The sequence below is a fragment of the uncultured Lentibacter sp. genome (assembly GCF_937123735.1).
Lineage (GTDB): Bacteria > Pseudomonadota > Alphaproteobacteria > Rhodobacterales > Rhodobacteraceae > Lentibacter.
The window spans coordinates 55,845-106,655 of the sequence record NZ_CAKZKL010000025.1 but is presented as its reverse complement, the minus strand read 5'-3'; the positions used below and the strand labels follow the sequence as shown (position 1 = coordinate 106,655).

General features: G+C 61.9%; 52 protein-coding genes and 1 other RNA gene (1 of these 53 cut by a window edge). 33 read left to right on the top strand and 20 right to left on the bottom strand.

Translation table 11 applies throughout. The features are described 5' to 3' along the window. Positions 1-178: 178 nt before the first annotated feature. Genes hisS through hisG form a run of 3 tightly spaced genes read left to right on the top strand, consistent with a single transcriptional unit; the run spans position 179 to position 3,436 of the window. Entirely contained in the window at positions 179-1,666 is a 1,488-nt protein-coding gene (gene hisS, locus Q0478_RS06465) for a histidine--tRNA ligase (RefSeq protein WP_298677328.1), read from the top strand. Further along, complete coding sequence (locus tag Q0478_RS06460; RefSeq protein WP_298677325.1) at positions 1,659-2,747, top strand: ATP phosphoribosyltransferase regulatory subunit; 1,089 nt, start codon at positions 1,659-1,661, stop codon at positions 2,745-2,747. Before hisS ends, Q0478_RS06460 begins: the two co-directional genes overlap by 8 nt. Continuing rightward, positions 2,744-3,436, top strand: coding sequence for an ATP phosphoribosyltransferase (gene hisG / locus Q0478_RS06455; protein ID WP_298677322.1), 693 nt, complete (start codon positions 2,744-2,746; stop codon positions 3,434-3,436). The genes Q0478_RS06460 and hisG overlap by 4 nt, the downstream gene beginning before the upstream one ends. A 70-nt stretch (positions 3,437-3,506) precedes the next feature. On the opposite strand, the gene Q0478_RS06450 is transcribed toward hisG, so the two are convergent. Further along, on the bottom strand, positions 3,507-3,938 hold the full coding sequence (locus tag Q0478_RS06450) for a DUF1489 domain-containing protein (RefSeq protein WP_298677319.1): 432 nt from the start codon (positions 3,936-3,938) through the stop codon (positions 3,507-3,509). Positions 3,939-4,095: 157 nt separating this feature from the next. On the opposite strand from Q0478_RS06450, the gene Q0478_RS06445 reads away from it, so the two are divergent. The 9 genes from Q0478_RS06445 to ureG all read left to right on the top strand — a co-directional run bounded on the left by Q0478_RS06445 (position 4,096) and on the right by ureG (position 11,829). Continuing rightward, positions 4,096-6,357 (top strand): adenosylcobalamin-dependent ribonucleoside-diphosphate reductase, encoded by a 2,262-nt coding sequence (locus Q0478_RS06445; RefSeq protein WP_298677316.1) that lies wholly within the window; start codon positions 4,096-4,098, stop codon positions 6,355-6,357. Between the two features lie 398 nt (positions 6,358-6,755). After that, positions 6,756-7,499 carry an urease accessory protein UreD gene (locus Q0478_RS06440; protein ID WP_298677313.1) on the top strand — a complete coding sequence of 248 codons (744 nt, stop codon included), beginning with the start codon at positions 6,756-6,758 and terminating at the stop codon, positions 7,497-7,499. A 3-nt stretch (positions 7,500-7,502) separates the two neighbouring features. Beyond that, positions 7,503-7,805, top strand: coding sequence for an urease subunit gamma (locus tag Q0478_RS06435; protein WP_298677310.1), 303 nt, complete (start codon positions 7,503-7,505; stop codon positions 7,803-7,805). Positions 7,806-7,825: 20 nt separating this feature from the next. Then, a complete protein-coding gene (locus Q0478_RS06430; RefSeq protein WP_298677307.1) occupies positions 7,826-7,990 on the top strand; it encodes a hypothetical protein in 165 nt (54 codons plus the stop codon). Continuing rightward, positions 7,987-8,292, top strand: coding sequence for an urease subunit beta (locus Q0478_RS06425; protein ID WP_298677304.1), 306 nt, complete (start codon positions 7,987-7,989; stop codon positions 8,290-8,292). The genes Q0478_RS06430 and Q0478_RS06425 overlap by 4 nt, the downstream gene beginning before the upstream one ends. After that, complete coding sequence (gene ureC / locus Q0478_RS06420; protein ID WP_298677301.1) at positions 8,293-10,002, top strand: urease subunit alpha; 1,710 nt, start codon at positions 8,293-8,295, stop codon at positions 10,000-10,002. Between the two features lie 9 nt (positions 10,003-10,011). Then, positions 10,012-10,485, top strand: coding sequence for an urease accessory protein UreE (locus Q0478_RS06415; protein WP_298677298.1), 474 nt, complete (start codon positions 10,012-10,014; stop codon positions 10,483-10,485). Beyond that, complete coding sequence (locus tag Q0478_RS06410; protein ID WP_298677295.1) at positions 10,475-11,170, top strand: urease accessory protein UreF; 696 nt, start codon at positions 10,475-10,477, stop codon at positions 11,168-11,170. The genes Q0478_RS06415 and Q0478_RS06410 overlap by 11 nt, the downstream gene beginning before the upstream one ends. Further along, positions 11,167-11,829 carry an urease accessory protein UreG gene (ureG, locus tag Q0478_RS06405; protein ID WP_298677293.1) on the top strand — a complete coding sequence of 221 codons (663 nt, stop codon included), beginning with the start codon at positions 11,167-11,169 and terminating at the stop codon, positions 11,827-11,829. Before Q0478_RS06410 ends, ureG begins: the two co-directional genes overlap by 4 nt. Positions 11,830-11,895: 66 nt before the next feature. On the opposite strand, the gene Q0478_RS06400 is transcribed toward ureG, so the two are convergent. From Q0478_RS06400 to Q0478_RS06380, 5 genes are all read right to left on the bottom strand, one after another. Continuing rightward, on the bottom strand, positions 11,896-12,663 hold the full coding sequence (locus Q0478_RS06400) for a phosphatidylcholine/phosphatidylserine synthase (RefSeq protein ID WP_298677290.1): 768 nt from the start codon (positions 12,661-12,663) through the stop codon (positions 11,896-11,898). Then, positions 12,660-13,352 carry a phosphatidylserine decarboxylase gene (locus tag Q0478_RS06395; RefSeq protein ID WP_298677288.1) on the bottom strand — a complete coding sequence of 231 codons (693 nt, stop codon included), beginning with the start codon at positions 13,350-13,352 and terminating at the stop codon, positions 12,660-12,662. The genes Q0478_RS06400 and Q0478_RS06395 overlap by 4 nt, the downstream gene beginning before the upstream one ends. A gap of 172 nt (positions 13,353-13,524) precedes the next feature. Further along, complete coding sequence (locus Q0478_RS06390) at positions 13,525-15,570, bottom strand: NADH:flavin oxidoreductase (protein ID WP_298677286.1); 2,046 nt, start codon at positions 15,568-15,570, stop codon at positions 13,525-13,527. Positions 15,571-15,775: 205 nt separating this feature from the next. Then, positions 15,776-15,873, bottom strand: an RNA gene (ffs, locus tag Q0478_RS06385) — signal recognition particle sRNA small type. Then, complete coding sequence (locus Q0478_RS06380; RefSeq protein ID WP_298677284.1) at positions 15,871-17,691, bottom strand: 5'-nucleotidase C-terminal domain-containing protein; 1,821 nt, start codon at positions 17,689-17,691, stop codon at positions 15,871-15,873. Before Q0478_RS06380 ends, ffs begins: the two co-directional genes overlap by 3 nt. A 271-nt stretch (positions 17,692-17,962) precedes the next feature. On the opposite strand from Q0478_RS06380, the gene nudC reads away from it, so the two are divergent. The 7 genes from nudC to Q0478_RS06345 all read left to right on the top strand — a co-directional run bounded on the left by nudC (position 17,963) and on the right by Q0478_RS06345 (position 25,310). Next, positions 17,963-18,934 carry an NAD(+) diphosphatase gene (gene nudC / locus Q0478_RS06375; RefSeq protein ID WP_298677281.1) on the top strand — a complete coding sequence of 324 codons (972 nt, stop codon included), beginning with the start codon at positions 17,963-17,965 and terminating at the stop codon, positions 18,932-18,934. A gap of 49 nt (positions 18,935-18,983) precedes the next feature. Continuing rightward, complete coding sequence (locus Q0478_RS06370; protein WP_298677279.1) at positions 18,984-19,451, top strand: SRPBCC family protein; 468 nt, start codon at positions 18,984-18,986, stop codon at positions 19,449-19,451. A gap of 71 nt (positions 19,452-19,522) precedes the next feature. Next, positions 19,523-21,280 carry a dihydroxy-acid dehydratase gene (gene ilvD, locus Q0478_RS06365; protein ID WP_298677277.1) on the top strand — a complete coding sequence of 586 codons (1,758 nt, stop codon included), beginning with the start codon at positions 19,523-19,525 and terminating at the stop codon, positions 21,278-21,280. Then, positions 21,261-21,932: a hypothetical protein gene (locus tag Q0478_RS06360; RefSeq protein ID WP_298677274.1), complete on the top strand. Its 672-nt coding sequence runs from the start codon at positions 21,261-21,263 to the stop codon at positions 21,930-21,932. Before ilvD ends, Q0478_RS06360 begins: the two co-directional genes overlap by 20 nt. Before the next feature lie 119 nt (positions 21,933-22,051). Continuing rightward, positions 22,052-22,828 carry a DUF6478 family protein gene (locus tag Q0478_RS06355; RefSeq protein ID WP_298677272.1) on the top strand — a complete coding sequence of 259 codons (777 nt, stop codon included), beginning with the start codon at positions 22,052-22,054 and terminating at the stop codon, positions 22,826-22,828. 9 nt (positions 22,829-22,837) lie between these two features. Continuing rightward, a complete protein-coding gene (locus Q0478_RS06350; RefSeq protein WP_298677270.1) occupies positions 22,838-23,218 on the top strand; it encodes a hypothetical protein in 381 nt (126 codons plus the stop codon). A 64-nt stretch (positions 23,219-23,282) separates the two neighbouring features. Beyond that, the gene (locus Q0478_RS06345; protein ID WP_298677267.1) at positions 23,283-25,310 is read left to right on the top strand and encodes an NADPH-dependent 2,4-dienoyl-CoA reductase; all 2,028 of its coding nucleotides are present in this window, start codon (positions 23,283-23,285) and stop codon (positions 25,308-25,310) included. Positions 25,311-25,441: 131 nt separating this feature from the next. Here the strand turns inward: Q0478_RS06345 and Q0478_RS06340 are convergent, their stop codons facing one another. From Q0478_RS06340 to ffh, 7 genes are all read right to left on the bottom strand, one after another. Next, the gene (locus tag Q0478_RS06340) at positions 25,442-26,224 is read right to left on the bottom strand and encodes a hypothetical protein (RefSeq protein ID WP_298677263.1); all 783 of its coding nucleotides are present in this window, start codon (positions 26,222-26,224) and stop codon (positions 25,442-25,444) included. Continuing rightward, positions 26,221-26,727 (bottom strand): ribosome maturation factor RimM, encoded by a 507-nt coding sequence (rimM, locus tag Q0478_RS06335; protein ID WP_298677260.1) that lies wholly within the window; start codon positions 26,725-26,727, stop codon positions 26,221-26,223. The genes Q0478_RS06340 and rimM overlap by 4 nt, the downstream gene beginning before the upstream one ends. Before the next feature lie 211 nt (positions 26,728-26,938). Continuing rightward, on the bottom strand, positions 26,939-27,358 hold the full coding sequence (gene rpsP, locus Q0478_RS06330; RefSeq protein WP_298677258.1) for a 30S ribosomal protein S16: 420 nt from the start codon (positions 27,356-27,358) through the stop codon (positions 26,939-26,941). A gap of 39 nt (positions 27,359-27,397) precedes the next feature. After that, positions 27,398-27,694, bottom strand: coding sequence for a chorismate mutase (locus Q0478_RS06325; RefSeq protein WP_298677255.1), 297 nt, complete (start codon positions 27,692-27,694; stop codon positions 27,398-27,400). Positions 27,695-27,814: 120 nt separating this feature from the next. Continuing rightward, positions 27,815-28,420 carry a GNAT family N-acetyltransferase gene (locus Q0478_RS06320; RefSeq protein ID WP_298677253.1) on the bottom strand — a complete coding sequence of 202 codons (606 nt, stop codon included), beginning with the start codon at positions 28,418-28,420 and terminating at the stop codon, positions 27,815-27,817. Then, a complete protein-coding gene (locus Q0478_RS06315) occupies positions 28,420-28,968 on the bottom strand; it encodes a GNAT family N-acetyltransferase (protein ID WP_298677251.1) in 549 nt (182 codons plus the stop codon). Before Q0478_RS06315 ends, Q0478_RS06320 begins: the two co-directional genes overlap by 1 nt. Positions 28,969-28,971: 3 nt before the next feature. Beyond that, positions 28,972-30,483 carry a signal recognition particle protein gene (ffh, locus tag Q0478_RS06310; RefSeq protein ID WP_298677249.1) on the bottom strand — a complete coding sequence of 504 codons (1,512 nt, stop codon included), beginning with the start codon at positions 30,481-30,483 and terminating at the stop codon, positions 28,972-28,974. 332 nt (positions 30,484-30,815) lie between these two features. Between ffh and Q0478_RS06305 the strand changes: the two genes are divergently transcribed. Beyond that, positions 30,816-31,037, top strand: a complete 222-nt coding sequence (locus tag Q0478_RS06305; protein WP_298677248.1) for a hypothetical protein — start codon at positions 30,816-30,818, stop codon at positions 31,035-31,037. A gap of 238 nt (positions 31,038-31,275) precedes the next feature. Next, positions 31,276-32,208, top strand: coding sequence for a LysR family transcriptional regulator (locus tag Q0478_RS06300; RefSeq protein ID WP_366914897.1), 933 nt, complete (start codon positions 31,276-31,278; stop codon positions 32,206-32,208). Here the strand turns inward: Q0478_RS06300 and Q0478_RS06295 are convergent. Then, entirely contained in the window at positions 32,205-32,534 is a 330-nt protein-coding gene (locus tag Q0478_RS06295) for a helix-turn-helix transcriptional regulator (RefSeq protein WP_298677246.1), read from the bottom strand. The genes Q0478_RS06300 and Q0478_RS06295 overlap by 4 nt on opposite strands. Before the next feature lie 435 nt (positions 32,535-32,969). Here Q0478_RS06295 and Q0478_RS06290 point away from each other — a divergent pair, with 435 nt between their 5' ends. From Q0478_RS06290 to Q0478_RS06270, 5 genes are all read left to right on the top strand, one after another. Next, the gene (locus Q0478_RS06290; protein ID WP_298677244.1) at positions 32,970-33,299 is read left to right on the top strand and encodes an AtpZ/AtpI family protein; all 330 of its coding nucleotides are present in this window, start codon (positions 32,970-32,972) and stop codon (positions 33,297-33,299) included. 2 nt (positions 33,300-33,301) lie between these two features. Then, on the top strand, positions 33,302-34,060 hold the full coding sequence (locus tag Q0478_RS06285) for a F0F1 ATP synthase subunit A (RefSeq protein ID WP_298677243.1): 759 nt from the start codon (positions 33,302-33,304) through the stop codon (positions 34,058-34,060). A 43-nt stretch (positions 34,061-34,103) separates the two neighbouring features. Beyond that, positions 34,104-34,328 (top strand): F0F1 ATP synthase subunit C, encoded by a 225-nt coding sequence (locus Q0478_RS06280; RefSeq protein WP_089892297.1) that lies wholly within the window; start codon positions 34,104-34,106, stop codon positions 34,326-34,328. Between the two features lie 83 nt (positions 34,329-34,411). Further along, entirely contained in the window at positions 34,412-34,948 is a 537-nt protein-coding gene (locus tag Q0478_RS06275; protein ID WP_298677237.1) for a F0F1 ATP synthase subunit B', read from the top strand. Between the two features lie 4 nt (positions 34,949-34,952). After that, the gene (locus tag Q0478_RS06270; protein ID WP_298677235.1) at positions 34,953-35,525 is read left to right on the top strand and encodes a F0F1 ATP synthase subunit B; all 573 of its coding nucleotides are present in this window, start codon (positions 34,953-34,955) and stop codon (positions 35,523-35,525) included. Positions 35,526-35,589: 64 nt separating this feature from the next. Here the strand turns inward: Q0478_RS06270 and Q0478_RS06265 are convergent, their stop codons facing one another. Continuing rightward, complete coding sequence (locus tag Q0478_RS06265) at positions 35,590-36,357, bottom strand: FadR/GntR family transcriptional regulator (RefSeq protein ID WP_298677233.1); 768 nt, start codon at positions 36,355-36,357, stop codon at positions 35,590-35,592. 156 nt (positions 36,358-36,513) lie between these two features. Then, positions 36,514-37,719, bottom strand: coding sequence for a hypothetical protein (locus tag Q0478_RS06260; protein ID WP_298677231.1), 1,206 nt, complete (start codon positions 37,717-37,719; stop codon positions 36,514-36,516). Between the two features lie 110 nt (positions 37,720-37,829). On the opposite strand from Q0478_RS06260, the gene Q0478_RS06255 reads away from it, so the two are divergent. Continuing rightward, positions 37,830-38,225 (top strand): hypothetical protein, encoded by a 396-nt coding sequence (locus Q0478_RS06255; RefSeq protein WP_298677230.1) that lies wholly within the window; start codon positions 37,830-37,832, stop codon positions 38,223-38,225. A 23-nt stretch (positions 38,226-38,248) separates the two neighbouring features. On the opposite strand, the gene Q0478_RS06250 is transcribed toward Q0478_RS06255, so the two are convergent. Further along, positions 38,249-40,426 carry a transglycosylase domain-containing protein gene (locus tag Q0478_RS06250; protein WP_298677228.1) on the bottom strand — a complete coding sequence of 726 codons (2,178 nt, stop codon included), beginning with the start codon at positions 40,424-40,426 and terminating at the stop codon, positions 38,249-38,251. A gap of 256 nt (positions 40,427-40,682) precedes the next feature. Between Q0478_RS06250 and Q0478_RS06245 the strand changes: the two genes are divergently transcribed. From Q0478_RS06245 to Q0478_RS06225, 5 genes are all read left to right on the top strand, one after another. After that, the gene (locus tag Q0478_RS06245) at positions 40,683-41,021 is read left to right on the top strand and encodes a P-II family nitrogen regulator (RefSeq protein WP_298677226.1); all 339 of its coding nucleotides are present in this window, start codon (positions 40,683-40,685) and stop codon (positions 41,019-41,021) included. A gap of 81 nt (positions 41,022-41,102) precedes the next feature. After that, positions 41,103-42,359 carry an ammonium transporter gene (locus Q0478_RS06240; RefSeq protein WP_298677334.1) on the top strand — a complete coding sequence of 419 codons (1,257 nt, stop codon included), beginning with the start codon at positions 41,103-41,105 and terminating at the stop codon, positions 42,357-42,359. A gap of 107 nt (positions 42,360-42,466) precedes the next feature. Further along, positions 42,467-44,293, top strand: coding sequence for a DNA mismatch repair endonuclease MutL (mutL, locus tag Q0478_RS06235; RefSeq protein WP_298677224.1), 1,827 nt, complete (start codon positions 42,467-42,469; stop codon positions 44,291-44,293). Beyond that, a complete protein-coding gene (gene rmuC, locus Q0478_RS06230) occupies positions 44,290-45,444 on the top strand; it encodes a DNA recombination protein RmuC (RefSeq protein ID WP_298677222.1) in 1,155 nt (384 codons plus the stop codon). The genes mutL and rmuC overlap by 4 nt, the downstream gene beginning before the upstream one ends. 73 nt (positions 45,445-45,517) lie before the next feature. Continuing rightward, the gene (locus Q0478_RS06225; RefSeq protein ID WP_298677220.1) at positions 45,518-45,844 is read left to right on the top strand and encodes a DUF3775 domain-containing protein; all 327 of its coding nucleotides are present in this window, start codon (positions 45,518-45,520) and stop codon (positions 45,842-45,844) included. A gap of 92 nt (positions 45,845-45,936) precedes the next feature. Here Q0478_RS06225 and Q0478_RS06220 read toward each other — a convergent pair whose 3' ends face one another. From Q0478_RS06220 to Q0478_RS06210, 3 genes are read right to left on the bottom strand one after another with little or no spacing between them, the layout of a single operon-like run. Beyond that, positions 45,937-47,076 (bottom strand): saccharopine dehydrogenase family protein, encoded by a 1,140-nt coding sequence (locus Q0478_RS06220; RefSeq protein ID WP_298677218.1) that lies wholly within the window; start codon positions 47,074-47,076, stop codon positions 45,937-45,939. 2 nt (positions 47,077-47,078) lie between these two features. Then, positions 47,079-48,125: a saccharopine dehydrogenase gene (locus tag Q0478_RS06215; RefSeq protein WP_298677216.1), complete on the bottom strand. Its 1,047-nt coding sequence runs from the start codon at positions 48,123-48,125 to the stop codon at positions 47,079-47,081. Between the two features lie 13 nt (positions 48,126-48,138). Next, on the bottom strand, positions 48,139-48,789 hold the full coding sequence (locus tag Q0478_RS06210) for a histidine phosphatase family protein (RefSeq protein ID WP_298677214.1): 651 nt from the start codon (positions 48,787-48,789) through the stop codon (positions 48,139-48,141). 189 nt (positions 48,790-48,978) lie between these two features. Between Q0478_RS06210 and fdhF the strand changes: the two genes are divergently transcribed. After that, positions 48,979-50,811: the 5' portion of a formate dehydrogenase subunit alpha gene (gene fdhF, locus Q0478_RS06205; RefSeq protein ID WP_298677212.1), read on the top strand. It continues 945 nt past the right edge of the window; the window shows 1,833 of its 2,778 coding nt (coding positions 1-1,833); the start codon lies at positions 48,979-48,981; the stop codon falls past the right edge of the window.

Here is a 50,811-nt window from a genome sequence, read left to right as displayed (position 1 = left end):
TGCCGGGCGATGACGGCGGAGAGATCGTCGGTGATGCGCTCCAGATGGGCGATTTTTTCTTCAAGAGGTTCCATGCGCCAGCGATACACCAAGCCAAAGGCGGGCGAAAGGTCGCCTTGCCCCGAGAGGAGCCATAAGTTAAGCCCTGCGGCAAAGCTAACACGGCAAGGACACCCCGATGGCCAAGGACAAGAAAGCCCCGCGCCCCAAGGCAGAAACGCCCAAGGGATTTCGCGACTATTTCGGCGTTGAAGTGAGTGAGCGCGCAGAGATGCTGCGCGCGATCACCGGGGTTTATCATCATTACGGGTTTGACGCTCTGGAAAGCGCGGCTGTTGAGACTGTCGAGGCGCTGGGCAAGTTTCTGCCCGATGTGGACCGGCCCAACGAGGGCGTCTTTGCGTGGCAGGAGTTTGACGAGGACGGCAAGGGCGACTGGCTTGCCTTGCGCTATGATCTCACCGCCCCTTTGGCGCGGGTTTATGCGCAGCACCGCAACGCGCTGCCCACGCCTTACCGCCGCTATGCCATGGGCCCTGTCTGGCGCAACGAGAAGCCGGGGCCGGGGCGCTACCGGCAGTTTTACCAGTGTGATGCGGATACGGTTGGCACGGCCAGCGTGGCCGCCGATGCGGAGATTTGCGCGATGTTGAGTGACACGCTGGAGAAGGTCGGCATTCCGCGCGGCGACTATATTGTGCGGATCAACAACCGGAAGGTGCTGAACGGGGTGCTGGAGGCCACCGGTGTTTCTGATGCGGCCAAGCAGGCCGACGTGCTGCGCACCATCGACAAGTTTGACAAGGTGGGCGCGGCGGGTGTGCGCGAGCTTTTGGGCAAGGGGCGGCTGGATGCCTCGGGGGCCTATATTGACGGTGTCGGCCTGACGGATGCGCAGGCGGAACCTGTCTTGACCTTCCTCACCTCCAAGGGCGCGGGCAATGCCGAGACGCTGGCCAACTTGCGCGGCGCTGTGGGCGAGAGTGCCACGGGGGCCGAGGGTGTGAACGAGCTAGAAGAGATGGCGCAGCTTCTGGCCGCGCAGGGCTATGGCGAGGATCGTATCGTGATTGACCCGAGCGTCGTGCGCGGGCTTGGGTATTACACCGGCCCGGTTTTTGAGGCCGAGCTGACCTTTGAAATTCTCGATGAGAAGGGCCGCAAGCGGCAGTTTGGTTCTGTGGCCGGTGGCGGGCGTTATGATGACTTGGTCAAGCGCTTTACCGGGCAGGCTGTGCCGGCCACTGGCGTTTCTATCGGGGTGGACCGCCTGCTTGCGGCGCTGCGCGAGAAGGGCCGGCTGGAGAGCAAGGCGGCGGGGCCGGTTGTTGTCACTGTGATGGATAAGGCACGCATGGCGGAGTATCAGGGGATGGTGGCCGAGCTGCGGCAAGCGGGGATCAGGGCCGAGGTCTATCTTGGCAACCCCAAGAACTTTGGCAACCAGCTCAAGTATGCCGATAAGCGCGAAAGCCCTGTGGCGATTATCGCGGGGAGTGATGAGGCCGAGCGCGGTGTGGTGCAGATCAAGGATCTGATCCTGGGGGCAAAGATTGCCCAGAGCGCGACGCTGGAAGAGTGGAAAGAGCGGCCCAGCCAGTTTGAGGTGCCGCGCGCCGAACTTGTAAGCAAGGTGCGCGAGATATTGGACAGCAACGATGCCTGAGGGGTTGGCAAAACGGGCCGAGGCGGCGCGCGTTCGGGCGATGTTTGAGGCGGCAGGCGCGCTGCCTGTGGAGACATCGGTTTTGCAGCCTGCGGAGCTGCTTTTAGACCTTTACGGCGAGGATATCCGCGCGCGGGCCTATGTGACCTCGGACGCCCTGCGCGGCGAGCAGATGCTGCGGCCGGACTTTACCGTGCCGGTGGTGCAGATGCATATGCAGCACGGGGCGGAGCCGGCGCGCTATACCTACTCCGGCGAGGTGTTTCGCCGTCAGGAAGATGACGCGAGCCGCGCCAACGAGTATTTGCAGGTGGGCTATGAGATATTTGAGCGCGATGCGCCGCATGAGGCGGATGCGGAGGTTTTTGCGCTGATGTCCTCGGTGTTGCGTGGGCTGCCTCTGCGGGCCGCGACGGGGGACATTGGCATTTTGATGGCCGCCGTCGAGGGGCTGCGCACAACCGCGCGCCGCAAGGCGGCGCTGCGGCGGCATATCTGGCGGCCCAAGCGCTTTCGGGCGCTGATTGACCGCTTCTCGGGGCGCAGCGAGGTGCCTGCAAGCCGCTTGGCGCTGCTGGCAGCGGCAGACCCTTTTGCACAGGCGGCTCCCGAGATCGGACTGCGCGGGCGGCGCGAGATAGAGGCCCGGATTGCGGCGCTGCGCGAGGATGCGGCGGAAGGGCCGCTTGGCGCAGGCGAGGTGGCCTTGATGGAGGCCATCCTGGCGGTGCAGGAAACGCTGCCCAATGCGCTGGAGCAGCTCAGCGACATTGCGGTGGATATGCCCGCGATCGCCAAGGCTGTGGAAGGGTTGCGCCGCCGCACCGGCGCGCTGGCGGCGCGCGGCGTAGATGTGGCGCAGCTGGCGTTTGAAGGCAGTTACGGGCGCGCTTCGATGGAATATTATGATGGGTTCGTTTTTGGATTTTACGCCGAGGCGCGGGCCGATTTGCCGCCCGTGGCCAGCGGCGGGCGTTATGATGCGCTGACCCGTCAGCTTGGGCAGGGCACCGAGATTCCCGCTGTTGGCGGTGTTGTGCGCCCGGGCCTTATGCTGGGCCTGAAGGAGGGCAGCCTATGAGCCTGAAGCTGGGGGTGCCCTCCAAGGGGCGGTTGATGGAGAAAACCTTTGAGTGGTTTGCGGCGCGGGGCGTGACGCTCAGCCGTGCGGGCAGCGCGCGCGAATATGCCGGCAAGGTTGAAGGTATTGAGGGGGTCGAGCTGGTGCTGCTCTCGGCGGGGGAGATACCGCGCGAGCTTGCGGCGGGCCGTATCCATCTTGGCGTTACGGGGACAGACCTCATTCGCGAGAAGCTGGGCCAGTGGGAGCAGCGCGTGGAGGCGCTTGCAGAGCTGGGCTTTGGCCATGCGGATCTGATCATTGCTGTGCCACAGGCCTGGGTGGATGTGGACACGCTGGACGACCTTGACGCCGTGGCGGCGGCCTTTCGGGCGGAGCATGGTTTTCGGCTGCGCATTGCCACGAAATACCACCGGCTGGTGCGCGAGTATCTCAGAGAATGCGGTGTTGCGGATTACCAACTGGTGGACAGCCAGGGCGCAACGGAGGGCACGGTGAAAAACGAAACCGCCGAGGCTGTGGCGGACATCACCTCGACGGGCGACACGCTGCGTGCGAACCATCTGAAAATTCTGTCTGACGGGCTGATCTTGCGCAGCTCGGCCACGCTTTACCGCGCCCGCAATGTGGAAATGTCTCCGCAGGCGCGCTCGGATATGACCCGCCTTTTGGCGCAGCTAGATTTGTAACCATACGATCAGGTATGGTCTTGCCAATCTGGCCTTGGGAGGCAGATATTCTGGGCCGCAAAAAGCAGGTTCAGAGAATGCCAATATCGGCGAGGGCCACCGCGAGTTCGGGGGGCAGGGCATCATCGCTGGCGCGGGTCTCTGTGAGATCTGCCGGGGCGTCTTCGGGCTTGAGGTAGCGCCAGCCCTGAAACGGGCGCTTGAGCGCGGGGGCCACGCGCACCAGCTCCGGGGCAAGCACAAACCCGCAGCGGCGGATTCCGTCGCTGCCGATGATTTCTTCAAAACCGAGCACGGGCTGGCGGGCCTGAATGGCCCCTTTGATCACCCAATAGATGCTGCCACCTGCCAGAACCTCGCTCTCGCGCTTGGGCCACATGCGGGTGATGTGGAAGGGCAAGCCCTTTGGATGTTGGGCGGCGCGGGTTTTTTGCCAGGCGGCGAGGCTTTCCACGCTTTCGGTGCCGACACTTAGCTTTACCAGATGTATTGTATTCTTCATGAGCGCCCCCTAGATGCTGTAGTCTAATCGGGGCAAAATGATTCTTCCACTCACGTTATTTTCTTTGGCGGGCGTGAATGGGTTTGACCCGGGTTTCAACGGTGCTTAGTTTGTCAGTCCTGCCACGTCTGAAATAACTTGATCTGGGGATCACCACATGAGCCGTTTTTCTGCGCCTATTGCCGAGCAAATCTGGGATATGAAGTATCGTTTCAAACAGGCGGACGGCAGCCCGCTTGATAGGACGGTGGAAGACAGCTGGCGGCGGATTGCCCGCGCGCTGGCGGCTCCGGAAGCCGATGCGCCCCATTGGGAAGAGGTGTTTTACGAAGCGCTGGAGGATTTCAAGTTCCTGCCGGCGGGCCGGATCACCGCGGGGGCGGGCACCGAGCGTGCGGTGACTCTGTTCAATTGCTTTGTGATGGGAACCATACCCGACAGTATGGGCGGCATTTTTGACATGCTCAAGGAGGCCGCGCTGACCATGCAGCAGGGCGGTGGCATCGGCTATGACTTTTCCACCATTCGCCCGCGCGGTGCGGATGTTCTGGGGGTTGCTGCGGATGCGAGTGGGCCTTTGAGCTTCATGGATGTCTGGGATGCCATGTGCCGCACCATCATGAGCGCAGGCAGCCGCCGGGGCGCCATGATGGCCACCATGCGCTGTGACCACCCCGATATCGAGGATTTCATCACCGCGAAATCGGATGCGGCGCGTCTGCGCATGTTCAACATGTCGGTTCTGGTCACCGACCCCTTCATGGAGGCTGTGAAGGCGGGCAAGAGCTGGGATTTGAAATTTGACGGCAAGGTTTATCACACGGTCGAGGCGCGTGACTTGTGGAACAAGATCATGCAAGCCACCTATGATTATGCCGAACCGGGGGTGATTTTCATCGACCGGATCAACCAGATGAACAACCTCAGCTATTGCGAGACGATTGCAGCCACGAACCCTTGTGGCGAGCAGCCCTTGCCGCCTTATGGCGCGTGTCTGCTGGGCTCTATCAACATGGCCAAGATGGTGACCGAGCCCTTTGAGGCCGGTGCAAAGCTTGATCTGGGCGCGCTGGGCGCGCTTGTCGCGGCGGCTGTGCGGATGATGGACAATGTGGTGGATGCCTCCAAGTTTCCGCTGCCCGCCCAGGCGCAGGAAGCGCAGGCCAAACGGCGGATCGGGCTGGGGGTGACCGGGCTGGCCGACGCGCTGCTCATGGTTGGGCTGAAGTATGGCACCGACGAGGCTGCGGCGCAGACGGAAGAGTGGCTGCACGCGATTGCGCGCGCCTCTTATCTTGCCTCGGTGGAGCTTGCCAAGGAAAAGGGGGCTTTCCCGTTGTTTGAGGCGGAGAAGTTCCTGGCCAGCGGATCCATGCAGGGGATGGACGCGGATGTGCGCGCGGCGATTGCGGAGCACGGCATTCGCAACGCTTTGCTCACCTCGATTGCGCCCACGGGCACGATCAGCCTTTATGCGGGCAATGTCAGCTCGGGGATCGAGCCGGTGTTTGCCTATGCTTACAAGCGCAAGGTTTTGCAAAAAGACGGCTCGCGCACCGAGGAAGAGGTGGTGGATTATGCCGTGGCGCTTTGGCGGGAGAAGTTTGGTGACGCGCCTTTGCCCGACTATTTCGTGAACGCCCAGACGCTGGCCCCGAGCGCGCATGTGAAGATGCAGGCGGCAGCGCAGAAGTGGATTGACAGCTCGATTTCCAAGACGATCAACTGCCCTGAGGACATTGATTTTGATGCCTTCAAGGATGTTTACATGCAGGCCTGGGACACGGGCTGCAAGGGCTGCACCACCTATCGGCCCAATGATGTGACAGGCTCGGTTCTCTCTGTGAGCGAAGAGAGTGATGCCGCGCCCGAGGCCGACCAGGGCGCGGATGTGATCTATATGTCAGAGCCGCTGGAGCGGCCCAAGGAGCTGGAAGGCACGACCTATAAGCTCAAGTGGCCTGACAGCGAACATGCGATTTACCTGACGGTGAATGATGTGGTCATCGGCGGGCACAGGCGGCCTTTCGAGGTGTTTATCAACTCCAAGAACATGGAGCATTTTGCCTGGACCGTGGCGCTGACGCGGATGATCTCGGCTGTGTTCCGCCGTGGGGGCGATGTGAGCTTTGTTGTGGAAGAGCTCAAGGCCGTGTTTGACCCGCGCGGCGGCGCCTGGATGGGCGGGAAATATATCCCCTCGATCCTTGCGGCCATTGGTGGCGTGATCGAGAAGCACATGATCTCGATTGGCTTTATTGAAGGCGAAGGCATGGGCTTGAAGGCCGATCCGACTGCGGCGGTGGTGAACCTTGATGCACCGCGCGGCAAGAGCTGCCCCTCTTGCGGGCAGTATGACATGCGCATGGTTGAGGGCTGCATGACCTGCGCCTCTTGTGGCCATAGCAAATGTGGCTAAGACCGGGGCACTGAGCCTTTGAGACATGACCATTGGCAGCGCAGGTTGCCAGTGGTTTTTTTTGGCGGTCTTTGGGGTTTCTGTAGGATCCTGTGCGGCACAGCGGGCGCTTATTTTTTGGGCGGTTGGGGTTTGCTGTGCCTAGCAGATGAGCAAATGCCATCTGCGCCGCTGTTCAGAGGGTGGTGCAACTGCGCTTGGCCCTGCCATTGCCGCATGGGCTGTGCTGAGACGGGGGCAAGCTTTGCCCTCAACTTGCGCCGCATCTGCGCCACTGGAGAGATCCGATCAACCACGCCCTTCCCATAGAGCCTCGCCCTGAGGGGTTTCAAGATGGTCTTGCACCGCCGCGTGCCCGTGGGGGCGGCGCGCTGACGGTCTTTGGTGACGCGGCTGGGGTGACCCGGTTGCGGCGGTTGCGCCAGTCTGGCGCTCTGAAGCTGGTGTTTCCGCGCAGCCATGGACCTGATGCCGAGGTGGTGCTTGTCAATACCGCGGGCGGCATTACCGGTGGCGACCGTTTTTGTCTCACCATTGAGATGCAGGCCCGCGCGCAGCTCACGCTCACCACGCAGGCGGCCGAGCGCGCCTATCACGCACAGCCGGGCGAGGATGGGCGCTATAGGAGCCAAATCACCGTGGGGCCGCAGGCTGCGTTGCGGTGGCTGCCGCAAGAGCTGATCCTGTTTGAGGGGTCTTCCCTGCGGCGCCAGTTGGAGATTTCGTTGGCCGAGGGGGCGCAGCTCTTGATGGTGGAGCCAATTGTGTTTGGCCGTGTGGCCATGCCCGAGGAGCTGCGCAACATTCGTTTTGAAGACCGGATCCGCGTTTTGCGGGCCGGGCAGCCGTTGTATTTGGACGGTCTGACCCTGACGGGGGATGCCACGGCCCATCTGGCGCAGGCGGCTGTGGCGGAGGGGGCCGGTGCGCTGGCTTCGGTTGTTTTTGTCGCGCCCGAGGCGGAGCGGCTTTTGGCGGATGTGCGCGCGATGTTGCCGCGCCAAGGCGGCGCGAGCCTGATTGCGCCGGATGTGCTGGTGGTGCGGCTTCTGGCCGCCGACAGCTATGTGCTGCGCCAGCACCTTTGCCCGCTTCTGCGCCGGCTATCGGGCAGGGATTTGCCCATTTCCTGGAGAGTATAGACCATGCAGCTGACCCCGCGTGAGAAAGACAAACTGTTGATTGCCATGGCTGCGGAGGTGGCGCGCAAGCGGCTTGCGCGCGGTGTGAAGCTCAATCACCCCGAGGCGGTTGCGCTGATCACGGATTTTGTTGTCGAGGGCGCAAGAGACGGGCGCTCTGTGGCGGATATGATGGAGGCAGGTGGCATGGTGTTGACCCGCGCCCAATGTATGGAGGGCATCGCGGAGATGATTGAACAGGTGCAGGTGGAGGCGACGTTCCCGGACGGGACAAAGCTCGTGACCGTCCACAATCCGATCCGGTAATTTTGACAGGGAGTATGGACATGAAACTGGCAATAGTGACAGCGTTTCTGGCTTTGGCCGCCGCCCGGGCCGAGGCCCATGAGGGGGCCGGGCTGCACCATCATTTGCATGATGGCAACTGGCTTTGGCTGTTTTTCGGGCTGGCCGGCGTGGCGGCGGCGGCTTTTGTCTGGCGGCACAAATGATCCCGGGGGAGCTGTTTGTGGCGGCGGGCGAGATTGTGCTCAATGCCGGGGCTAAGACGGTGCATCTGGTGGTGGCCAACACCGGTGACCGCCCGGTGCAGGTGGGCAGCCATTATCATTTTGCCGAGACCAACCCCGCCCTCGCCTTTGACCGTGCGGCGGCGCGGGGGATGCGGCTTGATATTGCCGCCGGGACGGCGGTTCGTTTCGAGCCGGGCCAGCGGCGGGATGTGACGCTGATTGCGATCGGCGGTGCGCGCCGGATTTTCGGCTTCAACGGCCAGATCATGGGAGCGCTCTGAATGCCTGTGCAGATACCACGCGGCCACTACGCCGCCATGTATGGCCCGACCACGGGCGACCGGCTGCGCCTGGCAGATACCGATTTGATCATCGAGGTGGAACGGGATTTGACCACCTATGGCGAAGAGGTGAAATTTGGCGGTGGCAAGGTCATCCGCGATGGCATGGGCCAATCGCAGCAGACCCGCGCTGGCGGCGCGGTGGACACGGTGATCACCAATGCGCTGATTGTCGATCACAGCGGCATTTACAAGGCCGATGTGGCGCTGCGCGACGGGCTTATTCACGCCATTGGCAAGGCGGGCAACCCCGATACCCAGCCGGGCGTCGATATTGTCGTCGGGCCGGGCACCGAGGTGATTGCGGGGGAGGGGCGTATTCTCACCGCGGGCGGGATGGACAGCCATATCCATTTTATCTGCCCCCAGCAGATGGAGGACAGCCTACATTCGGGGGTGACCACCTGTTTTGGCGGTGGCACCGGCCCGGCCCATGGCACATTGGCCACCACCTGCACCCCCGGCGCATGGCATATCGGGCGGATGTTGCAGGCCTTTGACGGGATTCCCATGAACATCGGCTTGGCCGGGAAGGGCAATGCCAGCCAGCCGGAGGCTTTGGTGGAAATGGTGGCCGGGGGGGCCTGTGCGCTGAAGCTGCATGAAGACTGGGGCACCACCCCGGCGGCGATCGACTGCTGCCTGTCGGTGGCGGATGACATGGATGTGCAGGTGATGATCCACACCGACACGCTCAACGAGAGCGGCTTTGTGGAGCAGACCGTTTCGGCCCTGAAAGGGCGCACCATTCATGCCTTCCACACCGAAGGTGCCGGCGGGGGACATGCGCCTGACATCATCAAGATTTGTGGGGATGCCAATGTCTTGCCATCCTCCACCAACCCCACGCGCCCCTTTACGGTGAACACGCTGGAAGAGCACCTGGATATGCTCATGGTGTGCCATCATTTGGACAAATCCATTCCCGAGGACATCGCTTTTGCCGAAAGCCGTATCCGCCGCGAGACCATTGCCGCAGAGGATATCTTGCATGACATTGGGGCCTTTTCCATCATTGCCAGTGACAGCCAGGCCATGGGCCGTGTCGGAGAGGTTCTGATCCGCACCTGGCAGACGGCCGACAAGATGAAAAAGCAGCGCGGCCGGCTGGCCGAGGAAACCGGTGACAACGACAATCTGCGCGTGCGCCGCTATATCGCCAAATACACCATCAACCCCGCGATTGCGCAGGGGGTGAGCCATGTCTTGGGAGATATCGCGGTGGGCAAGCGCGCCGATCTGGTGTTGTGGGACCCGGCATTTTTTGGGGTGAAGGCCGAAATGGTCCTTTTGGGGGGAAGCATTGTGGTGGCCCAGATGGGCGATCCGAACGCCTCTATCCCGACACCGCAGCCTGTGTATAGCCGCCCCATGTTCGCAGCGATGGGCACGGCGCGCCGGCATGGCTCGGTGAGCTTTGTGTCCCAAGCGGCGCAGGCGGCGGGGCTGGCTGAGACGCTGGGTCTGCAAAAGCCCACCGTGGCGGTGCGCAACACCCGCAAGATTGGCAAGCGCGACATGCGGCTCAATGATGCGCTGCCCCAGATCGAGGTGAACCCGGAAACCTATGAGGTGCGGGCAGACGGCGCTTTGATCACCTGCCAGCCGGCGCAAACCTTGCCGATGGCGCAGCGGTATTTCATGTTTTAGGAGGCCCCAATGACAGATATTCCCATAGCGCAAAGGCTGCATCGCAAGGGCCAGTGGCAGGGTCCGGCGCTGCTTTGTGCGCTTGATTATAGCGCGCGATTGTTGCGCCGAAAGCGGCTGACAACCAGCACAGGCGAGCGCTTTCTTGTTGATCTGGCGCAGACCACTTCGCTTGAGGATGGGGATGCGCTGGAGCTTGAGACAGGACAGCTGGTGCAGATTTCGGCGGCGCAAGAGGCGCTTTACCGTGTGACGGGGCCTGATCTTGTTCGGCTGGCGTGGCATGTTGGCAACCGCCACACCCCCTGCCAGATCGCGCCGGACCACCTCTGCGTGCAGGCTGATCCGGTGATCGGGCATATGTTGGAGCATCTGGGCGCGCGCTTGGAGCCCGTGTCTGCGCCTTTTAAGCCCGAGGGGGGGGCTTATGGCCATGGGCGCACCCAGTCTCATGCGCATGGCGCGACGGCCCATGCCCACTGACCCCCCGGCGGCTTGCGCGGCCTCGATCCTGACGCTGGCGCAATGGCTGTCGCCAGCGTTCCCGATCGGGGCGTTTTCCTATTCGCATGGGTTGGAGACGGCGATTGCGACGGGGGCTGTGGGCTCGGCGCAAGAGCTGGCGCAGTGGCTAAAAAGCGTGCTGGCCCATGGCAGCGGACGCAACGACGCGATCTTGCTGCGCGCGGCTTTTGACGCGCCGGACAGAGCGGCGCTGGAGCGGGTTGATCAGGTGGCGTTGGCCTTTGCCGCCAGCGCCGAGCGCCGCCTTGAGAGCCGCTTGCAGGGCGCGGCTTTTGGCCAGACGGTTGCGGCTGTCTGGGGCCGCCAGCCCGCAGAGGCGGCGTTTGAGGCGGAGTGGCTTTTGGAGCTCTGTTTGCCTGTCGCGGTTGGCGCGGCGGCGGCGCGCCAGCGCCTTGATCTGGAGATGTGCGTTGTCCTTTATGTGCAGGCCTTTGCGAGCAATCTTGTTTCGGTGGCCATGCGGGCTCTGCCGCTTGGGCAGACCGAGGGGCAGGCCGTTCTGGCGGGACTGGCGCCGCTTTGCGCCGAGATTGCGCAGCAAAGCCGTGGGGCCGGGCTGGAGGATCTGCACAGCAGCGCCTTTTTGTCCGATATCGCCGCGATGCACCATGAAACACTTCAGCCAAGGATTTTTCGCACATGACACATCAGCTAAACGGCCCTTTGCGGGTTGGAATCGGTGGCCCTGTCGGGGCTGGAAAAACCACCCTCACGGCCTGTCTTGCCCGGGCGCTGCACCCGGGCCTGTCCTTGGGAGTGATCACCAATGATATTTACACCCGCGAAGATGCCGAGGCGCTGATGCGGATGCAGGTTTTGCCGCAGGACCGGATTTTGGGCGTGGAAACCGGGGGCTGTCCGCATACGGCCATTCGCGAGGATGCTTCGATCAACCTTGCCGCCGTGGCGCAGATGCGCGCGCGCCATGCGGCGCTGGAGCTGGTCCTGATCGAGAGTGGGGGGGACAATCTTTCGGCCACCTTTAGCCCCGAGCTGGCTGACCTGACGATTTATGTGATTGATGTGGCCGCGGGCGAGGAAATTCCGCGAAAAGGTGGCCCGGCGATTACCAAATCCGATATTCTGGTGATCAACAAGACCGATCTGGCCCCCCATGTTGGCGCATCGCTGGAGGTGATGCAGCGTGATGCGGCGCGTATGCGCGGCGAGCGGCCCTTTGTGTTTTGCGCGCTGCGCCACGGGCAGGGCGTGGCGGCGGTGCTTGAGTTGCTTTTTGAGCTTGGGGGGCTACGCAGGCCAGAGCCGCTCAGCGACAGGGTTGCGCAGCCCGAAGGGGCTTAGGCCGCAAAGAGCACCGCAAGATCTGCTGGGCGCTAAGGGGCGCTAAGGGGCGCGGCTTTCTGGCGCTCAGTCGGAAGATTGCGGGCCAGAAGAGCCGCTGGCGCGTGCGTGTTTTTTCTGGGCGCGGTAGGAGAAGGGCAAAGAGGCCAGGTAGAGGCAATTGCCAATGATCAGGGTCGGCCAGGGATAGACCATAAGGCAGGCCACAAGCACCATGGCGGCCACGATCACAAGCGGCAGGTGGGCGCGCTTGATACTGGCATGTTTGATGGAGAAGGTCGGAATTGTGCTCACGGCGAGCAGGCCAACCCCGATGATGTAGGCTGCGCGCAGAAAGGGCCAGTCGGTCTCGTCAAATCCGGCGAGGTGCATATAGATGGGCATGAGCGCAAGACAGGCCAGTGCCGGGGCCGGAACGCCCACAAAGTGGTCATCTTTCTTGAGGGTGACATCGGCGTTTTTCACAGAGAGGTTGAAGCGTGCCAGCCGCAATGCGCAGCACACAGCCAGCACCAAAGTGGCCAGAAACCCGAGGCTGGAAAGCTCGGTGCCGATGTAGAGCGTGTTGTAGAGCAGCACACCCGGAACGATTCCGAAGTTGAAGAAATCGGCCAGGGTATCGAGCTCGGCCCCAAAGGGGCTGGCGGAGTCCAAAAACCGCGCCAGCTTGCCATCGGCGGCATCCAGAAAAACCGCGATCAGAATGAAATACAACGCGCTTTCGATATGGCCTTCCAGGCTCATGCGCAGCGAGGTCATCCCGGCGCAAATGGCAAACGCGGTGACCACGCTGGGCACGATGTGGCGCAGCTTTATCTCGCTGGGGGGGCTCATTCAGGCAAGCCCTGCCGGTTGGGCGCGGGGGTGTTGAGATCGGCGAGGATGCTCTCGCCTGCCACGGCGGTCTGACCCACGGACACCAGCGGTGCAACCCCTTTGGGCAGGTAGACATCCAGACGGCTGCCAAAGCGGATCAGCCCGAAGCGGTGGCCCGCGCCAAGCTGGCTGCCCACTTTGACAAAGCAGACAATCCGCCGCGCCACCAGACCGGCGATCTGCACCACACCGATCCGCACCCCTGCGGGCGTTTGGATGGTGATGCTGTTGCGCTCGTTGTGCTCGCTGGCTTTGTCGAGCGAGGCATTGAGGAATTTGCCGTGGCGATAGACCACATGGGTAACCTCGCCCGCAACGGGCGCACGGTTCACATGGCAGTTGAAGACATTCATGAAAACCGAGACCCGGGTGACAGCTTCCGTGCCAAGCCCGAGGTCTTCAGGCGGCACCACATCTTCGATCAGCGAGATGATCCCATCGGCTGGCGAAATCACCAACCCGTCTTGCTGGGGCACCACGCGCACCGGGTCGCGAAAGAAGTAGTAGCACCAGACCGTGACCCCGAGCCCGAGCCAGAAAAGCGGCATCCAGACAAAGGAGAGGGCAATGGCGATAGCGCCAAAGGTGGCGACAAATTTGCGCCCTTCTTTGTGCATCGGCACGGCAACGATCTTGAGCATATTCATAAGCGGTCTTTCCGGTTAGGGCATTGGGGTGGCTTTTGCGGCGTGCTGGCCGCCCCCCGATACGCACAGGCTTTTGTGAGAATGTCTCTTGGCACAAACCGCGTGGCGCGCCAACAGAATAAAGCATTGCTGCGGTGGCGGCAGCGGGTGTTTGTGGTGGTGTCAGCGCGGTTCAGATGTCTTTCATCAGGCGCAGGGCGTCATAGATGGCGGCGTGGGTATTGCGCGCAGAGACGGCATCACCGATGCGAAACAGCTGGAAGCCGGCCTCTGTCTGGGCTGTGGCGGGTTGGGGCTGCCCGGCAATCAGCGCCTCATAGTCTACCGCCCCGGCATTGCGCGACAGTGGCTTGAGCTCAAAATAGAGCTCCTCCAGCGGCAGGGTGCCATAGTTGAGCACAACCTGGTCAACCCGGGTGTCATAGCTGTGACTGCTATAATCGGTGCCGATTGTGGCGGTGAGGCTGTTGCCGGTGCGGGCCACGCCCAGAAGGCGGCGGGCGACTGTGAAGGTGACATCCTTGTCCTGAAGCGCGCGCATGTAGGGCACAAGGTTCATCGCCATGACCTCGGGTGCGAAGGTGCGGTCCGGGGTCATGATTTCCACGCTGGCCCCCGCGTTTGCGGCAATTTCGGCGGCTTGCAGCGCCGGGTGATCGCCGCTTTCGTCATAGATCAGGACCTTGCCTGCGGGTTTGACATCGCCTGAGAGGATGTCCCATGCGGAGACGACATGCGCGGCCTCGGCATGGGTTTCAAAGAGCTGCGTGTTGGGCAGACCGCCGGTGGCGATGATGACCACATCCGGCGCAAGGGCGGTGACATCTGCGGCCTCGGCCCAGGTGTTGAACTGAAAGCGCACATCGCGCGCCGCGCATTGGGCCATGCGCCAGTCGATGATCCCGATCATCTCGCGGCGGCGCGGGGATTGCGCGGTGAGGCGGATCTGCCCGCCCGGCTCGGGCTGGGCCTCAAAGACCGTCACATCATGGCCGCGCTCGGCGGCGACGCGGGCGGCCTCAAGCCCCGCCGGACCAGCGCCGACGATGACAACCCTGCGCCGCGCGGGGGCGGGGGCAATGCTGTGTGGCATGGTCAGCTCGCGGCCTGTGGCGGCATTGTGCAGGCAAAGCGCCTCGCCGGCTTGATAGATACGGTCCAGGCAATAGGTTGCGCCGACGCAGGGGCGGATGTCGTCTTCGCGCCCCTCGATGAGCTTTTTGACAATATGCGGATCGGCCATATGGGCGCGGGTCATGCCGACCATATCGAGCTGGCCGGATTGCACCGCATGGCGGGCCGTGGCCACATCGGGGATGCGCGCGGCATGGAAGGTGGGCAGCCCTGTTGCCTTGCGCACCGCACCGGCAAAATCAAGGTGGGGGGCACTGGCCATGCCCTGCACGGGGATAACATCGGTCATGGCGGGGTCGGTGTGGATTCTCCCCTTGATGACATTGAGAAAATCCACCTGCCCAGTGGCAGCGAGCCGGCGGGAAATATGCAGCCCTTCTTCCGCGGTGATGCCGCCTTTTTGCGCTTCATCGGCGGTGTAGCGCAGCCCGACGATAAACGCCTCGCCCACGCGTTTGCGAATGGCGGCGAGCACATCAAGCGGGAAGCGCAGGCGGTTTTCCAGCGTGTCCGCGCCGTAGGGGCCGGTGAGATCATTGGTGAGGGGCGACCAGAACTGATCGAGCAGGTGGCCGTAGACCTGAAGTTCGATCCCGTCCATGCCACCGGCTTTCATGCGCTCGGCGGCATCGGCGAAATCTTCGATTATGCGGGCGATGTCCCAATCTTCGATGAGCTTGGGAAAGGCGCGGTGGGCCGGTTCGCGGTGACGCGAGGAGGAGACGGAGGGGAGCCAGTCGCCCTTGTTCCAGGTGGTGCGGCGGCCCAGATGGGTGAGCTGGATCATGGTGGCGCAGCCGTGTTCGTGGCAGGCGTCTGTCAGCTCCTTGATCCAGGGCACGACCTCGTCCTTATAGGCGAGGATGTTGTTGAAGACGGGCGGGCTGTCTTTGGAAACGGCGGCGGAGCCCGCTGTCATGGCCAGGGCAACACCGGCCTTGGCGCGCTCGGCGTGATAGGCGGTGTAGCGTGCTTTGGGCATTCCGTCTTCGGGGTAGGCGGGTTCGTGGCTGGTGGTCATGATCCTGTTGCGCAGGGTCAGGTGCTTGAGCTGGAAAGGTTGCAGCAGGGGATCTTTGGACATGGCGCGCCTTCAGAGCAGTGGAGAGCCGGTGGCAGGGCTTTGGCCCCCCGCCGTGTTGGGGCCAAGTTTTAACGCGGTTTCGGGAAAGGGAAAGAGCGATCTGCGCCTTGGAGCTGTCTGCGCCCTTGCGCCGCCCCTGACGCCGCCCCTGTTGCCGCGCATGACGCAGTCTGTGGGCGGCCCGGCTTTGAGCGTGCAGGGAAAGAGGTGAGAGGCTGATCACGACCCAAGCGGGGCTCGTTGCGGCTGCTTCCTTCCGGATCTGACCGGGTTGGCGAGGCGCCTGCCCGCGCCAACCTCTCAAGGCTCGATATAGGCTTCGGGTTCGGGATTCGCAAGAGCTTGCGGGCGGCCTGTGCCCGCGAGGCGGAGCCGCATTTGCGCGAACCCCTCTGGCGTGTGGCGGATGAAGTCGATGCCCTGTGCGGGGCAGCTTTGCGCTGTGGGCGACGTTAAAAACAGCGCCGAGCTGTGCACCATCGGCTTGAAGCGCCACGACGGATGCGCGATGGGGGCGATGGTGCCGCGGGCCTTGATATGGCGGGCCAGCACGCTGCGGCAGCTGACGCCGGTATCAAGCAGCAATGCGGGCGGCTCTGTGCCGGGCAGATCGGGCCAGGGGCTTTTGGCCCGGTGCGAGCTGGTGGCCAGCACAAAGCGGCTGTCATCTTCGACAGGTTTGCCCTGATACTTCAGCGCCGCAATGCGGCCCGCCTGCTGGGCGGTTGTCACGCGTTTGCGCTCATGGGTGAAGAGCGCGGGCTTGCTGAGGTCGATTTCGTAGTCAAGCTGGGGGATGACATCAAACAGGTAACAGGGAAAGGCCGGGTCGTGCAGGGGGCTGTCTTGCGCCCCGTGTGACACCTGACAAAACAGGCTTGCGCTCATTTCCAGCCAGGCGCGCAGCGCCTTGCCGGTGATGGAGACAGCGCAGAGCGTGTCGTGAAAGCTGTAGAGCTTGTCCAGGTCGCGGGTGTTGAGCGTGCCTTTGGGGATGTGGCAGAAATATTCGGCCCCGCCATGGCCGCCCGCACGAAACGGGGCGACGGCGGCCAGCAGCGGCGGGAGCGGCTCTGGCTGGGTGCCTTGCAATGCGTCCCGCAAATGGCTGGCAAAGGCCTCAGCCACAAGTTGCAAGCCGGCGTTGTCTTGCACGAGGGCAAAGAAGCTGTCGATTTGCTGGGTTGTCTCGCCCAGGGGCCGGGACAGCGCTGCGAGGGTTTGTTGGTGATCGGGTGTGAGTTGTTCGCGCATCTTTGGGCATTCGGGGGCATTTGGCGGTGTCCGGGTCACGCGCAGGGCGGTTTCCGTGATCTGCCAATGCGCGGCGCTCAGGCGCAAAGAAAGATCTGCCTGACCGAGGTATTCGCGCCAAGCGCCGGTGATCATCTTGGGTGTGTGCGCACCTGGCGCAAAGCGTTGCACGCGGCCGGGCGGAGGGCAGACGGTATGTGTATGGCCCAGCAGCAGCAGATCGGCGTGTTGCAGCGCCGCCCGGGTTTCTGGGCGCAGGCTGTCATAGGCGCAATGCGCCAGAACGATGCACAGATCTGCGCCCTCTGCCCGCATGGCGGCCAATGTGGTTTCAAGCGCGGGCACGATGGGCGCGCAGCTGATGGCACTGGTCGGATGCGCGCCTGCGGCCAAGGTGCTTTGGGGCAAGACGCCAGTGACCCCGATCCGCAGGGGGTGGCGCATGTCTGGCTGCTGGCGTTCGAGCACCACAAAGGGTTTGAGCTGTGCCGCAAGCGGGTGCGCTGCGGGCAGGCACAGGTTGGCGCTGACCACCGGAAAATTGGCCTGTTTGAGCGCTTGGGCGAGGTGGTCGAGCCCGAAATCAAGATCATGGTTGCCAAGGGTCACCGCATCATAGTGCAGGGCATTCATGGCGCTGATCACCGGATGGTCGTTTTGCGGTTCGCAGCCGGGGGTCTGGGCCAGCCTGTCGGCGATTGGCGAGCCCTGGAGAAAATCGCCCGAGTCCAGAAGCAAATTCAGCGGCTCTGCCCTGCGCGCCGCGGCTATTTGCAGGGCGGTGCGGGCCAATCCACGGCGCTCAAACAAGCGGTTGTTGGCATAGTCATAGGCCAGCAGGTGCCCGTGGATATCGCTGGTCTGCAAGACGCGAAGGCGGGCGCGGGTGTCAACGCGGGTGCGCAGGGGCGCACTGACGGGGGCAGGGGCAGCAGGAGGTGTCAGGGGAGGATGCCTTTTGAACGGAGAAACTTGTGAACGATACCAAGCTCTCTTAACACGCCTGAGTTGAATTGATCAACCAAAGGCGGCGCCTGCTGCGTGCGGTGTGCGGGGGCCGCATTTGGGGCAATTCAGCGCAGTCTGTTCAAGGGCGCGCATCGCGGCTAGAAAGCCTTAACAAACCGGTGGGGGCAGGATGAAACTGGCTGAGACAGTCACATTTGGCGGCGGGGCGCTGGAGCGCGCGGCCGAGATTCGCGGAGCGCCAGAGCTGTTGGCCGAGGCCATTGCACGTGGCGAGGGCGAGGCGATTTTGCTTTGGCGGGGTAAGCCGTTGCTGGAGGGAGCTGCGCGCGACCGGTTGGCGCGTTTGCCGCTCAACCATCCGGTGGTTGCGGCACATGGCAAGGAGGCGCTCCTCTTGGGGCGCACGCCTGAGGGCCGGCTCGTCTTTGTCAGCGATATTTCCGATTGGGTGCCCACCGAGGTGGATGAGGCCGCTTTGGGCGCGTTTTTTGACCCCAGCGAGCAACGCCACCCGCTTTTGGAAGAAGATCAGGTGTTTTTGGAGTTGCGCGGCGTGATGACTCGGCTTGGCGCGCAGGATGCAGAGCTGGCAGCGACCGCGCGCGCGGTGCTTGGCTGGCATCGTGCGCACCGGTTTTGTGCGGCCTGCGGGCAGGAGAGCGAAATGATCATGGCGGGGTGGCAGCGCGCGTGCCCGGGCTGCAACACCCAGCACTTTCCGCGCACAGACCCTGTGGTGATCATGTTGATCACGCGGGGCAACTCTGTGTTGATGGGCCGCTCACCGGGGTGGCCGGAGGGCATGTATTCGTTGTTGGCCGGCTTTGTTGAGCCGGGGGAGACGATCGAGGCGGCGGTGCGACGGGAGGTTTTTGAAGAGTCTGGCGTGCGTGTGGGAGAGGTTGGATACCTTGCGAGCCAGCCCTGGCCGTTTCCCGGCTCGTTGATGCTGGGCTGTGCCGGAGAGGCCGAAACCTCGCAGATCGTTTTGGACCCCAACGAGCTGGAAGATGCCGCCTGGTTCACCCGTGAGGAAATCGTGCAGGCTTTTGCGGGCGAGCACCCCTGGCTTCAGCCCGCCCGAAAAGGCGCAATTGCGCATTTTTTACTTTGGCACTGGTTGGCAGATCGGCTTAAATAGCGGTCAGTGTCGGCCAAGCAGCCAGAGTTTTATCAGAGGCGTAACGAGTATGAAATTTTCCGCAGATCAGGATGTCGAGGCATCTGTTTCCCATGTTTTTGCCGCTGTGAGCGACTTCGATGGCCTTGCCCGCAAGGCCATGCGGCGCGGGGTGCAGGTGACGCGGCTGGACAATCTGGACGGGCCCGTGGCCGGGATGGCCTGGGAGGCGGTTTTCAGCTTTCGTGGCAAGGCGCGCAAGCTGCACATCGAGCTGGTGGAGGTGGATGCGCCCAACGGGTTGTCAGCCAAGAGCCAGACCAAAGGTCTGGACACCCGGCTCGTGCTCGGGCTGGTGGCCATGTCCAAGGCCCGCACCCGGATGAGTATTGAGCTTGAGCTTATGCCGCAGTCACTGGCTGCGCGGCTTTTGGTGCAATCGTTGAAACTGGCGCGGGGCACCGTGAGCAAGCGCCTCAAGGGGCGTCTGGCCGAGTTTGCCAAGCTGACGGCAGAAAGCTATCGCCATACCGGGTGAGGCGGCAGCAAGGCTTGTGCGAGGGCCCGGCCTTGCTTATCTCTTGAGATATGCTGACAGGGAACACGCGAATGACCAAATTTGACAAAGCCAGACTGCCGAGCCGCCATGTGACGGAGGGGCCATCCAAAGCGCCGCACCGCTCGTTTTATCATGCCATGGGCATGACAGAAGAGGAGATCCACCAGCCGTTGGTGGGTGTGGCCTCCTGTTGGAACGAGGCAGCGCCCTGCAATATCTCGCTCAACCGTCAGGCGCAGGCCGCCAAAGCGGGCGTGCGCGAGGCGCATGGCAGCCCGCGCGAGTTTACCACCATCACCGTGACCGACGGGATTGCGATGGGCCATGAGGGGATGCGCTCCTCTCTGGCGAGCCGTGAGGCGATTGCCGACACGGTCGAGCTGACCATGCGGGGGCATTGTTATGACGCGCTCGTGGGCCTTGCGGGCTGTGACAAGAGCCTGCCGGGGATGATGATGGCGATGATTAGGCTCAATGTGCCGTCTGTTTTCGTCTATGGCGGGTCTATTCTGCCGGGCCGCGCCCCCACGGATCAGGGAGTTCCTGAAGATCTTGCTGGCCGAGATTTGACCGTGCAGGACATGTTTGAAGCGGTGGGCCGCCACCAGAATGGCACGCTTTCAAGCGAGGCATTGGCTGTGCTGGAGCGCGTGGCCTGCCCCAGTGCGGGCGCCTGTGGTGGGCAGTTCACCGCCAATACCATGGCCTGTGTGAGCGAGGCCATCGGGCTGGCGCTGCTCAACTCCTCGGGCGCGCCTGCGCCTTACGAGAGCCGCGACCAATATGCGGCTGCATCGGGCGAAGCGGTGATGATGCTGTTGGAGAAAAACATTCGCGCGCGCGATATTGTCACCCGCAAAGCGCTGGAAAACGCGGCGCGGGTTGTCGCCTGCACCGGCGGCAGCACCAATGCAGGCCTGCATTTGCCGGCCATGGCCCATGAGGCCGGGATCGAATTTTTCCTTGAGGATGTTTGCGATATTTTCCGCGACACGCCCTATTTTGTCGATCTGAAGCCGGGTGGCCAATATGTGGCCAAGGATCTCTACGAAGCCGGTGGCGTGCCGGTGGTGATGAAAGAGCTGCGCAAGGCCGGTTTGCTGCATGAAGACTGCATGACCGCGGCGGGCATGAGCCTTGGCGAGGCGCTTGACAGGATCGAAGGCGAGGCCGACGGCAAGGTGATTTACCCTATCGAGACGCCGATCACCAAGACCGGCGGTGTTGTCGGTTTGAAGGGCAATATCGCGCCGGAGGGCGCGATTGTGAAGGTCGCGGGGATTGCACCGGAGCATCAGGTGTTCACCGGGCCTGCGCGGGTGTTTGAATGCGAGGAAGACGCGTTTGAAGCCGTGCAGAACCGGGCCTATGAAGAGGGCGAGGTTCTGGTTATCCGCAATGAGGGCCCCGCAGGCGGGCCGGGTATGCGGGAGATGCTGGCCACCACGGCGGCGCTGTCCGGGCAGGGCATGGGCAAAAAGGTTGCGCTGATCACGGATGGCCGCTTTTCGGGCGCGACGCGGGGCTTCTGTGTGGGCCATGTTGGCCCGGAAGCCGCACATGGCGGGCCGATTGCGTTTTTGGCCACCGGCGACATGATCACCATTGATGCGATCAAGGGGGAGTTGTCGGTTGCGCTTAGCGCGACCGAGCTGGCCCAGCGCAAGGCCGATTGGGCCGGCCCGCGCGAGACCATCTATGCCTCCGGGGCGGTCTGGAAATTTGCCCGCCTTGTGGGCGCCACCTACAAGGGCGCGGTCACGCATCCGGGCGCGCAGGCGGAGAAACATGTCTATATGGACCTCTGAGCAGAGGGCTGTTGCAGCCAGTGTGCCAACCCGCTTGCACAAGAGTTTGCACGCTGGTCTGCGCGCCCTTGGGTTCGGGGTGGTGCTCGGGTTTTTGAGCGCTTGCCTGCCCGGTGCCCTTCCTGGTGCGCTGGCCAGCGGCGGGGCTGGCAAGAGCTTTGCCCTGGCGCGTGCCGAGATTGTGCCGGGGCGTGTTGTCGCCAGTGGGCCGCCGGGGTTCTGCATTGACAGGCGGAGCCTGAAAACAGGGCGCAACAGCGGATTTGCCCTGCTTGCGCCCTGCGCGGCCTTGGATTCTGGTGCTCTTGGGCTGGGCCTTGAGGCTGCTATTTTGACCATTCAGGTGCAACCGGCGCAGGCGCCTCTGGCAGAGATCAGCGCGGCCGGGCTGGCACAGGCCTTTGCTGACGAGGCCCCGATATATGAGGAAGACGCGGGTGACGTGAGCCTTGTTCATCTGGCGCGTGGCGGCGCGCAGCCCATTCCGAACGGGGATGAGAAACACTGGCGCGCGGCTTTGGTGGTGAACGGACATCTGGTTGGGCTGGCTGTTTATGCCGAAGCGGGTGGCGTGGCCGCAGGGCGCGCAGGCAGGGCGCTTTTGTTGCGGTTTGCCAAGGCGATTGTTGCGGCCAGTCCGCCCAGCACCTAACCCGGGAGCCGGCCCACAGCGGGCATCTTCTGCTGTTTTTGTGAAAACAGCCCTTTTCGTTAACTTTGTTTCCATTAGAGTGCTGCGAAACGCGTGCAGTGAATTGGTAGTGAGTGACGATGGTTTTTTCTTCGGGTGGTGCGGCGCTCAAGCGCGGGCTCTTCCGGCTGGTTTTCAGAGGGTGGCGGCGTGCGGCCCAATCCGCGCGGCTCACGCGGCTTGACAGGCTGCGCGCCCAGCGTGCGCAAGCCCGCAAGCTCAAAACCCAGCTCGACAGTCTGATCCATGTGGCAGACGAGCGGCTCGCCTTGCCGCTGATCGGGTCTCAGGCCTTTGAGAAGCCGTTTGACTCCGATTGGTCCTGGCGGCCCGAGTTGTGGCGCGGCCCGCTGAGCAGCCCGGGCCTCAGCTCGGCACAGACCAAGGCAAAACTGGGTTCGGAGGTGACGCTGTTTCACGATTGCCAGCACTCGGAGCTGACGCTGCGCCAGATCCGCAACCACCGCGAAGCCGATCTGGCACCCTATGGTTTCAGGATGGATGTTTTCAAATTTGACGGCTCGTTTCTGTCGGTGGTGATTGATCTGCCCGAGGCGGCGGCGCGCGGCTTGATGCGCAAGCATTTGTTGCGCATCCAGACGATTGTGGAGCTTGAAAAGCCATTGGAGATTTTTGCGCGCCTCAACATCAAGCATGGGCCCAACACCGAGCAGATTGTCCGCGAGCTGCCGATCAACCAGCAGGATGTGGTGGTGGAGTTTGACCTGGCCTATTCCAAGCTCAACGAAAAGAGGGTTGAGCGGATCTGGCTGGATCTGATTTTTGAGGGGCCCGAGATGAACCAAGTGATCCTGCGGGATTTAACATTCAGCCGCCGGCCAAGAGCCGAGCTATAGGGGGCAGTGATGAGCGAATATGTGGTCACCAAACGCCGGTTGATAGAAGGGCGCTGGTATGCGGCTGTCGGGCGCGCCGACGGGGCTGCGCTAGAGACGGCGCCGGCGCTCACGGTCGCGCTGGAGGGGGAGCCTGTCGCCGGGGTCAGCCTGACCGCAGGAGAGGGCGGGCTTTGGGAGCTGGTTGTGCCGGTGCCGGCCGAAGCGGTTTCGGACGGGCTGCGCACCATCGTTGTGCAAGACAGCGCAAGCCTTGCGGTGCTTGCGGGCCTCTCGCTCTTGGCGGGAGAGGCGCTGGACGGCGATTTGCGCGCCGAGGTAGAGCTGTTGCGCCAGGAGCTGGACATGCTCAAGCGGGCCTTTCGCCGCCATTGTGTGGAAACCGGCTGACGCGGCGTTTCGGGTGACTTGCGCCACAATTTGACGCAGATTTGCGCAAACAAGGGAGTCTCACATGCCGCAATATCCGAATATGCTTGCCCCGCTCGATCTGGGCCACACCACGCTGAAAAACCGTGTGATCATGGGTTCGATGCACACCAACCTTGAGGAAACCCGCGATTGGAACCGTGTGGCGGAGTTTTACGCCGAGCGCGCGCGCGGCGGGGCCGCACTGATGGTGACGGGAGGGATCGCGCCCAACCCTGAGGGGGGTGTCTTTCCCGGCGCGGCGGGGCTTTACAGCGCGACAGATATTGCCAACCACAAGATTGTCACCGACCGCGTGCACGCAGCGGGTGGCAAGATTGCCATGCAAATTCTCCATGCGGGGCGCTATGCCTACGGGCCGGAATGTGTGAGCGCCTCGCCGGTGAAATCGCCGATCAGCCCCTTTGCGCCCAAGGAACTGGACGAGGCAGGCATCGAAAAGCAGATCGCCGATTTTGCAACGGCCGCCGCCAACGCGAAGCGGGCGGGGTATGACGGTGTCGAGGTGATGGGCTCGGAAGGCTATTTCATCAACCAGTTCCTTGTGACCCATGTGAACAAGCGCACCGACCGCTGGGGCGGCTCTTATGAGAACCGGATGCGCTTGCCGATCGAGGTTGTGAAGCGGGTGCGCGCGGCTGTGGGGGATGACTTCATCATCATCTACCGTCTGAGCATGATCGACCTTATTCCAAACGGCTCGACCCATGACGAGGTTGTGCAGCTGGCGCTGGAGATTGAAAAGGCGGGCGCGAGCATGATCAACACCGGCATCGGCTGGCATGAGGCGCGCATCCCGACCATCGCCACCAGCGTGCCGCGCGCGGGCTTTGCCTGGGTGACGAAGAAGCTGATGGGCAAGGTGGGCATTCCGCTCATCACCTCCAACCGCATCAACATGCCCGAGGTGGCCGAGAGTGTGCTGGCGGAGGGATGCGCGGACCTTGTGAGCATGGCGCGGCCTTTCCTTGCGGACCCGCATTTTGTGAAGAAAGCGCAAGAGGGGCGCGCAGAGGAGATTGCGCCCTGTATTGCCTGCAATCAGGCCTGTCTGGACCATACGTTCCAAGGCAAGATTTCCAGCTGCCTTGTGAACCCGCGCGCCTGCTTTGAGACCGAGCTGACGCTTGAGCCGACGACCACGCCCAAGCGGCTGGCCGTTGTGGGCGCGGGGCCTGCGGGGATGAGCGCGGCCATTGCCGCCGCCGAGCGGGGCCATGATGTGACGGTGTTTGACCGCGAGACAGAGATTGGCGGGCAGCTCAACATGGCCAAGCAAATCCCCGGTAAGGAAGAGTTCTGGGGCTTTGTGGACTGGTTTGGCACCATGGCCAAGAAGCACGGCGTTCAGCTCAAGCTGGGCGCGGCGGTGGGTGCTGAGGATCTGGCCGGGTTTGACGAGGTGATTGTCGCCACCGGCGTGTTGCCCCGTGACCCTGCGATCGAGGGGCAGGACATGCCCCATGTGCTGAGCTATGTGGATGTGCTGCGCGGAAAGGCCAAAGCGGGCAAGCGCGTGGCGGTTGTCGGTGCGGGGGGGATCGGCTTTGATGTGAGCGAGTTCCTTGTGCATGAAGGCGAGAGCCCGACGCTGGACCTTGAGGAGTGGAAGGAAGAATGGGGCGTCGGCGACCCGAGCGAGAGCCGTGGCGGGCTTGCGCCCGAGGGGCCGCAGCCTGACGCACCGGCGCGGGAGGTGGTGCTCTTGCAGCGCAAGGCGGAGCGGCATGGCAAGCGGCTGGGCAAAACCACCGGCTGGATCCACCGCGCGGCGCTGAAGATGAAAAATGTCGAGATGGTCGGCGGGGTCAACTACGAAAAGATCGACGCAGACGGCTTGCATGTGAGCTTTGGCGAGGGCCGCGAAAACCCGACGCTGATCGCGTGCGACACGATTGTGATGTGCGCGGGGCAGGTGAGCGAGCGCTCCTTGGCGGATGCGCTGGAGGCCAAAGGTGTGACGGTGCATGTGATCGGCGGTGCGGATGTGGCCGGTGAGCTGGATGCGAAGCGCGCGATTGATCAGGGCACGCGGCTGGCGGCGGCGCTTTAGGGGTCGTTTTGCGCTTTGCGCAAACCGACCCGCGGGGGAGCTTTGCTCCCCCGATTCATAAGCCCGAAGGCTTATGAATCTCCCCCTCAGGATATTTGGGGCAAGAAGAAAGAGCAGGGGCTTGGCGCGCGCTAGAGGAGGGCGTTTTTGGCGGCTTTGAGCTTTGATTTGTTCTGGATGCTGCGGTTGAGGCGCAGGAACTCGGCCTGAAGGGCAGGAGCGTTTGCGGTGTTTTGGGGCGGCACGGGCTGCAGCGTTGCGCGGGTGTGCGCCGGAACCTGAAGCAGATCGAGCAGGGCGGCGGCGGGGCCTTCGGGGGCTGTGCTGTAGTCTTCCAGCCGTGCTGTGGCAACGCGGACGGGCAGGGCACGCGCCAGCAGGCGGGCCTCTTCCTCGGGGCCGGGCAGATCGGGGAAGCGGGCACGGAAGGTTTCGAACGTATCGGTGAGGCGGATGGAGCGCAGCAGATGCCCATAGACGGAGCGGACCCAGGCTTCGCGCTCGCGGGTTGTATAGAGGAAAGTAATATCGACCTCGGAGCCGAAGCGGCGGCGCAGCTCGGATATGATGACCGTTGCGAGGCGTTTGGCGGGGCGCTGGTAGGAGGTCATCAGGCGGCCTGAAAGGGTGCGGTGGCCGGGCATACCGCCAGAAAAGGTCTCGCGGCTGAGCACGATGGTGGGGTGATCGGGAATGGTGGCGAGAAAGTGGCGCAGGGCGCGGCGAAACAGGAACAACCGGTGAGGAAAGGGGCGCTGGGCATAGAGGCGGGCCTGTGCGCCGGCATTGAGAAAATCTGCCTTGCCGTAGTAGGCCAGATGCGGAGCAAGGGCGGTTTTGTTGAGGCGGAGGAAGTCTTGCAGGCTGGTTGTGCCTGTTTTGTGAAAACCGGCGTGGACGACCACGCGGGTCATGCAAAGAGGCCTTCCGGAGGGTCGGCTATGAGCCGGCCTGTGGCCAGATCGACCGTTGGAACGGCGGCTTTTGAGAAGGGCAAGAGCACGGTGGCGCTGCTGCCTTTGGCCTGCACTTCCAGAAGATCACCTGCGCCGTGGTTTTGCACGGCCTTGACGCAGCCCAGCTCTGTTCCGCCGGTATCAAGCACGGTGAGGCCGATGAGATCGGCGTGGTAGAATTCGTCATCTGGCAGGGAGGGGAGCTGGCTGCGGGCCGCAAAGAGCTGTGTGCCGCGCAGGGCGTCGGCCTCTTCCTTGGTGCTGACGCCGCTCAGGCGGGCGCAAAAACCGTTGTTGATCTGCCGGGTGATGGTGACGGTGAAGCTGCGCGTGCCGTCTTCTGTGAAGAGCGGGCTGTAGATGGCGATGTCTTGCGGCGCGGCAGTGAAGCTTTTGAGGCGCACCTCGCCGTGCACGCCAAAGGCGCCTGCGATGGCTCCGACACAAACTTGATCGCTCATGGGCGCGCTCCTTTACAGAGGCCGGATGAGAGCTCACCGCCAGCTGTCTGGCAGCGCTCGTCATGGGCCGATTTTTCGTAAGATACACCCGCGAGAAAGGCGGCGCCAATCAAAAACAGGGTGCGGAAAGGGCGAAAGAGGAAGCGCATTTCTGAGGCGGTGCGAGGGGCATATCGGGCCGGAACGATAGCTGTTCCGGCCCGAAAAATGCTTAGCTTTCAGCGGCTTCTTCAGCGGCTGGGGCCTCATCTGCGGGGGCTTCTTCTGCCGGAGCTGCGGCGGCCTCTGCGGCGGCGGCTGCCTTGGCGGCTTTCTCTTCGGCGCGGTCCTGGGCTTTTTTGCCGGGGAGGCCTTTTTTGAGGTTGGCGCGTTCTTTTTTCTCCAGAACACCGGCGGCTTCGAGCATCCGCGAGACGCGGTCTGTGGCCTGGGCACCTTCGCCGAGCCAGTATTGGATGCGCTCAAGGTTGAGCTTTACGCGCTCTTCGCTGTCTTTGGGCAAAAGCGGGTTGTAGGTGCCGAGCTTCTCGATGAAGCGGCCGTCGCGGGGCATACGGCTGTCAGCCGCAACAACGCGGTAAAAGGGGCGCTTTTTTGAGCCGCCGCGGGCGAGACGAATTTTCATGGCCATGGTGTTTTCTCCTTAAATGGCATGGCAGGCATGTGCCTGTTATTCTTGATGTTTTTGGTGGTGCTGAATGACTTCAGCGATGATGAAGTTGAGAAACTTCTTGGCAAATTCGGGGTCCAGATCGGCCCGTTTTGCCAAATCTTCAAGCCGTGCAATCTGGGCCGTTTCGCGGGCCGGATCAGACGGGGGAAGGGCGTGTTCGGCTTTGAGCTTGCCCACCGATTGGGTGTGCTTGAAGCGCTCGCCGAGCGTGTAAACGAGAATGGCATCGAGGCGGTCAATGCTCTCGCGGTGCTCTTTGAGAAGGGCCGCGGCGCGGGTTACAGCATCTGTCATTTTGCCTCTCCCAAACAGCCTAAAGGGGGGGGTGAAAAGCGTGCACAGGGCGTGCACAAAGCGTGCACCGGCTGAACGGCTTTTGTTACCAGAGCGTTAACGCCAAAAATGCGAGTCACCTCAGTCAAGGGCCCATCCTTTCGGTTTGAACAGCGGGTCAGCGTAGTGGCTGATTTCCATTTCGATCCCATGCGAGAGCTGTGTGCCGTCGAGCTGCGCGGGTGAAGGGTGGCGGTAGACGGCATCAGAGCCGTCAATGCTGCCGGCCTCAAGATCGCGCTTGGCGCCGAGGCGCTCGGCAAGACGGATGCTATCAAGATTCTTCGGGTCCAGATAGCTCACGGCTGTCTCCCAGCCCTGCTCTTTGTAATAGTATTTGCGCGCCGCATGGGTGGCCTCGAGCGCGTAGCCCTTGCCAGCCTTGTCGGGCCAGATGATCCAGGCTATTTCGGCTTCAGGCCATTTGGCGGGTTTCCAGCCACCGGCCATGCCGTAGGTTTCATCGGTTTCCTTGTCGTGGATCATCCACATGCCATAGCCGCGAATATTCCAATGGCCGATCTCGGCGGCGTAGAGCATCCAGGCTTCATAAGCGTTGAGCGGGCCGCCCATGAAGCGCGAGCGGTAGCTTGAAAAGGTGGCTTTGAAGTCGGGATAATCTTCGGCTTCCGGGCCGCGCAGCACGAGGCGCTTGGTTTCCAGAACGGGAATGTTTGCTGTGTGCATTATGCGTAGGCCTCCAGTCCGCCGTTGACGAGCGCTTCCGGCGCGGGGTGGCGCCAGACTTCGGTTTGGCCGAATTTCGGGTGCGCGTAGTGATAGTCAAATGCTGCGCCAAGACGTGTGGCGACAGCCTTGCTGGGGGCGTTGTCTGGTGCGATCAGGCTGATGGCCGTGTCCCAGCCGAGCACATCATAGGCGTGGGCGCGCGCGGCTTCGCCTGCTTCGGTTGCATAGCCTTTGCCCGTGGCGTGTGGCATCAGCGTCCAGCCGACTTCGCGCTCAGGCCAGCCGAGCGGGTTCCAGAGGCCGACACGGCCTAAGTATGTGCCTGTCTCTTTGTCATCGACAGCCCAGAAGCCGTAGCCGCGCATAACCCAGTGGCCCAAGATTCCGCCAATGGCGCGCCATGCTTCATCAGGGCGCAATGGCCCGCCAACGAACTTTGACGCATCCGAGGCCCAGAACGCAAACTCCTGCTCTGCGTCGGCCTCACAGGGGGCGCGCAGAACAAGGCGTTCGGTTTCTAGTGTGGGAATGGCGAGGTTGAGCATGGGTTACTTCTTTTTCCCAAAGCCGGAGAGGCCCGAAGGCAGGCCCATGCCGCCGCCGAGGCCGGGCAGGCCACCGGGCAGTTTGCCGCTGGCGCCAAGCTGTTTGGCGGCGGCTTCCATGGCGGCCGGGTCCATGCCCTGGCCAAGCTCGGCGGGCAGGCCGCCTTTGCCGCCGAACATGCCTTTCATGGCCTGTTTGAGCATCCCGCCTTTGCCCTTGCCCAGCTTTTTCATCATGTCCGACATCTGGCGGTGCATCTTCAAGAGCTTGTTGAGCTCGGACACTTCCAGACCCGCGCCTTTTGCGATGCGCTTTTTGCGCGAGGCCTGAAGGATTTGCGGGTTGGCGCGCTCGCGTTTTGTCATGGATTGCACCAGGGCGATTTGGCGTTTGATGATCTTGTCGTCAAAGCCGGCATCCTGCACCTGTTTGGCCATTTTGCCCATGCCGGGCATCATGCTCATCACGCCTTCCATACCGCCCATCTTTTGCATCTGCTCAAGCTGCATCTTCAGGTCGTTCATATTGAACTGACCTTTCTGGAAGCGCTTCATCATGCGTTCGGCCTGTTCGGCCTCGATGGTCTCTTGGGCTTTTTCGACGAGGGCGACGATATCGCCCATGCCGAGGATGCGGCCTGCGATGCGCTCGGGCTCGAAGGTTTCCAGCGCGTCCATCTTTTCGCCGAGGCCGACAAAGCGGATGGGCTTGCCTGTAACCGCGCGCATGGAGAGGGCCGCGCCGCCGCGCCCGTCGCCATCCATACGGGTGAGGACGACGCCGCTGATGCCGATCTTGGCGTCAAATTCCTCGGCCACCTCGACGGCGACTTGCCCTGTGAGGCCATCGACGACCAGAAGCGTCTCGCGCGGGTTGACCACGGCGGCCACATCGGCCACCTCTTTCATCAGAACTTCGTCGATCTGAAGGCGGCCTGCGGTGTCGAGCATATAGACATCATAGCCGCCGAGCGCCGCCTGTTGCTTGGCGCGCTTGGCAATGTCGACCGGGCTTTGGCCTGCGACGATGGGCAGGGTATCCACACCGATCTGCGTGCCGAGGATGGCGAGCTGGTCCATCGCGGCGGGGCGATAGATATCGAGCGAGGCCATGAGGACTTTCTTGCCCTCTTTTTCCTTCAGGCGCTTGGCGAGCTTGCCTGTTGTGGTGGTTTTGCCGCCGCCTTGCAGGCCGACCATGAGGATCGGGGCGGGGGGATTGTCGATCTTGAGCGTGCCCGGGTCTTCCGCACCGCGCAGGGTCTCGACGAGGGCGTCGTGCACGATCTTGACGACCTGCTGGCCCGGTGTCACCGATTTGGTGACAGCCTGGCCTGTGGCCTGCTCTTGCACCTTCTTGACGAATTCGCGGGCCACGGGGAGCGAGACATCGGCCTCAAGCAGCGCGACACGGACTTCGCGCAGGGCTGTTTTGACATCGTCCTCGGAGAGCGCGCCTTGCTTGGTGAGGCGCTCGAAAACACCAGAGAGGCGTTCGGACAGGTTTTCAAACATTCCGTTGGCTCCTTTGCGCCGCGGTTTGGCCCGTCAGACAGAGCGGGCCGCTCAATGACAATGCGCCCCCGTGGGCGACACTCGCTGACGGGGGGCGATCTCGACAGGCGAGACCGGAAGATCTGGTGCTTCCGTATATTGAGGGCTGCTTTACGCCTTTGCGGGCGGCGGGTCAAGCGCGGGGCTGTGGAGGCATGTCGGGGCTTTGCGCGGAGGGCTACTTTTTTGCCACAATCAGGCGTTGCAGTGAAAAAGGCCGACAAAGCCCTTGCTGATTGGGGGGGGGGACGTTAGTTTCGAGGGGCTAGTAGCATTTTAACGAGGATCCTAATATGAAAACTGTAGCAAAGTTTGCCGCTATCGCTCTGATCGCAGCCCCTACATTTGCCGCCGCAGGCAGCAACGACACCGCCGTCATGGAATCAGATGTGTTTGTTGACACGACACCTGTTGCAGGCAGCTCAGCTGGCTCGATGGGCTCAGCGGGTTCAGGCGCGGGTATGGCGGCTGCGGCTCTGGTTGCTTTGGCGATTGCAGCAGCAAGCGGCACCTAAGCCTTTCTAAAACAAAAGATTTCAGCGTCAGCTTGGTTGCGTCTCTTTGTGGGAGGTGCGGCAGGGCTGGCGCTGAAGTTGTTTTTGGGGTTGGCCGTTGAAAAGAGTGCGCCCTGAAACGCGCCCTGAAACGCCCTGTGCGATGCCCCCTGCAACTGCCCCGCATGGCAGGGAGCGTGTGGGCGCGGCCCGGCTGTTGGCTTGCGAGCCTGCGCGCCTGTCGGCTTAGGTGATTGCAATGGCTGATTCGTGCGTTAGGGTCGGCACAAGCGAAATGCACGGGATGGGCCGCCTTATGGACAACTGGGACGAGATCAAAACGGCCTATCATGTGGCGAAAGAGGGCACTGTGAGCCGTGCGGCGGAGAGTCTGGGCATTCATCACGCCACGGTGATACGCCATATTGACGCATTGGAAGCGCGGTTGCGGGCAAAGCTGTTCCAGCGCCATGCGCGCGGATACACGCCGACAGAGGCAGGGCTTGAGCTGTTGCGCGTGGGCCAGGCGACGGCGGAGCAGTTTTCTCAGCTGCAAGCGTTGATACATGGCACCAGCACAGCTGTGAGCGGTGAGCTGGTTGTGACCTCGCTGGGCGAGATTGCACCAAGGGTGGTGCCGCTTCTGAAAGAGTTTCAGGATATGCACGAGGGGCTCAGCCTGCGCTATCTGGCTGGCTCACGGGTGTATCGGCTGGAATATGGGGAAGCTCATATTGCCATTCGGGCTGCGGCCCAGAAACCGGAAGAGCCGGACAATGTGGTGCAGCCGCTTTGCGACGCTGCGGTGAGCCTTTATGCCTCCCAGAGCTATATTGCAGCGCATGGCCGTCCGGCGGGGCTTGATGATCTGGCCGGGCACCGTTTTGTGGGCAGTGCCGAGCCGGACGCGGGCGCACCCTACTACAAGTGGTTGGAAGAAACGGTGGCGCAGAGCCAGATCGTGTTTCGCGCCGGCGATTTTCAGATCGCCAATGCGGCTGTGCGGGCCGGGGCCGGGCTTGGCTTTTTATCGGATGGCGCCGAGGCGGTCTGGCCCGAGCTTGTGAAGATAGCTGGCCCCGTCGACAGCTGGGGCGCGCGGCTCTGGCTTGTGAGCCACATGGATTTGCACCGCACCGCCAAGGTGCAGGCTGTCGCCGCGTTTCTCAAGGAGCGGTTGCGCACCGTTTAGGAGCGTTCGGGCAGCTCGCGCGCCAAGAAACGCTCAAAGGCCTCAAGGTTGACCGGATCAAACTGGCCGAACCCCTGCATCCAGACAGAGGCCGCCTTGAGCGCGTCGGGCTCAAGCTTGCACCACTTCACCCGGCCGCGCTTTTCCTGGGAGATCAGCCCGGCCCGGGTGAGCAGGCCGAGATGTTTTGAGACCGCTGCGAGACTCATGTCGAAGGGCTCGGCGACATCTGTGACGGCCATGTCATCTTCCAGCAGCATCGTGAGGATGGCGCGGCGGGTTGGATCGGCCAGAGCGGCAAAGGTGAGATCGAGCGCTTGGGTCATGGCGTTATCTTGCGTCTGGCGCAGACGCCGTCAACCGTTTGATTGCGGCGCAGGTGTCTGAGCGGCGTGCCTGCGGCACACAGGATGTGCGCGCGCGGCGGCGCGGCGGTTGGGAGCCCCCGCACCGGCGGTGGCCGGGCGTGCGGCGCGTTCAGGTATTTTTGACCAGAAGAAGGGCCCGGGGGGCGCCTGTTTGCCGGCGGTGGCGCCCGTGCTGCGGTGAAGATCAACCTTTTGGTTGAATGAGCTTCGCGCCGCTTTTTGGCCCTTGCGGGGCCGATGGGTGGGGGCGTGCGGGGGAGGGCGCTGGGGCGGTTGGATTTATTTTTGTTTAGGTTCAGTGGGTTACTGAAGCCTTTTTGCCGCGCGCAGGCGGCTTGACTCATGGCGCGCCGCGCTCTAGCTAGGCGGCAACTGTCCATGGGGGCTTTTGACGTGTCAGGACCAGACGACCAGGACCAGCTGAGCGCGCTTGATGCGCGCATCAAGGCGGTCAAGGCGGCGCAGGCACCCAAAGACCACATGGATGAGCACTACTCTCAAGCGCAGCTGGCGTGGCGGATGGTGATCGAGCTGGTGGCCGGTTTGGGCCTTGGCTTTGGCATCGGATATGGGCTCGACTGGGCCTTTGGGACTCTCCCGGTATTCATGGTGCTGTTTACATTTATGGGCCTTGCGGCGGGTGTGAAGACGATGCTCCGCTCAGCGCAAGAGATCCAGCGGACACAGGAAGCGGCTCAGGCTGCGAGAGACGAAAAGGGTTAGTCATGGCGACTGAAGCACACGGCGCAGAAGAGGGTGGCCTCGTATTCCATCCGATGGACCAATTCATTGTGAAGCCGCTGTTTGGCGGTGAGCATATGGGTATGTTCACCTTCACCAATGCTTCGCTTTGGATGATGCTGGCGATTGTTGCGGTGATTGCGCTGATGGTTTTTGGAACCTCGCGCCGCGCGCGCATCCCCGGGCGGGCCCAATCGGTGGCTGAGCTGGCCTATGGTTTTGTCTACAAGATGGTGGAAGATGTTGCGGGCAAAGACGCTGTCGGCTTCTTCCCCTACATCATGACGCTGTTCATGTTCATTGTCTTTTCAAACTTCCTTGGCCTTCTGCCCATGTCCTTCACGCCGACCTCGCATTTTGCGGTGACGGTGGTGCTGGCGATGTTGGTCTTTCTGACCGTGACCATCGTGGGTTTTGTGAAGAACGGCACAAAGTTTCTTGGCCTGTTCTGGGTTTCAAGCGCGCCATTGGCGCTGCGCCCTGTGCTGGCGATTATTGAAATCATCTCATATTTCGTGCGCCCTGTGAGCCACTCTATCCGTCTTGCGGGTAACGTGATGGCGGGCCACGCGGTTATCAAGGTTTTTGCAGGCTTTGCGGCGATTGCCGTGATCAGCCCTGTGTCTGTGCTCGCCATTACGGCGATGTATGGTCTCGAAGTTCTCGTATCCTTTATTCAGGCATACGTTTTCACCATTCTGACCTGCGTGTATCTGAAAGATGCCCTGCATCCTTCACACTAAGGTTTGAAAGAAATCTAAACTTCCAATCGTAAGGAGAATTCACATGGAAGGCGATCTCGCACACATCGGCGCAGGCCTCGCGGCTATCGGTTCAGGCGCAGCGGCTATTGGTGTTGGCAACGTAGCAGGCAACTTCCTTGCCGGCGCATTGCGCAACCCATCAGCGGCGGCTTCACAAACAGCCACTCTCTTCATCGGTATCGCTTTTGCCGAAGCTCTGGGGATCTTCTCGTTCCTCGTCGCGCTTCTGCTGATGTTCGCCGTTTAACTTTTTCGGACAACGATCCTTACGGCCGGATGGGCGCCTAGCGCTCGTCCGGTGATCAGGCAAGTTCCCGAAGGAGGGCCCACATGGCGACCGAAACGCACGACGCCGCAGGCACAGCAGCCGACGCGGCCCCAGGTATGCCCCAGCTGGATTTTTCCACATGGGCGAACCAGATTTTTTGGCTCGTGGTCACGCTTGTCGTGATTTATCTTGTCTTGTCACGGGTTGCCTTGCCCCGCATTGCGGCGGTTCTGGCAGAGCGTCAGGGCACGATCACCAACGATATCGCGGCCGCGGAAGATCTCAAGCAGAAGGCTGTAGAGGCTGAGGCCGCTTACAACCAGGCGCTGGCAGATGCCCGCAGTGAAGCCAACAATATCATTGCCGCGACCAAGGCAGATATTCAAAAAGACCTCGACGTTGCTTTGGCCAAGGCTGATGCAGAGATTGCCGCGCAGACGGCCGAGGGCGAAAAAGCGATTGCAGCCATTCGTGAAGGCGCGCTTGAGAGCGTGAAAGCCGTTGCGAAAGACACTGCAAAAGAGCTTGTTGCTGCGATGGGTGGGACGGCTGATGCCAAGACCATTACCGCCGCTGTGACGGCACGGATGAAAGGGTAAGAAGATGCGGAAACTTTCAATTCTCCTCGCCCTGACAGCCGCCAGCCCTGCGCTGGCAGCCAGCAAGAACCCGTTTTCGGCTTACTTCTGGTCGCTGGGCAACACAGACCTGATTGTTGCGATTGCGTTCTTTGTTTTCATCGGGGTTTTGATTTATTTCAAAGTGCCTTCAATGATCGGTGGGATGCTTGATTCCCGCGCAGAGGGAATCAAGAGCGAGCTGGACGAGGCGCGCGCTTTGCGCGACGAAGCCCAGAGTGTTCTGGCCGATTACGAGCGCAAGCAAAAGCAGGTTCAGGAGCAGGCCAACCGCATTGTGGAAGCGGCCAAAGAAGAAGCGGCTGCGGCTGCGGCACAGGCCAAGGCCGATATTGAAGCCTCTGTTGCGCGCCGTTTGGCGGCTGCGAAGGACCGTTTGAACAGTGCGCAAGCCTCGGCTGTGAAAGAGGTGCGTGACACTGCGATTGTTGTGGCGGTGGCTGCGGCGCGTGATGTTGTGACCAAGCAGATGACAGCGGCCACAGGCAACAAGCTGATCGACGATGCGATTGCACAGGTTGACGCCAAGCTGCACTAAGGCAAGTTTACGAGACAAGTTTAGAAACCCGGCCCGTCGCGGCCGGGTTTTTCTTTTGGGCAGATCAATCTACCCGGTCGTGCAGAAAGCGCAGGCGGGCGATATCTTCGTTCTTGTCGGATTTGATCTGATCGGCCAGCGCGGCGTTGACAAAGTTGAGGTGGGTTTCAACTGCATGGCGCGCGCCTGACGGGTCGCGTTGTTGGAGCGCGGCGTTGATGGCGCGATGCTGCGCGAGCAGCTCCTCGCGGGTTGTGTTTTGCTGGAAAATCCGTGTGCGATTGTAAAAGACGCCTTGCTTGAGAAGATCAAAGATCGAGCGCATCATATGCAACATAACGACGTTGTTGCTGGCCTCGATGATGGACATGTGAAAGGCGGCGTCAAGCTCGGCTTCCTTCTGGGCGCCGGTGCGTTTGTCGGCGTTGGCCATGCGCTCGTAGGCTTGGTTGATCACCTTGAGGTCTGTTTCCGAGGCGAGACGGGCGGCGCGCTCGGCGGCGATCCCTTCCAGGTCGCGGCGGAAGGCCAGATAATCAAAGACCGCTTCCTCATGGGAGGAAAAAAGTTCGATCAGCGCATCTGAAAAGGCTGAACCGAGCACATCTGCAACATAGACGCCAGAGCCGGCCTTGCTGGCCAGCAAGCCCCGCTCCTGAAGCTCGCCAATGGCTTCACGCAGAGAGGGGCGGGAGACGTTGAGCTTCTCTGCCAGTTCGCGCTCTGCAGGCAGCCGCTCGCCCGGGCGCAGGATGCCGCGCAACACCAACTGCTCGATCTGGCGCACAACTGCGCGGCTGAGTTTTTCGGGCTGGACAGGTTGAAACGGCATGAAGGGCCCCTTTGGAATTGGTAAAACGATATTACCAAAGTAGGGGACTCGCAAGTCTTGGGCGCGGCCCTTTTTGTGTGGGCAGTTTCAAGTGGTTCGCGAAAATGCAACAGGCAGGCCATGGGGGCCTGCCTGTGACGGGGTGGTGAGCTGCGCTTATTCTGCGGCCACGGCGCTGGGCGCTGGGGCTTCGGAAAAATGCTGCTTGTTGAGGCGCAGGACCAACAAAATCATGAGGATTTGCGAGGCAAGCGCAATTGCGGTGATGCCCCAGTAGAGCGCGCCAAACTGGGCGATGACACCGGCTGCAACGAGGCCTTTGTTGACAAAGAAGTGCAACAGCACGGAGAAAGCAACGCCGGGGCAGACCAGCGCATAGGAGCCTGGTGAGGTTTTTGATCCAAAGACAAAGTCGCTGAAATATCCCTGACGGCGCAGCACTGTCAGGCCCAGCATGAGAAACAGCACCTGTAGGGCGATCATCTGAGACAACCAGACCATTGTGGCGCCGGCGTTGTCATGGGTTTGGAACGTGGTGTGCAACCCGTGGGCCTGACGCAAGAAGAGAATCGACAGGATGGTGACAATTGGCACGATGACCATCAGGGTTGGGCCGGCTTCGCGCGCGGTGCCGTGTTGCAACATGGAGCCGAAGGCGGTGATCAGCGCCACGACCGTATAGACCAGCGCTGCGATGGCGAAGAACGTGGAGATGACCAGAGAGATGGCGACGGTGGCCGGCATGAGAGACATGGCGGCAGGCGCTGAGAAGCCCACGCCGATCATGGCCAGTGCGAAGGCGGGCAAGAGCTGGGCAAAGCTGTTGTGGGAGGTGACGTCAAAGACGCCCCCTTCACTGAGCACGCGGCCCAGAAAATCGCCGATCAGGCGCAGGGCCCAAACCCCGAGCACGCCAAAGGCAACAAGCGCCAGCGGGAAGAGGTATTCGATGATCGTCCAGAGGCCGGGCACAAAGACCAGGCCGACAATAAACAAGGCGTTAACTGTCATGGCGGTGGCCAGCGGGGCGGCCAGCAGGGTTGTTTCGCCATTGGAGTTGCGCAAGGCTTTGTAGGCTTCTGTTTTTTGGAAGCGGGCCAAGGCGCTGTAGTTCCAGAGCAGGTATTTGACGTTCAAAAACGTCATGGCGGCGATGCCGATGACGGCAATGACGATACCGGCTTGCAGGGCGGCTGGGCCGTTTGTGAAGGCGGCGAAGATGTCTTCAAAGATCGGCACGGGGCGGCCGGGGTGGGGCACCCAGAACATCAGATACATGAAGAAGGTGACAGAGAGCCCGCCCGCGCCAAGCGCGGCGAGGAAATAAAGCGGGGAGTAGGTATCGGCGGGTTTGCGGGTCATTGGGTGATTCCTTGTATTCCGGTTTTGGAATATATAATACATTCCATTATTGGAATTCAAGGAAAAGCTTGTTTACCACATTTTAACCAAGCCGTGGGTAGGCTCGCGGCATGTATTATGTCTTGTTCATACTGGTTTTCTTGTTGGCCTGTGACACGCCCAGCCAGGCGTTTCGCGGGGTGGTTCCCCAGCGGGTCAGTATTGGAGACAGCATTTTTGACATTCGTGTGAAGGAGCAGCGGGCCGAGGCCCTGCGGCTGAACAGCGAATGGGCGCCGCGCCGTGCGGCTGTAGAGCCGCGCGCGCGGGCCGCTATTGAAAAGGCGTCGGGCTGCAAGGTGGCGCGAATCCGGGGCGATCCGGCCATGATCGTGGCCGATCTCAGCTGTGGCAGCACCCCTGCGCCCTTGCCTGTGCGCGGGCCCTTGGAGTGCGAGATGGACGGGAGGCCGCTGATTTCTGGTGGAGAGGTCTACATTGATATGAGCTGCGATTCGCCGTTTTGAAGGCTGGCCTGCGGGCCATTTGGTCAGGGGTTTTCCCGGGGTGTGGGGCGCGGTGCGTTGCTGCGCCCAAAGAGCCCCTCAAGCAGCCGTTCCACCGCCGTTTGTGTGCGCCCGTTATCCTGGTGCGCGCCCTCCAGCGTGCGGCCTTCCGCCGGATCCGGGGTGCGCATGGGCAAGGCCCGTGCGGGCAGCCCCTCATGGACGCGGGACATGGCGGCCTGCCAGATCTCGGCAGGCAGCCCTGAGCCTGTGACACCAGTGAGCGGGGTGTTGTCGTCATAGCCCATCCAGACGCCGGCAACATAATCGGCGCTGAAGCCAATGAAGAGCGCATCTTTCGCGGATTGGGAGGTGCCGGTCTTGCCTGCAACCTCGCGGTCGGGCAGTGCGGCGCGCCGGCCTGTGCCTTCGGTGACGACTTTGTGCATCATCCAGGTGAGTTCCTGGGCGGTCTCTTCCTGGATCACCCGCTCGCCGATCCCGCCGGTGGCGCTCATCAGCGGTTCGGCAGTGCCCAGCAGCTTGAGCTCCACCAGCCCGTAAGGGGTGACGGCGCTGCCGCCATTGAGGATGCCGGCATAGGCCGCGGTCATCTCGATCAGGGTGGCATCTGACGCGCCAAGCGCGAGCGCGGGGCCTTGAGCGAGGTTGGACCCGATCCCGAAGCTTGAGGCAACAGTGCGCACGGTTTCAAGCCCGACCTCTTGGGCAAGTTTCACGGCGGGGATGTTGTAGGAATATTTGAGTGCGTCTGTCAGCGTGACAGGCCCATGGAAAGTCTTGTCGTAATTTTGCGGGCAATAGGCGCCTGAGCCGGGGACGTTGATGCAATATGGTGCATCATCAATCAGGTCTCTGGGAGAGCGGCCCAAATCAAGGGCTGCGGCGTAGACAAAGGGCTTGAACGACGAGCCAGGCTGGCGCTTGGCCATCGTGGCGCGGTTGAAGGCGCCGGACACACGGGTCTGGCGCCCCCCGACCATTGCCCGCACCGCGCCGTCTGCGGACATGATGACAATCGCCGCCTGGGCGGTGGAGCCTTCGCGCACCTTGGTGTCAAAAATCTCCTGCATGGCGGCCTCGGCCGCGCGCTGGACCCTCTGGTCAAGGGTTGTGCGGATGATCACATCCTCGGTGGTGTTGCGGGTAAAAAACTCGGGGCCTGTAGAAAGCACCCAATCGGCGAAATAGCCACCCGCCTTGGCCTGGGCCGCCTGCGAGAGCGTGGCAGGGTTGGTTTGGGCCTCGTGCGCCTCGGCGGGCGAAAGATAGCCCTGCTCTTGCATCAAGCGCACGACGGTGGCTGCGCGCGCCTGGCTGCGCGCAAGATCATTCGTGGGCGCAAAGCGCGTGGGCGCAACCAGCAGACCGGCGAGCATGGCGGCCTCATTGGGCGCAACCTGAGCTGCCGATTTTCCAAAATAGCGCTGGGCGGCAGCTTCAAAGCCGCGCGCGCCTGCGCCAAGGAACGCGCGGTTGATATAGACTGTGAGGATCTCGTCCTTGGTATATTTCAGCTCCATCGCCATGGCATAGACGGCTTCCTTGGCCTTGCGCGCGAGGCTGCCTTCGCGACAATCGGCTTCATAGGCGGTTTCTGTTTTCCAGACGCTGGGGTCATAGGGCACGCCAAGGCAGATGAGCTTGGCTGTTTGCTGCGTGAGGGTCGAGCCGCCGTGGCCGGAGAGCGGCCCACGGCCTTCGCGCAGGTTGATGCGCACCGCAGAGGCTATCCCGCGGGGGCTGAGGCCGAAGTGTGAATAGAAGCGCTTGTCCTCGGTGGCGATGATGGCATGTTTGAGATGCGGCGAGACGGAGTTGGCGGTCACGGCTCCGCCGAATTGATCGCCGCGCCAAGCGAAAACTGAGCCTGTGGCGTCCATCAGGGTGACTGATCCGCGCGCGCGCCCGTCAAACAGCTCTTCAAGCTCGGGCAATGTCAGCGAGACATAGCCCACGGCCAGCCCCAGAAAAAGCCCGAGCACAAGCGCCATGCGCCAGCCAAACCCCCAGATCAGCCGCCAGACCCATCCGAGCAATCCAAAGACCAGCCGCCCGATCAGCCCGCGCGCGGGCTTGGCCGGTTTGCGCTTTGCCGGCTTCTTCTTTTGGCTTGTGGCGGCTTTTTTGGCGGCCGCAGTGGATTTGGGATAGCGCCGTTCGGCAACGAGCGGCGGTGAATTGCGTTTGGAGGTGGTCATATCTGCCCTGCTCGGAGCCTTTAATTGCGCCCACCATAGCGGGGTTGAAGAAAAATGTAGAGGGGAAAGACGCGGCTTCCCGCTCATGGCAGCGCACATTTTTTAGGCAGGCTGGGCGAAAACTGCGGAAATTTTCAAACTATGGCGCATTTTACGCCACTTTGAGCAGCCGTTGGCTTCTTTCCTGAGCGTTCTGCGCGAATGCTGCAGGTGCAAAGTGCCGCCCTTTGAGCGGCTTGGAGAAGGGGACTAAGAGGTGAAACTCATTATAGCAACGATCAAGCCTTACAAGCTTGAAGACGTGCGCGAAGCGCTGACGGCGATTGGCGTGCGCGGGATGATGGTCAGCGAGATCAAGGGGTTTGGCGCACAGTCTGGCCACACCGAGATCTACCGTGGTGCCGAATATGCCGTCAATTTCGTGCCCAAGATCAAACTGGAGATCGCTGTGCCTTCGGATATGGCCGACAGCATCATTGAAACCATTACCAAGACGGCCCGCACAGGCAAGATCGGGGATGGGAAGATTTTTGTGCTCGATCTGGCGCAGGCCGTGCGTGTGCGCACAGGCGAAACGGGACAGGATGCGCTCTGAGCGCAGGGAAAGGACGAAACCATGACAAAGAAACTGACATATCTGCTGGGGAGCGCGTTTGCCCTTCTGCCAGCCGCAGCCATGGCGCAAGACGCCGCGGCGCCGGGCTTTGACGAGATCGGCCCCTATATCATGACCACCCTGCTGTTCCTTGTGGGCGGCTTTCTTGTATTCTGGATGGCGGCAGGCTTTGCCATGTTGGAGGCTGGCCTCGTGCGCGGCAAGAATGTGGCCATGCAGCTGACCAAGAACATGGCGCTCTTCTCGATTGCGGGCATCATGTATTGGCTTGTGGGCTTTAACCTCATGTATCCGGGCGAATTTAACGGCTTTGTCGGCGGCTTCTTCAATCCGACGGTTCTGGAGCCTGTGGGCCTTTCAGCGGCGGATGCGGCACTGGATTATGCCTCCGTTGCATCGGACTTCTTCTTTCAGCTGATGTTTGTGGCTGCCACGGCATCCATTGTTTCGGGCGCGCTGGCCGAGCGGATCAAGCTTTGGCCCTTCCTTGCCTTTGTTGTCGTGCTGACGGGTTTCATGTATCCGATTTCAGGCTCTTGGCAGTGGGGCGGCGGCTTCCTTTCGGAGATGGGTTTCTCTGACTTTGCCGGCTCGACTGTTGTGCACTCTGTTGGCGGCTGGGCCGCACTGGCAGGCGCGATCGTGCTTGGCCCGCGGATTGGCAAATACAAGGACGGCCGCACCGTTCCGATGCCCGGCTCCAACCTTGCGCTGGCCACATTGGGGACGTTCATCCTGTGGCTCGGCTGGTTTGGCTTCAACGGCGGCTCACAGCTTGCTGCGGGCACAGTTGGCGACATCACAGACGTGGGCCGTATCTTTGCAAACACCAATATGGCGGCATCTGCCGGTGCGGTGGCTGCGCTGATCCTGACACAGCTGATGTATAAGAAAGTTGACCTCACAATGGTGCTGAACGGCGCGCTTGCCGGTCTCGTTTCCATCACAGCCGAGCCGCTTGCGCCTTCGCTCTTTGGCTCGCTCTGGATCGGTGCTATCGGCGGTGTGATCGTGGTCTTCGCGGTTCCGATGCTCGACAAGTTCAAGATTGACGATGTTGTCGGTGCGATCCCTGTGCACCTCCTGGCCGGTATCTGGGGCACAATTGCAGTTGTCTTCTACAACGCCGACACAAGCCTTGTGACACAGCTGACAGGTATCGTTGTCTACGGTGTGTTCACCTTCGTTGTCTCGCTGGTTGTGTGGTTCATCCTGAAGGCGACCATCGGCATCCGTGTGAGCGAAGAAGCCGAGATCAACGGGCTTGATATGGCCGAGTTGGGCATGGAAGCTTACCCCGAGTTTTCCAAGGGCTAAGCTCTTATAAGCCAGTTGGGGCCAGCCGGATTTGTTCTGGCTGGCCCTTTTTGTTGCGCGGTTTCTGGCATGGCAGAATCGCGCGGGGATATGCTAAGTCTTGCGGCATGTCTGAAGCGCACCCCAAGATAAGCCAAAGCCAGCCTGTGATCCGACAGCTGGATGATGCCGCGATCAACCGGATTGCGGCGGGAGAGGTTGTGGAGCGGCCTGCCTCGGCGGTGAAGGAGCTGGTGGAAAACGCGATTGATGCGGGGGCCACGCGCATTCGTATAGAGGTGGCCGACGGCGGCAAGACACTTATCCGCGTGGTGGATGACGGCTGCGGGATGTCTGCCGCCGATCTGCCGCTTGCGCTGTCGCGCCATGCGACCTCCAAGATCGACGGCTCCGACCTGCTCAATATTCATACCTTCGGCTTTCGGGGCGAGGCGCTGCCCTCTTTGGGCGCTGTCGGGCGGCTGAGTATTGCGAGCCGCGCGGCGGGGCAGGAGGGCGCAAGCATCGAGGTGTCTGGCGGGGTGATGAGCGCTGTGAAGCCTGCGGCTTTGGCCGCGGGCACGCGCGTGGAGTTGCGCGATATTTTCTATGCCACGCCTGCGCGGCTCAAGTTCATGCGCTCCGACCGCGCCGAGATGCAGGCGATTGCCGATGTGGTGAAGCGGCTGGCGATGGCGGAGCCTTATGTGGGCTTTGTGCTGGCCGATGTGTCGGGCGGCGGGGAGGCGCAGGTAAAGTTCCGCGTGGACGGCGAGAGCGGCGATATGTTCAAGGCGCTGCACGGGCGGCTGGCGCAGGTGATGGGGCGCGAATTTGCCGCCAATGCGCTGGCGATTGATGCGGAGCGTGAGGGCGTGAGCCTTACAGGCTATGCCGCCTTGCCGACCTATTCGCGCGGCAGTGCTGTGGCGCAGTTTTTCTTTGTGAACGAGCGGCCCGTGCGCGACAAGCTTCTGATCGGCGCGTTGCGGGGGGCATACTCTGATTTTCTGAGCCGTGACCGTCACCCCGCTGTGGCGCTGTTTGTGTCTTGCGCGCCCAACCTTGTGGACGTGAACGTGCACCCCGCCAAATCAGAGGTCCGCTTTCGCGACCCTGGCCTCGTGCGCGGGCTGATTGTGAGTGCCTTGAAACATGCGCTGGCCGAGGCGGGGCATCGGGCCAGCTCGACTGTGGCCGACGCAGCGCTGGGCGCGATGCGGCCGGAAGGCATCGCGCCACGGGTGTATCAGATGGATCGCCCGTCTCTCGGCCCAAGCTATGCCGCGCCGAGCCAAGGCTTTGCGGAGATGGCAGGAGGCTACTCGGCGCGGGTCGAACCTGTCGAGGTGGTTGATGAGCGCCCGCTGGAGGCGCTGCCCTTGGGCGCGGCGCGCGCGCAGCTGCATGAGAATTACATCGTGGCGCAGACCGAGACGGGGATGATTTTGGTCGACCAGCACGCCGCACACGAGCGGCTTGTTTATGAGCGGCTGAAACGGCAGATGGCGGAAAACGGTGTGCGCGCACAGGCGCTGCTCATTCCCGAGATTGTCAGCATGAGCGAGGGCGATTGCGCGCTGCTGCTGGAGGCCGCCGAGGAGCTGGGCCAGTTGGGGCTGAGCCTTGAGCCTTTTGGCGCGGGTTCTGTCGCGGTGCGCGAAACCCCTGCCATTCTGGGAGAGGTCAACGCCGAGGCGATGCTGCGCGATATTGTCGACGAGCTCACAGATGGTGGCACGAGCAGCACGGTGAAAGACAAGCTGGAGGCGGTCTTGAGCCGTGTGGCCTGTCACGGTTCTATCCGCTCTGGCCGCCGGATGCGCGCCGAGGAGATGAACGCACTTCTGCGCGAAATGGAGGCGACGCCGCATTCAGGGCAGTGCAACCACGGGCGCCCGACCTATATTGAACTGAAACTGAGCGATATCGAGAGGCTTTTCGGGCGCACATGATTGAGATTGCCGGATATCAAATTGCCGAAGGCACGCTGCTTCTGGGCGGGCTTGTCCTGCTTGTTTTGCTGTTTCTCATGCTCTTTCTGGGGATGCGCGCGGCGGCGCGCTCGGCCAAGATGACCGAGCCTCTGGTGCACCAGCTGGGCAGCCTCGGGGTGCGGGTGCAGCAGCTTTCGGACGGGCAGCAGCAGCTTGCCGGCGGGCTGACCCATGTGAGCGAGGCGCAGGCGGCGGCGCAGGCGAATATGTTGCAGCTCATGGAAAAGCGCCTTGCGGATGTGAGCGGCAAGATGAACGAGAACCTCACCGGCAGCGCGCAGCGCACCGCCAAGAGCCTTGGCGAATTGCAGCAGCGGCTCATTGCGATAGACAAGGCGCAGGACAATATCACCAAGCTTTCGGGCGATGTGCTGAGCTTGCAGGATATTTTGAGCAACAAGCAGACGCGTGGCGCCTTTGGCGAGATCCAACTCACCGATATTGTCACCAAGGCGCTGCCCAGTGATGCCTACACAATGCAGGCGACGCTGAGCAACGGCAAGCGCGCGGACTGTCTGATACATCTGCCCAATCCGCCGGGGCCGATCGCGATTGATGCGAAGTTTCCGCTGGAAGCCTATGAAGCGCTGCGGCGTGCGGAAAACGACTGGCAGGTGAACGAGGCAGCGAAGATGCTGCGCGTGTCGATCAAGAAGCACATCAAGGATATTTCGGAGAAATACATTCTGGATGGCGAAACGGCGGATGGGGCGCTGATGTTTCTGCCCTCCGAGGCGATTTATGCGGAGCTTCACGCCAACTTCCCTGAACTGGTGCGCGAGGGCTTTGCCGCGAAAGTCTGGATTGTTTCGCCAACCACCTGCATGGCCACGCTCAACACCATGCGGGCCATTCTGAAAGATGCGCGGATGCGCGAGCAGGCGGGGGCCATTCGCACGATGCTGCGGCATTTGCACCGTGATGTGGAGATTGTGCTGGAGCGCGCGGGCAAGCTGGAGACGCATTTTGACCAGGCGCGCCGCGATGTGGAAGGGATCAGCACCGCCGCCGAACGCGCCGGCAAGCGGGCGGCGAAGCTTGATAACTTCGACTTTGAAGAGCTTGCGCCCGAGCCGCCCAATGTGGTCCCGATCAAGGGGCCGGAGTGAGCTTGCGTTAGATCAAGGCCCGCGCGGGGGAATCCGTCCAGTCTGTCATCCTGCGCTGACAGGAGGACGGATCATGCTAGAGATCAGCATCAACAAGATTGCCCAGATTGTTCTGATGTCCCGCGAGCTGGGGCGCTCGCAGGCCGAACTGGCCGGCTTTTTCGAGACATTGCGCGAGGAGGAACTTACCGACCTTGTGGCGGTGATGTGGATCGGCCGGGGGAGTTTTGAGCCGGAGGAGCTGGAGGAGGCGCGCGCAACTGCGATTGCCGAGGCGACTGTGCCGACACCGGATTATCTGCTTGGAACGCCGCATCTTTCGGACCATCTGGAGAACGGGCTGGAGGCTTTGGGCCTGTCTGCATCAGAGGAAGAGGATGATTTGATCCGCAAGGGATGAAGAGGTCGCATTGCAGCGCAATACGACCCGCCGGGGGCTTTGCCCCCGGACCCCCAAGGTATTTTTGACCAGAAGAAGGGCAAGCCGCTTTTTTAGAGGTGATCGACCACTTGCAGGTGTTGGGCGAGGGTGTCGACCTCGGCGAGCCAGTCTTGCACCAGTTTTGGATCATGCGGGGCGGGGTGAACGCCGGCGCCGATCTGGCCTGCGAGGACGGCTTTGACGGCGAGAGAGACCGGAATGGAGACGAGGCGGGCCATGGCTGTGCCGCGCGCATCGCCCCAGGCGTCCATCACATAGGTTTTGTTGAAGAGGGGCTTACCGTCTTTTTCGGCTTTAAGGCCCACGCACATCACCACGCGGTCAGGCTCGCCTTCTGCATAGGCGTTGTCGCGCCAGAAGCCATCGGACATTTCCTTCAGGCGGGCGTCGCCTTCGGGGCCTGAGAGGGTTTCGATTTCTGCAAAGACATCGGCCCAGGCCTCTTTCCAGCCATTGAGACGCAGGGTGCCGCGCACGAATTCTTTCACCCGCCAGCTTGGCTCGAAGCGGTAGTCTGCCATGAAGGGCAGGCTGTCGCGGTTTGGGTAGACCTCGAAGGTCTCGGGGCTGGCCAGCGGGGCTTCGTAGCTGCTGATCGCGTCCCAGGGGCGGGAGACGTTGAGCTCGGTGTGGTTCTTGATGGATTTGGACGGCGAGCGCAGGGCCTTGAGCACACCCAGCGGCGACCAGCTGAATTTGTAGCGGAAGGGGTTTGGCTCTTTGGGGATGCCGCCGCAGTAGGAGAGGAAGGAGATATCGGCACTGCCATCATAGGCGGCACTTGCGCGGTAATCGGCGACGAGGGCGTGGGCCATGAGGTGGTCAATCCCCGGATCGAGGCCGACTTCATTGACCGAGGTGAGGCCTGCTTCGTGGAAGGCGGCATCGAGCGCGCGCATTTCGGGGGCGATGTAGGACGAGCTGACAAAATGCGCGCCCCGTGCGAGGCACATTTCGGCCAGCGGCACATGCCAATCACCCGGCAGCATGGAGACGACGATATCGCCTATTTGCGTGGCTGTGGTGATGGCCTCCATGTCAAAAGCGCGGATGTCCTTGGCGATGTCGCCGACGGCTTCATCGGCCTTGGAGACCGTGCGGTTCCAGACCACGAGGGGGTGGCCTTCTTCGATCAGTTTGCGAAGGCCGGGGATGGCGGAAAGGCCTGTGCCGCACCAGTGGATTGTCATGTTCATACCTCTTTGATGTGTGTGTTGAAATCGGCTTTGGCGCGGCCCCAGACGCCTTCCTCAAGGGCACCCAGCGTGAGCAGAGAGGGCAGGAGCTGGGCGGCGAAATCCTCGGAGCTTTCGCGCGGCAGCATCGAGGGGAGGTTGTCGATCGCCATGACATCGAGTGGAGGCGTGTCGTGCACGCGCAGGGCGGGTGCCTCCCATGTGGTGGCTTCGGAGTAGACGGGGATGGGGTTATAGTCGCTGTCAGGGTCGCAGGCGACATCGCCGATGGCGGTGAGCGTGCGGGGCGCTTCCTTGGCGGAAAGCGGCACGAACTGCGGCGTGCCGGGGCGGGCCAGAATGCAGTTGATAAAGATGTCATGGGCGAGGATTTCGGGGAAGGGGCCGCCGCCTGCTGTTTCGGCCATGTCCCATTTGGTCACGGTGAGACCCATCGCTTGAAGCAGATCGGACGCACCCGTGCCGACGCGGCCCAGAGCGCCGATGACGATGGCGGAGGGTGTCTGGCCTTTGAGCTCGGCGCTGAGCTCGCTCAGGAGCGCGTCTTTGTTGGGGTATGCGCCAACAGGCGGGCAGAGCGCACCGGACTGTTGCGCGAGCCATGTCTTGAGGGTGACGGCGGCACCCGCGAAACCCGCCCAATAGCCGAAGGCGGCGACGCGGCGGCCCGTTTCATCGACAAGATATTCAAGATCGTAGAGCGTGCCGCCACCCGCTTTGAAGCGCTTGAGCAGGGCTTTGCCCGAGAACTGGCCCTTGTAGGCGTGGCCGAACATGATGTGGCGGTGCGGCAGCGGTGTGCCGTCATCAGGCAGCTCTTTGAGGCCGAAGATGATGGCGTCCTGCGGCGCTTTGGGCCAGCTGTTTTCCGGCGCAACCTCGGCCCCTGCCTCGATGTAGCCTTGCAGCGGGATGGCGCGCACGGAGCTTTCCTCGACCGTGAGGCGGATGCCGGCCTTGATGAGCGCGGCGGCGCCTTCAGGGGTGAGGCCGACGCGCTCTTCATGGGCGCGCTGCTCGGCTCTGAGCCAGAGATGTGTCATGATCTGCTCCTGTTCAGACAAAGGTGCGGGCGTGTTCGCGACCCGGGATATCGAGGTGTGGCGTGGCGTTGAAGCTGCCGAGATAAAGCTGGCCGTGGACATATTCGAGCCGGTGCAGTGACGAGTTCATCACCTGTAGCATGATCTTGGCCATACCCTCGTCCGACAAGTTCAGAACGTGGCGCAGGATTGTGCCGATGACGCCGCCGGATGTGACCAGCAGCACCCGGCCATGGCCCTCGCAGACCTCGTGGACCAGCCCTGTGGTGCGGGCGTGAAAATCGGCGAAAGTTTCGGGGGCCGTCTTCACCTTGTTGGTGGCCCAGTAGCCGATCATCTTGGGCAGGTGGTTGGCAAATTCTGTCGGGTCTTGCGGGGTGGCAATCCCGTGCTCGGCCTCAAGGGCAGCGGCCATGGCGAAATATTGCAGCTCGTCTAGCCGTGCATCAACGCGGGTGTCGGCATAGCCCATGCCGGCGGCGGTTTCTTTCTGGCGGCGCAAAGTGCCTGTGATGACATGGTCAAAATGCGGATTGGTGGTGCGCATATGCTCGCCCAGCCAGCGCGCCTGCGTGTGGCCCAGCTCGGAGAGCTTGTCATAGCTGGCTTCATCTGTGGCATGGCTGTTGGCCTGCCCGTGCCGCACCAGAATCAATTCTGCCATGTGGTCCCCGCGTTTGATCAAATTTGCGCGGAGGTTAGCCGTAGGGCGCGAGGGGTTAAAGAGGGGAGGTGGAAAGAAAATGCCGCTGCGGGAAATGGGCGCAAAAGGCGCTTGTGGTGTCGGGAATGTGAGGTGTGAATCGTGGTGTCTCTGGTTTATGCTTAGAGGAAGACCGACGGGAGGCGCGCGATGTCTGAGACTGTGAAGTTTACGCTGGATGGCGAAGAGGTTGTCGCCGAAAAGGGCATGACCATTTGGGAAGTGGCCAATGGCCGCGGTCTTGTCATTCCGCATCTTTGCCACAAGCCTGCGCCGGGGTATCGCCCTGACGGCAACTGCCGCGCCTGTATGGTCGAGATCGAGGGCGAGCGCACCTTGGCGGCCTCCTGTATTCGCGAGCCGCAGGACGGTATGGTTGTTACGACGAACAACGCCCGCGCTGTGAGCGCGCGCAAGATGGTTGTGGAAATGCTTCTGGCCGACTTGCCCGAGCGCGACGAGAGCCACGATAAATCAGCGCATATGTGGGATATGGCGGAGCTGAACGGTGTGAGCGAGAGCCGTTTTCCCAAGCTTGAAGAGGGGCATATTCCGCTTCTGGACGACAGCCATGTGGCCATGCGGGTGAACCTGGATGCCTGTATTTCCTGCGGGCTGTGTGTGCGCGCGTGCCGCGAAGTGCAGGTGAATGACGTGATCGGCATGGCGGGGCGGGGCCATAGCGCTTACCCTGTGTTTGATATGAATGATCCGATGGGCGAGAGCAGCTGTGTCGCCTGTGGCGAATGTGTACAGGCCTGCCCCACCGGCGCGCTGATGCCAGCCACGGTGCTTGACGCTGCGCAGAAGGGTGACAGCAAGGACTTTGACAGCGAGACAGAAAGCGTCTGCCCCTTCTGCGGTGTGGGCTGCAAGGTGAGCCTTAAGGTCAAGGACGGTAAAGTGAAATATGTCGAGGGCATCAACGGCCCTGCCAACGAAGGCCGGCTCTGTGTGAAGGGGCGCTTCGGGTTTGACTATATCCACCATCCCCATCGGCTCACAAAGCCGCTCATCCGCCGTGAGGATGCGCCTGCCAAGGGGCTGAATGTGCACCCGGACAACTGGGCCGAGTTCTTCCGCGAGGCGAGCTGGGAAGAGGCGATGGAGCTCGCCGCGGGCGGACTTGCGGGGCTGCGCGAGACGCATGGTGGCAAGGCGGTTGCGGGTTTTGGCTCGGCCAAATGCACCAACGAAGAGGCCTATCTTTTCCAGAAGTTCATTCGACAGGGCTTTTTGCACAACAATGTCGATCATTGCACACGGCTTTGCCACGCCAGCTCTGTGAGCGCACTGATCGAGAATGTCGGCTCTGGCGCTGTTACGGCGACGTTCAACGAGATTGAAAACGCGGATGTGGCGATCATCATCGGGGCGAACCCGGTTGAGAACCACCCCGTGGCGGCGACCTATTTCAAACAGTTTGTGAAACGCGGCGGCAAGCTGATTGTGATGGACCCGCGTGGAGTGGGCCTCAGGCGCTTTGCCGAAGAGATGGTGCAGTTCCGCCCCGGTGCGGATGTGAGCCTGCTAAATGCGATCATGCATGTGATCGTGAAAGAAGAGCTCTATGACAGCCAGTATATCCACCGCTGGACAGAAAACTGGGAGGCTGAAAAGGCCCATCTGGACGATTTCAGCCCTGAGGCGATGAGCGCGATTTGCGGGGTATCGCCCGAGCAGATCCGCCGCGTGGCGCGTATTTTTGCCGATGCTGAAGCGGGGATGATCTTCTGGGGCATGGGTGTGAGCCAGCACATTCACGGCACAGACAACTCGCGCTGCCTGATTTCACTGGCTTTGATGACAGGCAATGTCGGCAAGCCGGGTGCGGGGCTGCACCCCTTGCGCGGACAGAACAACGTGCAAGGCGCCTCTGATGCCGGGCTTATCCCGATGTTTTTGCCCGATTATCAGAGCGTGATGGATGACAGCATCCGCAAGGCCTTTACCGATGTCTGGGGCTCTGGTGACTTCTCTTCC

What these genes read in the sequence shown, in the direction of transcription:
- Q0478_RS06325 (WP_298677255.1), bottom strand. Translation starts at nt 27,694, where the DNA reads ATGACAGATGCTGTAACCCGCGCCGCGGCCCTTCTCAAAGAGCACCGC.
- Q0478_RS06415 (WP_298677298.1), top strand. Translation starts at nt 10,012, where the DNA reads ATGACAGATATTCCCATAGCGCAAAGGCTGCATCGCAAGGGCCAGTGG.
- Q0478_RS06270 (WP_298677235.1), top strand. Translation starts at nt 34,953, where the DNA reads ATGCGGAAACTTTCAATTCTCCTCGCCCTGACAGCCGCCAGCCCTGCG.
- Q0478_RS06400 (WP_298677290.1), bottom strand. Translation starts at nt 12,663, where the DNA reads ATGAGCCCCCCCAGCGAGATAAAGCTGCGCCACATCGTGCCCAGCGTG.
- Q0478_RS06450 (WP_298677319.1), bottom strand. Translation starts at nt 3,938, where the DNA reads ATGAAGAATACAATACATCTGGTAAAGCTAAGTGTCGGCACCGAAAGC.
- Q0478_RS06265 (WP_298677233.1), bottom strand. Translation starts at nt 36,357, where the DNA reads ATGCCGTTTCAACCTGTCCAGCCCGAAAAACTCAGCCGCGCAGTTGTG.
- Q0478_RS06320 (WP_298677253.1), bottom strand. Translation starts at nt 28,420, where the DNA reads ATGCACACAGCAAACATTCCCGTTCTGGAAACCAAGCGCCTCGTGCTG.
- rpsP (WP_298677258.1), bottom strand. Translation starts at nt 27,358, where the DNA reads ATGGCCATGAAAATTCGTCTCGCCCGCGGCGGCTCAAAAAAGCGCCCC.
- Q0478_RS06295 (WP_298677246.1), bottom strand. Translation starts at nt 32,534, where the DNA reads ATGACCCAAGCGCTCGATCTCACCTTTGCCGCTCTGGCCGATCCAACC.
- Q0478_RS06445 (WP_298677316.1), top strand. Translation starts at nt 4,096, where the DNA reads ATGAGCCGTTTTTCTGCGCCTATTGCCGAGCAAATCTGGGATATGAAG.
- Q0478_RS06210 (WP_298677214.1), bottom strand. Translation starts at nt 48,789, where the DNA reads ATGGCAGAATTGATTCTGGTGCGGCACGGGCAGGCCAACAGCCATGCC.
- Q0478_RS06275 (WP_298677237.1), top strand. Translation starts at nt 34,412, where the DNA reads ATGGCGACCGAAACGCACGACGCCGCAGGCACAGCAGCCGACGCGGCC.
- Q0478_RS06225 (WP_298677220.1), top strand. Translation starts at nt 45,518, where the DNA reads ATGCTAGAGATCAGCATCAACAAGATTGCCCAGATTGTTCTGATGTCC.
- Q0478_RS06255 (WP_298677230.1), top strand. Translation starts at nt 37,830, where the DNA reads ATGTATTATGTCTTGTTCATACTGGTTTTCTTGTTGGCCTGTGACACG.
- Q0478_RS06340 (WP_298677263.1), bottom strand. Translation starts at nt 26,224, where the DNA reads ATGACCCGCGTGGTCGTCCACGCCGGTTTTCACAAAACAGGCACAACC.
- Q0478_RS06425 (WP_298677304.1), top strand. Translation starts at nt 7,987, where the DNA reads ATGATCCCGGGGGAGCTGTTTGTGGCGGCGGGCGAGATTGTGCTCAAT.
- Q0478_RS06435 (WP_298677310.1), top strand. Translation starts at nt 7,503, where the DNA reads ATGCAGCTGACCCCGCGTGAGAAAGACAAACTGTTGATTGCCATGGCT.
- rmuC (WP_298677222.1), top strand. Translation starts at nt 44,290, where the DNA reads ATGATTGAGATTGCCGGATATCAAATTGCCGAAGGCACGCTGCTTCTG.
- Q0478_RS06280 (WP_089892297.1), top strand. Translation starts at nt 34,104, where the DNA reads ATGGAAGGCGATCTCGCACACATCGGCGCAGGCCTCGCGGCTATCGGT.
- Q0478_RS06370 (WP_298677279.1), top strand. Translation starts at nt 18,984, where the DNA reads ATGAAATTTTCCGCAGATCAGGATGTCGAGGCATCTGTTTCCCATGTT.
- Q0478_RS06350 (WP_298677270.1), top strand. Translation starts at nt 22,838, where the DNA reads ATGAGCGAATATGTGGTCACCAAACGCCGGTTGATAGAAGGGCGCTGG.
- Q0478_RS06360 (WP_298677274.1), top strand. Translation starts at nt 21,261, where the DNA reads ATGTCTATATGGACCTCTGAGCAGAGGGCTGTTGCAGCCAGTGTGCCA.
- Q0478_RS06215 (WP_298677216.1), bottom strand. Translation starts at nt 48,125, where the DNA reads ATGACACATCTCTGGCTCAGAGCCGAGCAGCGCGCCCATGAAGAGCGC.
- Q0478_RS06410 (WP_298677295.1), top strand. Translation starts at nt 10,475, where the DNA reads ATGCCCACTGACCCCCCGGCGGCTTGCGCGGCCTCGATCCTGACGCTG.
- Q0478_RS06285 (WP_298677243.1), top strand. Translation starts at nt 33,302, where the DNA reads ATGGCGACTGAAGCACACGGCGCAGAAGAGGGTGGCCTCGTATTCCAT.
- Q0478_RS06395 (WP_298677288.1), bottom strand. Translation starts at nt 13,352, where the DNA reads ATGAATATGCTCAAGATCGTTGCCGTGCCGATGCACAAAGAAGGGCGC.
- Q0478_RS06390 (WP_298677286.1), bottom strand. Translation starts at nt 15,570, where the DNA reads ATGTCCAAAGATCCCCTGCTGCAACCTTTCCAGCTCAAGCACCTGACC.
- mutL (WP_298677224.1), top strand. Translation starts at nt 42,467, where the DNA reads ATGTCTGAAGCGCACCCCAAGATAAGCCAAAGCCAGCCTGTGATCCGA.
- Q0478_RS06260 (WP_298677231.1), bottom strand. Translation starts at nt 37,719, where the DNA reads ATGACCCGCAAACCCGCCGATACCTACTCCCCGCTTTATTTCCTCGCC.
- Q0478_RS06240 (WP_298677334.1), top strand. Translation starts at nt 41,103, where the DNA reads ATGGCGCAAGACGCCGCGGCGCCGGGCTTTGACGAGATCGGCCCCTAT.
- Q0478_RS06430 (WP_298677307.1), top strand. Translation starts at nt 7,826, where the DNA reads ATGAAACTGGCAATAGTGACAGCGTTTCTGGCTTTGGCCGCCGCCCGG.
- ureG (WP_298677293.1), top strand. Translation starts at nt 11,167, where the DNA reads ATGACACATCAGCTAAACGGCCCTTTGCGGGTTGGAATCGGTGGCCCT.
- ilvD (WP_298677277.1), top strand. Translation starts at nt 19,523, where the DNA reads ATGACCAAATTTGACAAAGCCAGACTGCCGAGCCGCCATGTGACGGAG.
- Q0478_RS06305 (WP_298677248.1), top strand. Translation starts at nt 30,816, where the DNA reads ATGAAAACTGTAGCAAAGTTTGCCGCTATCGCTCTGATCGCAGCCCCT.
- Q0478_RS06345 (WP_298677267.1), top strand. Translation starts at nt 23,283, where the DNA reads ATGCCGCAATATCCGAATATGCTTGCCCCGCTCGATCTGGGCCACACC.
- hisS (WP_298677328.1), top strand. Translation starts at nt 179, where the DNA reads ATGGCCAAGGACAAGAAAGCCCCGCGCCCCAAGGCAGAAACGCCCAAG.
- nudC (WP_298677281.1), top strand. Translation starts at nt 17,963, where the DNA reads ATGAAACTGGCTGAGACAGTCACATTTGGCGGCGGGGCGCTGGAGCGC.
- hisG (WP_298677322.1), top strand. Translation starts at nt 2,744, where the DNA reads ATGAGCCTGAAGCTGGGGGTGCCCTCCAAGGGGCGGTTGATGGAGAAA.
- Q0478_RS06250 (WP_298677228.1), bottom strand. Translation starts at nt 40,426, where the DNA reads ATGACCACCTCCAAACGCAATTCACCGCCGCTCGTTGCCGAACGGCGC.
- rimM (WP_298677260.1), bottom strand. Translation starts at nt 26,727, where the DNA reads ATGAGCGATCAAGTTTGTGTCGGAGCCATCGCAGGCGCCTTTGGCGTG.
- Q0478_RS06315 (WP_298677251.1), bottom strand. Translation starts at nt 28,968, where the DNA reads ATGCTCAACCTCGCCATTCCCACACTAGAAACCGAACGCCTTGTTCTG.
- ffh (WP_298677249.1), bottom strand. Translation starts at nt 30,483, where the DNA reads ATGTTTGAAAACCTGTCCGAACGCCTCTCTGGTGTTTTCGAGCGCCTC.
- Q0478_RS06300 (WP_366914897.1), top strand. Translation starts at nt 31,276, where the DNA reads ATGGCTGATTCGTGCGTTAGGGTCGGCACAAGCGAAATGCACGGGATG.
- Q0478_RS06355 (WP_298677272.1), top strand. Translation starts at nt 22,052, where the DNA reads ATGGTTTTTTCTTCGGGTGGTGCGGCGCTCAAGCGCGGGCTCTTCCGG.
- Q0478_RS06220 (WP_298677218.1), bottom strand. Translation starts at nt 47,076, where the DNA reads ATGACAATCCACTGGTGCGGCACAGGCCTTTCCGCCATCCCCGGCCTT.
- ureC (WP_298677301.1), top strand. Translation starts at nt 8,293, where the DNA reads ATGCCTGTGCAGATACCACGCGGCCACTACGCCGCCATGTATGGCCCG.
- Q0478_RS06460 (WP_298677325.1), top strand. Translation starts at nt 1,659, where the DNA reads ATGCCTGAGGGGTTGGCAAAACGGGCCGAGGCGGCGCGCGTTCGGGCG.